This is a genomic window from Flavobacterium sp., from assembly GCF_050696275.1.
In the GTDB taxonomy this organism is placed as follows: Bacteria; Bacteroidota; Bacteroidia; order Flavobacteriales; family Flavobacteriaceae; genus Flavobacterium.
In genome coordinates, this window is the sequence record NZ_JBOGUT010000027.1 from 1 (window position 1) to 57,671 (window position 57,671).

At 34.9% G+C, this 57,671-nt stretch carries 31 protein-coding genes (1 of these 31 running past the window's edge); 2 read left to right on the forward strand and 29 right to left on the reverse strand.

All coding sequences use genetic code 11. The features are described from left to right. Positions 1-1,617: protein NO VEIN domain-containing protein (locus ACRDEC_RS13145; protein ID WP_431498817.1), on the forward strand; the 1,617-nt coding region annotated here is incomplete at its 5' end. Between the two features lie 192 nt (positions 1,618-1,809). Then, positions 1,810-2,862 (forward strand): restriction endonuclease, encoded by a 1,053-nt coding sequence (locus tag ACRDEC_RS13150; RefSeq protein ID WP_431498818.1) that lies wholly within the window; start codon positions 1,810-1,812, stop codon positions 2,860-2,862. A gap of 84 nt (positions 2,863-2,946) precedes the next feature. Here ACRDEC_RS13150 and ACRDEC_RS13155 read toward each other — a convergent pair whose 3' ends face one another. The 29 genes from ACRDEC_RS13155 to ACRDEC_RS13295 all read right to left on the reverse strand — a co-directional run. After that, complete coding sequence (locus ACRDEC_RS13155) at positions 2,947-3,129, reverse strand: hypothetical protein (RefSeq protein ID WP_431498819.1); 183 nt, start codon at positions 3,127-3,129, stop codon at positions 2,947-2,949. 897 nt (positions 3,130-4,026) lie between these two features. Further along, positions 4,027-5,301, reverse strand: coding sequence for an ATP-binding protein (locus ACRDEC_RS13160; protein ID WP_431498820.1), 1,275 nt, complete (start codon positions 5,299-5,301; stop codon positions 4,027-4,029). A gap of 37 nt (positions 5,302-5,338) precedes the next feature. Next, complete coding sequence (locus ACRDEC_RS13165; protein WP_431498821.1) at positions 5,339-8,899, reverse strand: hypothetical protein; 3,561 nt, start codon at positions 8,897-8,899, stop codon at positions 5,339-5,341. Between the two features lie 25 nt (positions 8,900-8,924). Continuing rightward, on the reverse strand, positions 8,925-10,397 hold the full coding sequence (locus tag ACRDEC_RS13170) for a contractile injection system tape measure protein (RefSeq protein ID WP_431498822.1): 1,473 nt from the start codon (positions 10,395-10,397) through the stop codon (positions 8,925-8,927). Between the two features lie 17 nt (positions 10,398-10,414). Beyond that, entirely contained in the window at positions 10,415-10,975 is a 561-nt protein-coding gene (locus ACRDEC_RS13175) for a hypothetical protein (RefSeq protein WP_431498823.1), read from the reverse strand. Between the two features lie 15 nt (positions 10,976-10,990). After that, entirely contained in the window at positions 10,991-13,987 is a 2,997-nt protein-coding gene (locus ACRDEC_RS13180; RefSeq protein ID WP_431498824.1) for a hypothetical protein, read from the reverse strand. Between the two features lie 9 nt (positions 13,988-13,996). Beyond that, positions 13,997-17,017: a hypothetical protein gene (locus tag ACRDEC_RS13185; RefSeq protein WP_431498825.1), complete on the reverse strand. Its 3,021-nt coding sequence runs from the start codon at positions 17,015-17,017 to the stop codon at positions 13,997-13,999. Between the two features lie 6 nt (positions 17,018-17,023). Continuing rightward, positions 17,024-20,173, reverse strand: coding sequence for a hypothetical protein (locus ACRDEC_RS13190; protein ID WP_431498826.1), 3,150 nt, complete (start codon positions 20,171-20,173; stop codon positions 17,024-17,026). A 7-nt stretch (positions 20,174-20,180) separates the two neighbouring features. Further along, a complete protein-coding gene (locus ACRDEC_RS13195; RefSeq protein WP_431498827.1) occupies positions 20,181-20,594 on the reverse strand; it encodes a GPW/gp25 family protein in 414 nt (137 codons plus the stop codon). 13 nt (positions 20,595-20,607) lie between these two features. Then, positions 20,608-20,898, reverse strand: a complete 291-nt coding sequence (locus tag ACRDEC_RS13200; RefSeq protein WP_431498828.1) for a PAAR domain-containing protein — start codon at positions 20,896-20,898, stop codon at positions 20,608-20,610. Between the two features lies 1 nt (position 20,899). Then, a complete protein-coding gene (locus tag ACRDEC_RS13205; protein WP_431498829.1) occupies positions 20,900-22,543 on the reverse strand; it encodes a phage baseplate assembly protein V in 1,644 nt (547 codons plus the stop codon). A 59-nt stretch (positions 22,544-22,602) separates the two neighbouring features. Then, entirely contained in the window at positions 22,603-23,373 is a 771-nt protein-coding gene (locus ACRDEC_RS13210) for a hypothetical protein (protein ID WP_431498830.1), read from the reverse strand. Then, positions 23,370-23,546, reverse strand: a complete 177-nt coding sequence (locus ACRDEC_RS13215; protein ID WP_431498831.1) for a DUF5908 family protein — start codon at positions 23,544-23,546, stop codon at positions 23,370-23,372. Before ACRDEC_RS13215 ends, ACRDEC_RS13210 begins: the two co-directional genes overlap by 4 nt. 9 nt (positions 23,547-23,555) lie before the next feature. Beyond that, positions 23,556-24,014 (reverse strand): phage tail protein, encoded by a 459-nt coding sequence (locus ACRDEC_RS13220; RefSeq protein WP_431498832.1) that lies wholly within the window; start codon positions 24,012-24,014, stop codon positions 23,556-23,558. A 5-nt stretch (positions 24,015-24,019) separates the two neighbouring features. Then, positions 24,020-24,460, reverse strand: coding sequence for a phage tail protein (locus ACRDEC_RS13225; RefSeq protein ID WP_431498833.1), 441 nt, complete (start codon positions 24,458-24,460; stop codon positions 24,020-24,022). A 31-nt stretch (positions 24,461-24,491) separates the two neighbouring features. Further along, positions 24,492-26,417, reverse strand: a complete 1,926-nt coding sequence (locus tag ACRDEC_RS13230) for a phage tail sheath C-terminal domain-containing protein (protein WP_431498834.1) — start codon at positions 26,415-26,417, stop codon at positions 24,492-24,494. A gap of 47 nt (positions 26,418-26,464) precedes the next feature. Next, positions 26,465-27,124: a DUF4255 domain-containing protein gene (locus ACRDEC_RS13235; protein ID WP_431498835.1), complete on the reverse strand. Its 660-nt coding sequence runs from the start codon at positions 27,122-27,124 to the stop codon at positions 26,465-26,467. 329 nt (positions 27,125-27,453) lie between these two features. Then, entirely contained in the window at positions 27,454-28,104 is a 651-nt protein-coding gene (locus tag ACRDEC_RS13240) for a 4'-phosphopantetheinyl transferase family protein (RefSeq protein ID WP_431498836.1), read from the reverse strand. Between the two features lie 26 nt (positions 28,105-28,130). After that, positions 28,131-29,504, reverse strand: coding sequence for a hypothetical protein (locus ACRDEC_RS13245; protein ID WP_431498837.1), 1,374 nt, complete (start codon positions 29,502-29,504; stop codon positions 28,131-28,133). A 71-nt stretch (positions 29,505-29,575) separates the two neighbouring features. Further along, complete coding sequence (locus ACRDEC_RS13250; protein ID WP_431498838.1) at positions 29,576-31,516, reverse strand: alpha/beta fold hydrolase; 1,941 nt, start codon at positions 31,514-31,516, stop codon at positions 29,576-29,578. A gap of 44 nt (positions 31,517-31,560) precedes the next feature. Then, a complete protein-coding gene (locus ACRDEC_RS13255) occupies positions 31,561-36,009 on the reverse strand; it encodes an amino acid adenylation domain-containing protein (protein ID WP_431498839.1) in 4,449 nt (1,482 codons plus the stop codon). Between the two features lie 88 nt (positions 36,010-36,097). Next, complete coding sequence (locus ACRDEC_RS13260; protein WP_431498840.1) at positions 36,098-37,735, reverse strand: cyclic peptide export ABC transporter; 1,638 nt, start codon at positions 37,733-37,735, stop codon at positions 36,098-36,100. Positions 37,736-37,746: 11 nt separating this feature from the next. After that, on the reverse strand, positions 37,747-38,106 hold the full coding sequence (locus tag ACRDEC_RS13265; protein WP_431498841.1) for a hypothetical protein: 360 nt from the start codon (positions 38,104-38,106) through the stop codon (positions 37,747-37,749). Between the two features lie 117 nt (positions 38,107-38,223). Next, on the reverse strand, positions 38,224-38,928 hold the full coding sequence (locus tag ACRDEC_RS13270; RefSeq protein ID WP_431498842.1) for a thioesterase II family protein: 705 nt from the start codon (positions 38,926-38,928) through the stop codon (positions 38,224-38,226). 14 nt (positions 38,929-38,942) lie between these two features. Next, positions 38,943-41,339 (reverse strand): TonB-dependent receptor domain-containing protein, encoded by a 2,397-nt coding sequence (locus tag ACRDEC_RS13275; RefSeq protein WP_431498843.1) that lies wholly within the window; start codon positions 41,337-41,339, stop codon positions 38,943-38,945. 42 nt (positions 41,340-41,381) lie between these two features. After that, positions 41,382-43,019 carry an MBL fold metallo-hydrolase gene (locus ACRDEC_RS13280; RefSeq protein WP_431498844.1) on the reverse strand — a complete coding sequence of 546 codons (1,638 nt, stop codon included), beginning with the start codon at positions 43,017-43,019 and terminating at the stop codon, positions 41,382-41,384. A gap of 8 nt (positions 43,020-43,027) precedes the next feature. Continuing rightward, complete coding sequence (locus ACRDEC_RS13285; RefSeq protein ID WP_431498845.1) at positions 43,028-50,737, reverse strand: amino acid adenylation domain-containing protein; 7,710 nt, start codon at positions 50,735-50,737, stop codon at positions 43,028-43,030. 24 nt (positions 50,738-50,761) lie between these two features. Further along, entirely contained in the window at positions 50,762-57,310 is a 6,549-nt protein-coding gene (locus ACRDEC_RS13290) for an amino acid adenylation domain-containing protein (protein ID WP_431498846.1), read from the reverse strand. 100 nt (positions 57,311-57,410) lie between these two features. Beyond that, on the reverse strand, positions 57,411-57,671 hold part of the coding region annotated (locus ACRDEC_RS13295) for a condensation domain-containing protein (RefSeq protein WP_431498847.1) (this coding region is incomplete at its 5' end). Its footprint extends 1,649 nt past the window's final position; 261 of 1,910 annotated nt are visible.

A 57,671-nucleotide genomic window follows, 5' to 3' on the forward strand; every position in this document is an offset into this window, starting at 1 on the left:
GCCATAATACCTAACATTAAAGGGCAATTCAAAAAACGACTCGAACTGAGCCGGTCTGTTGATTTGACCAAAGAACTAATTCCACTAGCAGACATAATCAATCACAAAATCACAAACAGGCAAATTGATACTGACTTTTTGCTTGAGGGTTTGGAGTATGAAAATTTTGGCCGAAGGAATTATATGGAATTAATCAATACTTCTTTGGATGAGCACATAAAAGAAAATACCCGTTCGGTTAACCTACCTGAAAATTATCTTGCATCATTGATTCAATACGCAAGCATCATCCCCAAAGAAGATTCCATAAGCGGTCCAGTTAAAGTGATTAAGTTAATTGAGAAACATTATGATTTAGAGTTAAATCCAATCATTCTACCTTCCATTCCTGGAGAGGATAATATTGACATCAGAAAGGGGCAAAATGATTTATTCAAAGTGTTTTTGAATGATATCAGTGATAAGGATTCCGAATGGACAAAATTCAATTTAAATGATTTAGCCAAGATTTTAAAAGAAGCATTTAATTATGCTGATTTAAAAAAAATATTCTTAAGATATGACGTTTATCCGAATCAACTTCACGATTTAAAAGGAATTAGTTCAATATACAGAGACAACGAAATATCTGAATTTGTAAAAGATTTGTATGACAACATAGTAGAAGCAAACCAACCGATTAGGGCAAAACTTGCTCATGCAGTTATTGAAAAGATTCATGATGAAATGAAATCCATCAAGGCATTGGATTTGACTTCTGAAATTGAAGAACGATTTTTCGGTGAATCTGGAAATGAAATTCACATGGAAAATCATCCTTATAGAAGTAATATCATTGATATCATAAGAAATTTCAAGCCCGATCAAGAAAAAAGTGAACTTTACGAAAGGCTTTTCCCAGCCACATCAAGAAATAAATCGGCAATATTGGTGCAGCTTGCCGATGGAGATGCATCCTTCACTATTTTAAGTCAGAATGAAGCTGTAATAAAGAAACTTGCCGGTATTGCCGGTAATCCAAATCTTGACGAATTGATAAAGCTCGGTGAAGATGCATTGCTCATAAAACAGCAAGAGGAAGCAGAAATGCAGTACAAAAAGAAAATTGGTAATCATTTGGAAGAGGTGCTTCTTAAAAGACTATCTCAAAATATAAATGCCAAAGTTGTAAGTGAGCAAAATGGTCAAGACCTTGTAGTTTATGTTGACGAAAAACCAGTTTATTACATTGAAGTAAAATCAAAATGGCTTGAAACAACACCAATAAGAATTTCCAGAAATCAAACTTTAAGAGCACACGAAAACCCGAATTGCTTTGCCTTGTGTTCGATTGATATGACCAAATACACTGGTGCTGATAAATACGCAATTAAAAATATTGAAAGTGTTATTGATTTTATGAAGTTTAATACCGACCTAGGTAGTAAGGTTGGGCACTTAGTGGACATTTATGCAAATGCACATCAGATAGACAAATTCAGTTTAGATGGAGATTACCGAACACTAATACCAGCTGGTTATATAAAAGACGGAATAAATTTAGACGGATTTGAATCTGAACTTTTGAAGTATGTAGAAAGCAATTATGACATGCAAATCAAAAGAACAGACATGTAATTTTAACAAATCAAACTATCAATCAAAAAAAGAAAACCGAACCGGTAACATGGATTTTGAGTCAGGCGGGTGATGTACAAACTTGAAGCTTTGTGATTCTATTCAAGTTCTGTGCAAGTTAGCAGTTTTGTGCTCCGAAACCCGAACGAACATAAAGACCGAAAACGTTAGGTGTAATTAAAAAAAACGAAAATGACAGTTAACTGGGATAAAATTTCTCCTGAGAGATTTGAACAATTATGTTCCGACATAATGAGAAGCGAAGGCTTTTACAACATAAGAAGAATGGGAGGATCTGGCGATCGAGGTCGTGATATTACAGCTCAAAAGCAAACTCAACTATTCTTTGGTTCAAAAGAAACTCAAAATTGGATAATTCAGTGTAAAAGATTAGTTAAAACTAATCTTTCGATTGATGATTTGAGTTCAGAACTAAATAAAGTTAGAATGCACAAAATAGATTATTATTTAGTTATTCTGTCAAACACTTTGAAGCCAAACGTTGTAGATTGGATAAATGGAATAAGAAAAGATTTTCCTTTCAAAATTTTAGTAAACGACATTGATTGGCTCGAAAGCCAATTAAAAAGGGAACCAAGTCTGTACAAATTTTATTTCGAAAATGAAGAACGCAACGAACAAATTTATTCAATAAAAAACTCAACAGATTTACAAATCTACACTGCTGGAAAAATGCCATCTGTGGCTTTAAGAGGGGAAATCACAAAATGGAGGTATGATTTAGAAGTAGATTCTTCAAAACTGAAGAATAAAATTGGTTTTTATCATCCAGAATTTGCAGGTTGCGATCATACAGGAATTTATTTATCAGAAACAGTTCAGTCAGATTTTAGAATGATATCTCAATCAAATCTTTTAATTGCATATTTAGAAGACAAGCAACAATTTGGTACAATAACAGAAATTATGATAGCATATTCAATGAATAAACAAATAGCAATATTCATTGATGAGAGTATAAAGACTGAAATTACTGTACCGGAAATGGAAAATGAAAACTCGGTAAATTCTGAATATTATGAACAGGTATATGATAAAGTTTTTAAAACCAATCATTCTTGCCCTTGCGACTTAATGAATGAATTAAAACCAATTCATTTGAATGAATACTGGTTTATGATTGAATTCTTGAGTATAAGACAACCTGATACATTTATTAAAATGACAAATTCTGCAAACGTTACTAAAGACATTATTGAATACTTGGAAGAATTTGAGAAATAATAAACTGCGCCTAACAGCCGTTTGCCATAATTTAGCACACTAACTTTCTAGGATAAAAACCTAACTACTAGATTATTCATTTAATTAATTAATGATATGAATACTGGACTTCCAATCTACGCTTTTACTTTCTTTAAGTAGTGTACCTTCAAGTAAAGCTATTTCAGCTTCCAATTTTTCGAATGAGTATTTGGAATGAACTTTACCAAACATACTAAAAAGTGTCAGATGTGTAAGGTTTGAAATGATTACCAAAATGTGTCTCATGTGTCTCATTCTGAAAAGTTATAAAAACAACATAACCATAATCAAATTATTAATTAAACTCAGAAAAGCAAAGCTACGACTTACAGTCACCACAAGACATTAGGTATCAATTGTGTAAATCAACTGGTTGTTTCAAAACAAAAACTGAATCTTGTTTCGAACTAAAAAATTTATGTCGAAATTTCGAAAACATAATTACGTGTTTTTACGTACTCTTTTGTACTTTTCGTAAATATTTATGTCTAACTATCAAAAAAGTAAAAATTATTTGCACGTTTTGTCTTAAACTGCTCATTTTTGCCGCTTTCTTTTTATCTGATTATAATCTACGGACTAGCCTGAGATGGTATATAAATCAGATTCCTCCTCAACTCTATCTGTATTGCGTTGCTTCTTTGTAGCTGTATCGTCCTGTCCTTCTACTATTGTACGGAGTGAGAACAGTTCTGCCTTTGGTCGTATCTTCTTGAACTTGTTGAATGATTTAGTTATTTCTGCCCAGAGATGGAGTTTGAGCTGATCTCGCTTCGGTGCTGAGGTTACTACTAAGCTGTCTGGGTAAACGTCTAAGAACCAGTAAACCACACGAGACAGAAAGTATGTCTTTCCCGTTCCTGTGGCTGCTTCTATTCCTACGTTCTCCCTAGGTTACTAGAATATTTATCTACCTATTTCCAGCTCTTTTTAAGGTTCAAGGTTATTATAGGAGGCTATTATACTTGAGAATCTGGATTTTAGCGATTTTTACTTATTATGTCGTTGTATGTCGTGACATTCACGAAGGCCTTTAAATCATAGATTTTTTTCAAATCTTCACACATTTGGTTCGACAATACAATCTCCTCGGGAGCTTTAAAAGCCTGACAGCAATATGTCGGGCTTTTTTTATTTATACCATCAAACAGCGTTAAAATGTCTTTCCTCTTTATCAAATTCTCCTTTTATTCCCAACAGCAAATTCTCTTTGGATAACATCTCTGTTTTTTCTTCCAATGCTAAAAGCGAAGCATGCATGATTGCCGAAACAATTTGGGCACCTGTTAGCTCATAATAAGCTGCCAACTCCTCTATTAAACTGCGTTCTACGGCTATATTTTTAGGAATTGCATTTGTCCACAGTTTTATACGTTCTTCTGCGGTAGGTTTGGAAAATTTAATAATGGAATTAAACCTTCTCAAAAAAGCGTCGTCAATGTTATTTTTAAAATTCGAGGTTAAAATTACTAATCCGTTGAATTGCTCAACCCGTTGCAAAAGATAGCTGACTTCCTGATTGGCATAACGGTCATTAGACGATTTAGTACTGGTTCTTTTGCCAAAAAGAGCATCTGCCTCATCAAACAGCAAAATCCATTCTTTGTGTTCCGCCTGATTGAATATTTTTTCCAGATTCTGTTCCGTTTCACCAATATATTTGGAAACAACCTGAGATAAATCGATGCGGTACACCGGACGTCCAAATTCTTTGCCCAGCAGGCTCGCAGTTAATGTCTTTCCTGTTCCTGAAGGACCATAAAACAAAGTTCTGTAGCCTGGAAGGATGTGTTTTTTCATTCCCCATTCGGTTAGCAATGCTTCCTGGTGTCTGATCCACAGCTTGATCTGGTTGATTTGAGTATGCACTACTTCATTCACTACCAAATCATTCCATTCCATAAGCGTATTTACTTCTCTCGCAGGGAAATTAACGCCGAATTTAGGTTTCAGCTTCTCTCCATAACAAAGCAAATGCACCATCTCTTTCGAAAGGACTAACTTTCCACTCATTAAAGGTTCCCCATTTTTTACTTCCTCCAATTGCAATACATTTTCTTTAAAAAACCAATGATCCTGAGAAAATAACTGTTGGATCTCAAGACGGTAATTCAAATCATCCTTAGCCAAAATATGTAGTATCGTTTCTCCGGTGGGTAATAAACCTCTGTGATTTCCTTCTCTTACACCTCCAAATTCAGGGAGTTCACCTCCTTCCGGATGTAATTTTTTAATGACCTCATCAAAAAAATGAGGAAGAACATGAGGCACTAAAGTAATCAGTAAGATAGCGGCTTCATCATGAGAAGTTTCTCTCTGTAACGCCTCTTTAAATGAGTTTTTAAAATCATAAACTTCCGTCGTTTTCTTTTCCGAAAGTTGTGATGTAATGTATTTTTTAAGTGCTTTAAATGGCATTTTCTTTTGTTTTTGTCTGAGTAATTTTCAGATAAATCTACGTTTTTAATTTCACAACTGGCGGTAGCTCATTCGGAATACTATCACTGATTTCATCAAAATCCGGATCTACAACTACCTTGTCATCTTCAATCATCAACTTCTTAAGACTAAATTTTATAGAGGTAGGAATCACTCCTTTTGTTTCTTCTATGTCACTAATTTGTTGACGTTTTACACTAAGATTTTTCAAATCACGTTTTGGATGTTGGCCGTAAATTGCTTCTACAGAATATCTAATAATACTCGTTTTGGATTTTGAATCGCTTGCTGATTTTTGACCTGTTACGATTTTTTTAGCATCTCTTTCTACATTTTTCAAGTGCTGTCCATTGGTATCTTTCGAAAGTGGAGTCAAATTCGTGTTATTTACTATTCCTCCAACTTTAGCATTTAAAAGGTGCCCTCTTACATAATAGTACTTTGAATTATTGCCTTTATTCTGGCTGATGATATCCCATTCGTCAGTTAAGCCTCCGCCGTCTCCTTGTTCTGCTGTCTCTTGCCCCTCAATATAATTTGCTGAAATCTGTTTGGCATCTACTTTTTTTCCTAATCCTTTAGGATTTAGTGCAGTCCATTCTACGATACTTGGCACATCTTTTTCTTTATCGCCAGTCTCTGCATATTTGGATATTACTTCCGCAATATTATTCATGTGATCTATCAAATCATTTCCCCATTTTTTTCTATCTTCATTAGGTGTTTTCTCGTATTTGCCCAACTCAACATCAACTACTCTTCCCGCTTCTTTTGCTGTCTCTGCAGGAGTTGCTTTGCCATATTTATCGCTTACTGTTTTACCTCTAGTGTATTTGTCTTTAAAAGTAACACTCTTGATAAAATCCTTGTATTTGGAAGGAGTACTATGTACATAAAACACCGGCTCTCCTTTTTTGTCTTCAAAAAGCAGCGTGTGGCTTTCACCACCTAAGGAGAACTTCTTTTTCAACCCTAAGAAAGTCAAAACTTTATCTCCTAATTCTTTGCCCTTTTCCTTTACTTTCTTTTTCTTATCGTCTACCCATGCTTTGCCTTTTTCAACCGCTTTCATCGACTTATCTATCAGTTTTGTCAAACCGATTTTCTCCACCACTTTTTTGATCTTGTTGGCAATGTTTTTTAGGATTTGATCAATCTTAGGTCTGATTTTCTGTTGGATGAATTTTTGTACTTTCCCAACAATACCATCTAAACCTAAAACTGCTGCTAAGAAACTGATGGCTAAACTCAAGAATCCGCTGAATACATTTTCTACTTTATCAATAACTGCTCCCAGATTTTTATTCAATATATCTCCGAAAGTGTCTAAAATACCGTCAATAATTTTGATAATTTGAGCTGCTTTTTGAAACAAGGTAATCACAAACTTAATTAACAATTGTGCTGCTCTAATGAACCCTGCTCCTGGAATTAAAAGCGACAATAGGTATTCCAAAGCCTTCATTGTAATGGTTTCTACTACAAAGGTTTTGACGTTTTCAATAAGCATTTCTTTCAAATTGCTAAATTCTTCTTGGATAAATTCCCACAATCCAGCTAAGCCTTTCTCCTTAAGGATTTGAAATATATTGAGGATTTTATTTCCTGCAGCTAAGGTAGCATCAACTCCTTTCTCAATAAATTCGAAACGCTCTTTCCCAATAACATCAATGACCAAATCTTTAATTTTCTTCATCGTGATACCCAAAATTTGCAGCACTAAACTAGTAATGCCTTCCAAATTAAGTTCTTTAGGCAATGTTATTTCTGATCCAGCCATAGAACCTGTTAGCCATTCTAAAACTCCTTTAATCAAATGTTTGTCTATGTTATTCTTGAAATTGGTAAATCCCTGACCAACTCCGTCCGCTAGGTTTCCAAAGAATGTAATCGGATCATCAATAATGGCTTCGGCATATTTAGCTGCTTTTTGGGCTAATGACTTAATAGCATTTTTAAGTTCAATTATCGTATTGATTACTGCTTTTACTGCAGCAATGGCACGATCAAGCCAACTCATATTTTCTATTTTTGCCTTCTCAAAACGTTCGTCCATTTCATCTAAAGCAGCACTGAATTTTTCGGTAACTGCTTCTATTACTTCTGCTTCTTTACTTTCGACCGAACTTTCTAATTCTTCAAATTTTGTTTCAGTGTCTTTGAGTATATCTTCCGCAATTTTTTTCGTTTCATCCGTTTGGTTCTTCCAATATTTATCTACTTCCTTTTTACCGTCTTTAATGGCATTAATGGCTGAATTCAGACAGGAACCGACTTTGTTTACCAAAGAATTTATCGGTTCTCTCATGTCCACGATAAAATCTCTTTTGGCTTGATCGAATATCTGAACTTCACTTAATACTTCATCACCGGATATAACTTTAATCCCTACATCGAGAATACCCGTGTTATCCTCAAGGAGTTCCGCTACTGTTGCTGAAAATTTATCCAAATACTTCGTCATGCTCGCTCCGAAAACATCTGCTATATAAGTGTCAATCTCCTTAAAAAAAGACAAAACCTGACCATTGGTAAAATTATACATGGCATCTAAGTCACGGCTTACATCACTTCTAATTTTATTTTCTTCAGCGCTTTTTTCTTTTTGCTTATCAAAACTCCCTCCTTTAATAGTTGAATTGTTAAGCAGCATACCTCCATAAGCCCCGTTAATAGCTTTTATGCCCTTGGCTTGTGTATTTGAAATAGTTTTAGCTTCATTCTTCCTCGTTTGATCCGTCAGTTCCTGTGCCTTGGCTTGGGAATCCTGCTTTTGCTGATCCGCCTGAATAAACTTTGGTTCGTTACTGTTTTGCAGTTTGTCCTGAGAAAGGTTGTTTTGTTTGTAATCGTCATCTAACACTTTCGTTTCAGTTGTCAGATCTGTTTCTTCTGCCGGTCTCTTTTTGGGTGCTAATGCTGATTTTTGTTCCGTAAGCATCTTAGCTTCCGGAGCTTCTTTGAGTAATCCTTTTGGTTCATTTACAGTTACTTCCCCAGGTGGAGGTTTCGGTGAGTCCGGAGGTTTTATAGCACTTTGCTCAACTCCTCCCGAAGCAATGTTTTTCTCTTCTTCTAAAGAGTCGGCAATGTCTTTTGTGGTTGCTTCACCTACACCATTAGTTCCAACATTCTTAGCCTGAGCTTTGCTTTCAATCGTTTCATTGATTTCTGTCTGTAACTTATCCTTGAATTTGTCCTTGTCAAACCCTTTAGGATTCAACTTCTGCACACTCATTTCGTCAACCTGACTTCTATTTGCAGCTGCTTTATTTGTTTTTTCAGCAGGTAAAATAGCGGCACCTTGAGTTTCTTTTACTACGACATCAGTGTCTTTATGTTTTTGGTATTTTGTTGAAGTGGTTTTTATTTCCTTAACCGGTTTTTGTAAGGTCTGTATAGCCGTTTTCTTATTTTCCTTATTCTTTGCGTCTTTTTTGGGTTTCTTCTTTAAATTAATAGGTGCCACAGCTCGCTTTGGAGCTTTATTTAGCTTAGCATCCATTTTTTTCTTAACTCCAAAAAAAGGATTTTTAGTTTTAGGTGGCTTAGCTTTAGGAATTGTTTTTTCTTTCATAATACCGGCTTCATTTTATTCCACATTAATTCCAGTGACAGGTTAGATAATTTTCCATCCATGGTGTTTTTACCATTCCAATTCCCCACGGAAGTTGCGCTAATAATATATCGTATCCTTTTTCCTCAACCCATAATTCATAGGTGTTTTCACGTTCTGTTTCGAGTTTTCCTTCTCTTTGCAGAAACGTTTCCTGTAGTGCTTCAACAGACGAACTGCTCATGGTTTTCCAGTATTCTAAAACCGCTTTAAGCAAACTGCGACATTTTTCTTTCTCTTCTGCCGTTATTTTTAACTTGGTGTTGATCACTTCTTCTATAGACAAACCACAAAGGATTTTATTCAAAACCAAATCGTTTTCTTGAATTTTTTTCTTGCCTGTTATCAAATATTGTGTCAATAAAATGGCTTTATGTTGACTCATTTTGTTTTTCCAATTGTCATTTTCACACAATTCCAACTGTTCAAAAAGTGTCTTCAAGAACGGATGTAAAATAATTAATCCTGCATTGTTGATGTATAGTGCTTCATCTAAAACAGCGCCCTCAGATTTAGGAAATTCTGTTTCCAAATCAACTGTATCAGGTAAATTGTCTTTTCTATTTGAAGTAATACTTTGGCTGAATGTCTGAAAAAACAGTTCCATTTCATAATTCTCTAACGTCTTTTCTGTTTTTAAAACAACCGCTATTGATTTGGAAAACATGGTTAATTCTACCGCTGAAATCTCCCAAAACTCCTTCGAAAATTTCTCAAACTCTTTAAGTACACGCTCTTTAGTATTTCCTATTCTATACAAATGACTAAACCATTGAATCAATTCTATCCATTGTAAAGCCAGTTCTTTATTTCCGTGAAATCTTTTCCAAAATTGTTTGATTTCAACAGATGCTTCTTTTTCCGAAAGCAGTATTTCCTCTAAAAAAACTCTAAATGCCAATGGAAATCCGGTGATGGACTCCATGATTTTCTTCTTGAATGAATCGGGAACAGAGAAAATCCAACGGATGATATGCTTCGGTTCTTCTTCAAAAATGGCAATTAGTTGCTTGAGAAAAACGGCAGTGATTTCTATTTCATTTATAATTTTATCTAAATCTTTGCCAATTGTGTTTTCCTGCAATATGCCTGTTTTTAAAAAAGTGAAAAATAAAAATGTGGCATACTCTTTATTCGGAACAAAAGAATTCGCAGCAATTATATCATCATTGTATTGCGTTGAAATACCGGGACTATACTCTCTTAAATAATTTTCCATTTGCTGAAGTGATTTCTGAATGAGCTCACTTTTCCAGTTTTTTCTCGAAATTTTCGGCAATTGAAGTTCTACTAAATCAATGTTCCAAGTGTGATTTTTATAGGAGTACTGATTTAGCAAAATTTCAAGTTTAGGATAAAATTCTTTCTCCAGCAACGCACTCAATTGACCTTGTACTTCTTTCCCAATTTCTGGAGAAGAACACTGAATATCGAAATTATGTTGCTGAAGTAAATGCATTTCCTATAATTTTAAAATTAAAATACCGGACAGTGTATCGCGATAGACGTAAAAATAATATCTCCTTTGTTCAGGATGCTATTTCCTCCAACAGCACCCATGTTGAAACATTTGATTCTGAATGTAAAACCTTTTTCTGCTATAAGAAGATTTAAATTGGCTATCCTGAAATCAGGAATACTGGTAGATGATTCCGATGGCGGCCCAACTTTAACCAAAAAACTCAATTGATTGCTTTGGGCAGAATCTATAATCGGATTAATAAATTTTACAAGCTCTTTGTTGTCGCTTGGAAAGTCAAAAATCTGTACCCCGTCTTTATCTACCGAAATCTTAAACGTGATGTTGGCGAATGATCCTACTATTCCTCTAATCGAGTAATTGAGCCTTCCGGAATCTGCAGGGGCTGACGCCAGGTCTTTCCCTTTAAAATTAAACACATCAACTGAAGTATTCAACTCCTGACAATCCAGAATATCCTTAAGAATCGCATTGGTATCTAATGCTTTTATATTTCCATTCGTAACAATTTTATTGTCAATATCACGAATAATTACTGCTTTTGTTTTTGCTGCCATGATCTGTTATTTTTATTATTTAGTACTAAAATCGGATGAATTAAAATCGGGTGAATTAAAATCGTTCGGATGAGAACTTCCAAGTACTTCCACTACTATAATCTGCGTACTTTGACACACTTCTTCCAATCGTTTTATGCTGGCGGTATACATTGCATTGCCTTCAGTGGCTGGGTAAATGTGAGAAATAGTAGTTTCGTGAGTTGTTATTTTATCGGACCCATCCCCAAAATTAATTTCATACTCATTTGTATCACCTGCTATTAGGTTGGTGAAATTAATTTTAGTTGGCAAAGCTGCATCTATGAGCGCACGCCATTTCAGGTCAGCTGGAGCTAAAATTTCAAACTCCACCGTATTACTCAATTCATCATCCACTTCATATTGTAATGTATATTTATTTGGCGTGCTGATGGAAGCATGATTAGGATGCAGATAGTATTTGTCACTCACTTGGGTTACCGCATCTTTTGCCGTTCCTGTAAATGTCCCTCCTGATTTTCCTACTATTTTTACTTCATGATCGGTGTCTGCATCATTGTTACAATATTTAGATTCGTCCAATGAAATGGTCAACGGCTCCTTGACTTCAATTTTGACTTCGATTGTATTGCCATCACCACAACATAAATACGGAAGGAAGAAATCGGCAATAATTAATTGCTGGAAAGGAACCTGTGGTGCTGCACTGACTTCAAACTGTAAAACATCTTTTAAGTTTTCAAGAATATAGCCGCTCATTTCAACCGTATAATTGGCATCCATATTATACTTGGCAATTTCTAACAAATCGTTTTTAATATTATCCGCTTCGTCTTTGCATTTATTGGCAGAATTAAGTGCTGGTTTTGTTTTTATCTGCGGTTTATAATCCGTAAGTTTTACACTATTAATCAAATCATCTTTTACGCTGGCCGCAATAGGAATGTTGTCCTTATAGGCTGTAACCGCCGCAAGCAAATTGGCATGGAATAATGGTGGTGCAACCGCTTTAAAGATAGAAGTATCTACATAAACCAGTACAAATGTCCCGCCTTTGGTCACACCTGCTTTATGTTCTAATCCCGGATGTTTCTTTAAGAATGTGGAAAAGAATAAATCTTTATACGTTTTTTGCCATCTTATGTTGGCTTCTTCGTAGATAACGGTAAACGGATCTTCTAAAAACAATTCATTAATATCGTCCATTCTGTCTATTAAATCTTCCGCAATAGTTGTCAATTCAGGATTGAACAACTGGATGCACCATCTGTGAAATAAAAACACATGGTTTAACTGTTTGAATATTTCGTAAAAAGATTTATAATTTGGCAGAAACTCTTTCAAATCATTCGTTAGCAAATTCTTTATTTGTGCCAAAATATTTTTGAAATTATCAATATTCTGGTGCGACATAATATTATTGTCAGCCAGTACATTTCTTCTCAAATCCATCCATTTGATGACAAATTCGGTAATGTTGTACACTCTTTTTCGTGCTAAATCATAATCGGTTTCCAAATCGTCCCAACGTCCTTCAAACTTTAAGATATCGACATCCTTTCCAACAAAATCAACCGCATTCAATGCCGTTATTTTAAAAGGAAGTCCGTAGCTGTTTTTGATAAGATTAAGGTCTTTTATCGCTTTTTTATAATTCATTCCTAAATGACCTTCAATCCTAAAGAAATTATACGGTTCAATGTCGAATAACAATGGTTTTTGTACGGCAAGTTTATTGGTATAATTGATTATATCAGAATGATAAGAAAGAATCGTATCGTTCTTCTTTTTTTCCGTGAGTACTGGATTCCATCTTTCATTTAGATCCAAAATATCATTATAGTAAAACGGGATCGCTTTTTCTGATAGAGGAATATTACCGTAAGAAGAAGGAGTGATTTTTATTTTACTGTTATTTTGAATGTTAAAAGAATTAAGAATATGTGCCAGTCTTTCAAAAAGCAACGTTAGTTGTTTTAATTTCTTTTGTTCTTTTTTAGTTGCATTTAAAGTACGGATGAAGGGTGTTCTGAATGTGTTGGCAAAGGCCGAATCTCCTCCTAAAACCACATGAAACGGGAACAGTCCTTCGTTAACACAGCACACGGTAGGATAAATTTCCCTGAAAGCAATAATCTCGTTATACGCCTGAACAACATCGGAAATCCAATCCCAGAGATATTGAACATTGGTGCCTGTTTTATGAATATTTACAATCGCATCAATTTTAGCTTTACTGTTATCTAACACCGACAAACTGCTTTGTGGCGTCAGAATAATTTTGTGGTCTTCGTATACATTATCAATGGCGTTTGAAATCGCTATTACCGAAGCATCATTGTATACTTTTTTAAAACCGTTTAAAACTTGTGTGCCTGTGATAATATTGGTGTAAGGAACATTATATCTTGGAAAGCTTAGTTTCGTATAAACTTCGGCGGGTTTGTTTTCCTGCATTAATCCTTTGGTAAACTCATTAATTGGAATAACTAACGGTCTAAGATTAAATTCGATTCTTTTTCCTTTATCATCGCAATTGGTCGTCACACAATTCTTTTGATCAATTAGGGTAACTTCCAAAAATAAAACAACCACCTTATCATTAAAGAAATTGACCGGAAGAGGCTGCTTATTGACCACATTCGAATCCGACTCCAATAACTCAGGAACATTTTTTATAGGTTCATATTGAGCGGCATATTTAAAAATATTATCTAAATACGGTTCCCGAATGTAATCGGCATGTAAAAACTGATCGGATATTTCGAAATTGTGATAATGAGAAAGTGTTTTTTCTTTCCAGTTAACTTGGTATCCTAAAGAGATAACTGCTGTCCCGCAGGCAATTTTAACAGTGTTAGAAGTGGGAAAAGAAAGTTCTAATCCGCAAACAATTCCTAATCCGGTGAGGTTTTTTCGGGTAATACGATCTTGTTCCTCTAAGTGACTCACAACAAGATTGAGCTCTTTTTGGCTTAAAACCTGATCCGCTTCAAAAACCGGATAAATAGGTGTGTTATATGCTTCCATGATATATTTTTATAAAGTTCCTAATGATGTATTTCCTAGAATGATAGGGTTGTTTGATTCGCTTAATTGGCAATCGTATAAATTACCTTCCGGATAAATATTGTTGAGCTCTTTTAATGCTGCAACGAGCTCATGCAATGTTTTTTTATATTCTGATTCACCGCTTGCTGTCAAGGTATTTTCACAAAACTGTAATCTATAATACCTGTAATTTTCAAGCCATTTTTTATATTTTGTTTGAAACCCTAGCATGTCTTCTGCGTTTACCCAGCATATTTTTAATAAGACGTGTGCCGGAGCTTCCTGCCTGAATATTTTTTCGGCATATTTCCTGAAAATCAAACTTTTAAAACGAGAAAGATATCCTGGTAAAACGATGGTTGCCTTAAATGAATATGGATCATTATTGGCTTCATCATCACATTCGTCGTTCAGGCAAACCGTTAATAAATCGTCGTCGGTGAAAACACTGTTTTTAAATGGTCTCAGCAGAATATGCTCCAAACAGTAAAAATTCTCATAATAGATATTGAGTGCTTTTATCATTTTTTGCAGATAAGCATACGCTTCCATCTCATTTGTAAATTTCTTGTCCAGTCGGGCAATTTTCTTCGTATCATCTACAAGATAGAGGTAGAAATTAACCCCTATATTATCAATTTTGTATAAATTCTGATCTAAAAAATGCAGTTGAGCCCAATCCCATTTTTCCTGTAAATCGACCGCTGGAGAAACAATTTTGAAAAGAAAATCTTCGTTTTCTGTTTCCACTGTCCATTGCGTTTGCGGAGAATCTTCGGTAACAATATCCCGCAACGAAATGGCATTTATTCCTAACAACTTTGCTGCTCTTTTTTCATATCCTCCTCTATGATCTGTTTTCCAGAATGGATTAAACTGCAATGATGGGGAAACAAATTCGGCGTTCAGATAATCTATTCCTAAACCTCTATTACTGCTTATTTCAGGATAAGCGTTGATGAATTTTTGTTTGTCTTCAATTAAATCTTCATAATCAAATGACAATCCACCCATTCCCATTGTATCATGAGATACTCGATACATCATAAAAACGTAGTCATTAAAACTTTCTGAAAATCGGGCAATTAAATGATCTAAAACCCTATTTCTTCGGTCATAAAACTGAGCTTTTGTTTCGTACAACGAAGCATCGTTTAGGGATTCACCATCTAATAATTTAGCTTCCAACAGACTCGAGTATAGTTTTTTGGAATAAAATTCTTTACCTGTTAAATCGTTCTTTTCAAGATAAACAGGAAAGTACGTCTGGTCTAAAGGCTTCGTATCGAAAAGATCTTTGGCATTATAAAGCTGGCTGAAAAAATCGGCTATAATCTGCTCATAAAAATACAAGTAGCCTTTTAACTGTTTGACCTGAGATTTTCTGAGATTGGTATCTTTTTCTGAAATATAATTCTTTCCTAAACCGTAATTGGCTGGAAATTCATCCTGAATACTGTAATAGTTTTTTAACTCAAAATAATCCCCATTTTCAATCTCAAAATCATTCTTGCTGTTTTGCAGTTTTCTCTGATTGAACTGAGTTTTATACATGATTACTTTTTGTTCGACCAACATTAATTGGTTTTCTGTAAGCAAAAATGGAATGTTCTTCTGAAACAGTAAAAGTTTTGATTTTTTCGCTTCAAATACCGGCTTGACATCGCCCGATAGTTCTAAAACCCAACTCTTGTTACTGGCATTTGGAATAGGTTTCCCTAGAGAATTATAAGCAGTCATTAATAAATTTTTGACCGATTTGACTCCTTTTACTTCCATTAAAACCGCAATGATATCTGAGGCGTGAATTTCTTTGGCCAACTGCGCTTTTTCAATTTCTTCATCCTTTAAAAACCCATGCGTTAATCTAGGTCCCAGGAAAATATCTTCTGAATGATACCCTTCGTTAACCAATTGGGAAAGCGTGTAAAAATTAATCTTCGGACTTATGATTTTATCAATCGCAATCTGAATTTGACTCATCACCTCAATCGAATCGGCTCCGGGTTCAATTTCAATATCGGCACAAATCCCGATTTCAGTTTTTTCTACGATTTCGGTACACAAATAATCTTCTGTAAGATTCCTGTTTTGATGTAACTTGATCTGTATTGTTGAAAAAACAGTTTGAATCTTGTCTTTTTTCTTTTCGAATAAGGAAATGATTTCACAAACATTTTTCTCATTATCGAAGTGATCTAAAGTCACGTCAATCTCATTAGCATCTTCCACAAAAATTCTGAAATGCAGCGAATCTGTTGGTTTTGAAGATCGATTTACAATAACATAAACAATATCCTGAACCTTCTTGACGCTCTCTATAGTAATCTTCGACGGCTTGTTCATTTTCTTGAACAACTGTGCTTCCGGATGGTTCCAGTTCGTAAATTGAGGAACGATTTTTAGACTTACCCATCGGTTGTTTTTCCAAAACGAATGTTCTAATACCAAAGTGTTCAAATCGCCTAAAATAGGATCTTCATCCAATTCGATTTTTACTTTACTTAATCCTCTCAGCACTAATTTTGGCAGAAGAATATTCTCCTTATTGGTGTTTTTTAAACTTAACTTATCTTCTAATTTATTGATGTATAAGTTGGCTTCATTATCATTAGGAATTAAATAACCATCAGGACCAATACTTTTTTTAGTCGCCAATACCCAAGCATTAGAGACTCCTTCAATGTCTATAAGTAGTTTTCTATAATCAATTTCCGTTAACGGTGCATTGGTAAAAATAGAAGCTGCTGAGAAAAAAGTGTTGTTTTCAATGACACCATCCTTATTGGTCAAAATGTCTTTGATGTCGAAATCGGCTCTATATCCTAATTCTGTAATAGCATAACACAGCACATCCAAAATGGTTACTCCAGGGTCGTGTGGGTTATAATCTGTCCAAAATTGAGATCCTAACTGTTCAATATATTTTAATCCCTCTTTAAGCAAGAATTGAAAATCTTGTGAAGGAAGTAATTTTCGGTCTTTTTCAATATAGTATTCCGTCAGCATAATTATCTATTTTATTTCTTGTACTTGATGAGATTCATTAGGAATAAACAAAGTGAAATCTGTTTGTGGCGTGATCTTATTTAAGTTTTGTATCGCTCCGCCAACGACTTCATTCTTTTCATTTAAAATATATTGGCTAACTTTAAAATCAGTTATATAATCCACATACGGCTGATTGTCTATGAGCTGAATGATGGATGAGAATTCAATTTCATTCGCAAAATTCACATCCGTTTGATCATAAGCCCACGGACTCAGATAAACATTAATGGTGTTAATTAATTCGGCGATGTACAATCTGGTATCCATTCCTTCCTGATGGTGGAATTTTACTTTAAACTGGATTTTTACTTTCTCCAGCTTTGGTGGCTTCACATTAATTCTGGCATGCGGAGAAGCTATTTTGCCCAGACGTTCCTTAATCAAAAGCATTTTATTCAGACTCAGAAGCGGTTTCCAGCTAATATTATCCGAATTAGACGATTTAGCAATAGGGATTAAAGTCACATAACCCGCAGAAACATTGGAAATTTTAGTGTCATATCGGTAATGATTCAATGCTTTCAATCGGAAAACTTCGGGAAATTCTTCCAAAACGATTCTCTCATAATCCCAGGTAGTAATGGCTCTGTTTTTGTGGCGTAGCCTTTCGCTGCTTCGTCTGTATAAAAAATCATCCTGTTCTGTGATTTTGCCTCCAAAAGAAGCGTACGGTTGTATAATTTTCTTAACGCTGGTAATTGTATCGTAGGCTTTGCTGATGGTTTCTTTAGGTGTGTTTTCTAAAAAAACAGCACCGGAATTTTCATAATCTGTCAAAACAGCTTTCAGTGCCTGAACATGAATTCCAATAAATTTACAGATCGCTTCTATATTAGAGACGGAGATTTTTAGCCAGAATAAATGCGGTGGCAATTGCGTATTGGTTACCGAACTGAACTCCGGAATAGAAACAGACACGAGTCCTGATTGCGTAAGCGAATAAGTTTCATCACCAATAGCATCGGGTTCAAATGCTGTCCAATTATTATTATGCAGGTATTCCCAGGTTATAGTGGCCGGCTCCAATTGCGGATTGGCAGTACCTTCTTCTAATTGGATTAAAAAATTAAGTCCGTCTTTAGCTGCTGCCTTTTCAAAGCCTAAATACACTTCTCCTTCTAAAGAATCCATGGAAGAAAAATAGAAACCACTGCTTGTTTTTCTGGCATAACCAAACGGTAGCACATGATACACTTCTATTGGATTGCTGTCCTTTTTAGGGGCCTTAAAATCAAATACTTCACTTACCGAATAATCAAAAACGAATTCTTTAATTTTTGGTTTATAAGGCAGCTTGGTTTTGTTTTGACTCGCTGCAATATAACTCTGCATGTATTTATCGTCATCATAATAAGAATCATAATTCAGTTCAATCCTAATTTTTCCGTTAGAGACAATGGCATCCGTAACAATTTCATCAAAATGATATTCTTTTAATGGATAATTATTAATGGGATCTAAATAGTTGGCCGATTTTAACTCGTCTGTGCATTTCTTCCACAAACCATTGTTCAGTTGAAACACATTGACTTTGTCTACCAGCCAGTTGGCGTATTGTTCATATTTCCAAACAATCGGAATTGCTAAAGAAGCAACTGCCTTTTTCTTCATAAAAAACTCATTGGAACTCAAAATAATTCCATTTCCGTTTCTAGGAAACTCTCCAAAAGGGAAAAAAGGCTTTTCAATATCGATGTTGCCAAAATCTGATTCCAAAACAAATGATTTGAATTGTTTTACATCAATCTTAATTTCAATTTTCTGAATTTTAGTAATTATTTTTCTGTTTTTAGGTATAATTTTTAAAACAGGAAATGCTGATTGCACTAAAAACGCCGCATGGATTTTCGGATCAAAAGGAACGATACTTTTTTCGGTTGCCGGAATCGTTAATTTGATGAGTTTAACACTTGGGCTATTGTTTTGAGCCACACTCTGTCTTTCTGTAATTTCAATTATTTTTTCTTTACCGGTGATGTAAAAATCAAAATCAAGAGCTTCAAAATTAGTATCGTTAATTCTCAAATAAATATTTCGTTCTCCGCTTTGCAGATAAAGAATTGGACTCGCAATCATTAAGCCTTCCTTAAACACTTTTTTGTTATTGGTAAAAACATCAAAGCCGTCATTTTTGGCATTAAATGAAAGTAAATCAGTAGTATTAAAATGTTGTTCTCCCTTGCGGTGTGTACTTAAAAAAGAATGCATTTTGATCCCATTTACAGTCTGATCAGCCGTAGAAGCATAGAATTTTTTCTGGCCTAAAGCATTTTTACCGGCAAGGAAAATAGAGTCTTTCGGGATTAAAAAAGGTTTGACATCAAAAGGTTCAACTACTAAATGTACATAATCCGGTTTGGCATTTTGGTTTTCAATTCGCAACACGTCTTTGTAGTAGAAATCCAGATGCTTTTTGGTAAACTCATTGAATTTATCTTTGGCAATGTTCATTAATTTCAAGAAAGAAAGGAACAGTGTGTAATGCGGTGTATGTTTGGTGTAATTATTTAATTGGTACGAGACGGCATTTTGAGAGAAATTCTTCCAGGACAAAAGCAATCCGAAGAGCTGTTGTACCGTTTTCATAAAGACATAGTTTTGTAACAACGGCGGGATATCTGTAGCGTCATTTATCTGACCGAAAAGCAGCGTAAACTTGTCTGTAATCAAATAAGAAGAGGCAATCAGATTTTCTTTTTCAGAAATGGCATCATCCAGTTCATCTGCTTTTTCCAAGAGTCTGTCATACTCTTTTTTAATTTGGGTAAAATAGGCCAAAAGCAGACTTTGCTGTGTAGGAAAACCAGAATTAAGTAAAATTTCATTCTTTTTGTTTTCGAATGAATTTTGGAGTAATTCGATGTTCCAGCTCGCGATTAATATGAGAATGGAAGTAGATTCCTTTTGAAAAAAAACAGACCAATCCCCATCGACCAAATCAAACTCATTATAATATTTTACATATTGCGAAAGCTTTTGTACAAACAATATAAAATCTTGTTCTTTTCTTTCGTCCAAAAGAAAAAAATCAGTTTGTAGAGCAGGACTAATTCGATCATTCTGGGTAGTCCCCATTCCTTCATGTATAGATAATATTGCGCTGCAATTTTTCATTTTAAACTTATTGTTTTACAAATGTTCCTTCTTCTAAATAATAAGGGAATACATAATTTTTTCTGGAATTTGTGGCTCTTACTCTGTAAATGATTTCAATCTTGATCACTCCGTTATTGGTGTTTTCGGTATGAAATTCAATCTCCAGCAAATCAATTCTGGGTTCATAGTTTAGTATGGCACTTTCAATTATTCCCTTAATTTTAGTCAATAATGTAACTGTGATATTTTCATATAACAAAGCACTTAAATCGCATCCGTAATCAGAGCGCATTACTCTTTCCTTGAGTTGAGTAGAAAGTAAAATGTGCAGGCTCTGAAAAATATCGTCCTCATCAGAAACCGTTTCTACTGTTCCCGAATGAATATTAAAAGTGGGAGGAAATCCCCATCCTGTTCCTAAAAATGATTTGTCTTTCATAATTTTTTATGTATTATCCTCCTATTATAACTGTCATACAACCGAGGGTAACTATCCCTCCGTGAGCTGTTGGATCTCCCATTCTAACTGCAGGTTTTCCGGCAATTAGCACTGATGAAGATCCTAATATCAATGAATCTGTTGGACCAACACATACACAACTGTCTCCTACAACTGCGGCAGGCAATCCGCCAATCAATACCGTACTGTTTCCGCCGGGTAATAAAGGTCCTCCTACATGAGGTTTTGGTCCGTCCGACATGGGACAGGTGTGCATATCTGTACTTCTTGCTGCTGCTCCCATTTTAATTCAGATTAATGATTCCTCCTTTTAAATCCATTTTTGCCGAGGCATCAACAGCCACCTGCATTCCTTCTACCTTGATATTTCCTTTGGCTTTAATATTCAAATCTTTACAGCTTTCAATAGTAATACCTTGGTCGTTTAAGGTGATTTTATTTTTATTTTCATCCTCAATGACAAATCCTTTCAGATCATCACTTATGGTCATTATATTTCCTTTTTTGGTGCTTAATTCGATGCTTTTTTTCTCATCGTCCATGATGATTTTTGTTCCTTCTTTGGTTACAAAACCTTTCAGGTAATTTTGTTCGGCAATGGGAAAAGGCATGATTTTAGTGCTGCTGTATAAACTTCCAAGAATAATTGGCGTATCAGGATTATTTCCCAGACATCCTACAATTACTTCATCACCGATGCTCGGGATAAAATAACTTCCCATTTCATTAGAAGCATTAAGTGTGGCTAATCGCGCCCAGACTCCTTCCCCTTTTTCTGATAAAAGAGGCATTCTCACTTTAATTCTAAACTGATTGTTAGGGTCTTCCACAATTTGTGTTACTACACCTATCTGCAGTCCGTTTACTTTGTTGGATTGTCCTACTTCGGCATGACCGTTGTTCGTTCCAGCTGTTGTGTTTTCAGTAAATGATTTTTCACTTTCCAGTCCGAAGGCATATTCTGTTTTCCAACATCCTCCTTCAATAGTGTGTGTTTCCTGGGTAATCAATAAAGGTCTTGGCTTGTCTTCTGTAGTATCGATATCTGTATTGACTTTATTGAATCCAATATAATCTCCAACTTTAGCTTTCAGATTACCATAAGTAGTCACTTTTCCAGTAATGGAAGCCATAAAACTTTTTATTAGAATAGCATTCGCAATTCTGTCTCTGGTAGCAAGGTCAAATATCATTTGACTCAATTTAACTGAGTGCTCATTTTCCGCCGCTTTTTGCGTGGTAGTCACTTTGTTTACTTCTTGTTTTTCAATGTCCCATCCTTCAATGGTTACTGATGATTTTATTTTTTGCGGATCATTCTTCCCGGCAAAAGCAAAAACATTGATTCCGTTTTCTGCTTGATATGTAATCTCTTTTTTCTCTTTTAGAATGTCAACTCCGGTAAAATTTCCGTTTTTCAGCGAAACAGGCATACCTATAGAATCCAAAAAACCAATAAGATAATCCCAAGGCACCGTTGAAGTGTTGTGGGTAATGTGTTCTTTTCCCCATGCCTGACCTTGCAGATTATCGCTCAGAGTTAATCCTTTAGTAAAAAGGGTTAGTTTATCTTCAAATGTCTGATTGTTGTTTTCTTTCTCTTTTGTGGGTTGTGCTAAACGAAAACCTTTGTCTTTACATTCAATTTTTATAATGCTTTGATTGTTCTCATCCTGGCAGTCAACTGATTTTACGATCCCAATAAAAAGAGGTTCCATTTTATTTTCGAAACCCACATTAACTTCTATTGTTAAGGGCGGTTCATCTGGTTTTGTGACAAACACATCAATAGGCAATTCTTCCTTCTTGTCAAGATTTCTCTTGGAAGAAATAAAAGTAAATTTTGCAAAAGGGATTTTATTCAATTCAAAATGAACTGTAGCATCTTTCAATAGACTGTCCAATCCGGTATTTTTTTTGTTAATCAAAAATTCCAGTTTTAGTAAGGTATCGGAAGGGTAAAATGGTTTAACAGTTGGCATTTTGGCTATCTGATTGGTGGGAAATTTATTTTCTTTTCTAAATCTATTTGTCTGAAACTTAAGAGTTTGTTTTTCTTGGCTACATCAATATAAAAGGTGTTATTCTGATAAATCGATTCTGAAAGCAAAACTAGGCTGTCGTTCATTTTTATAGTCCTTTCGTGAGTCAGATCAGGAGAACTTTTCTTTTCTTTAGCAGCTAATTCTTTATACTCAATCGTTTCTTTAAAAACACATTTTACCTTGGCTCTAATAGGTCTTCCGTCTTTTCTGAAAAGAGAATATTCTATATCCATGCTTTTCAAACGACATTTCAGAATGTAGGACCCCCAAATTAATTTCAGGTACGCCGTTTGATGAGTCTGTCCGTCGTAGCCCATGATTAGTTTTTTAAACTCATTGACTTCTTTTTCTACGGTTTCTACCTCAGCAAAAGGATTCACTACTGCCGGTTTCAAAGCATTAGCGATATCTCCTGCAACATCCATCGGTGAATCGGGTTTGTTCCCATCCTTTATTTTCCCTGGAGGAACAATGCCTGAACTGTCGAAAAAGAATTCAAAATTGACTTCTTCTCCTTCAATTTTATTAAATTTCAAGTCAGTACCTGTAGTTCCCATAGCTTGTCCTTCACAAAAGACAACACTGTGTTTCATGGTGTACTTTTCAGGATTCAGCTGGACAGAAATAATTTTATCGGCAGGTTCTTTAAACTCTTTTGAAGGAAAGACCTCAATCCGCATTTTATCGATAATACCTAATAATCCTTTAATCATCTTTCTGCTTTTTCTTTAATTTTTTCCATTACTCTCTCAGTACATTCCTTGACAATTTCCGATTTCATTTCCTGCAGTTTCAATGGACTGACTTTCTGACTCGAATTAGGAAAATCATCTGGATTCTCTACTATGTTTACTTTTATACGTAATTCTTTAATCTCGATTGCCATGTGGGACTTTTAAAAATTAGGGACAGGGATTTCTTTAAAAAAATTATACTTCAAAGTGATGGTTTCAATGACTACTTTATTTTCTTCCGCATTAAAATCGCTAAATTCATAACTCAACGGAATAGCATGTGATATATACCACACTTTGATAGGGTTGCCTTTTTCATTCAATAAAGAGACAATCAGATTGGCTGGATAAAAGATAAAATCTTCCAACGCCTGAGTGCACCACATAGACAATCCTGACATATCTGAAGTTAATCCTCGTTTGAGAACTAAATCCTGATACCCTGAACGAAGGGGGAAATTATGTTTGAATTTATTCTGTCCCCCTTCGGTATAAGGCTCTGTTTCCATAGTCACTTTTAATCCGTTTACGCTTTGAAATTTTGTATCAATTGAAAATTGAGGCAATAATTCAAACACTACTGAAAAATGAAAACCAACTATGGGATCATTACTAGCCATCGCTATTATGATTTATATTCAACAGTAAAACCATGATTAGCGATTTCTACAGTATCAATGGCTGCTTCGTTAGCGTCTGCTTTTAGATCAGTGCATTTAAGTGATACTATGAAACAGTCTTTTACGGTCCAAACTACTTTTGGTGTATGGTTTTCATCCAGTAAAGAGATAGTGATTGTTCTTTTCTCAACCGTATTTTGAGCTACCGTATTGAACCACTGGAAAAATTCATTATCCCCCAAAAACACCCCTCTTTTTAAGGTTACTCTTGAGTTTTTCTGCAGTCCCGGCATTTGCTTTTTAAAGAACTCCGGACTTGATCCTACACGATGTTCAATAACATCCATTTCTTTGTTTAAGCCTGAAACTTCTGTAAAGGCTATTTTACTACCACCCCAGTCAACGCTGAAGTGAAACTTTGGTAACGGGAAATCAATATTAGGCATATCTTTATGTTTTAATTGTTAGTGATTGTTTTTATGATCTTTGTTGCATTTGCTTGAATTCTAATATGATAAACTCAGCAGGTCTCGACGGAGCGTAACCGATTTTCACCACCATTCTTCCTTCAAGAATATCTTGTGCCGACATGGTTTCGTTCAATCCAACTCTGACAAAGAAGGCATGTTCCGGTTTTCCTCCCGCTAAGGCGCCATCGTTCCAAAGTGTAGTCAGGTAATTGTCGATCATTCCTTTTACGCTAACCCAGGTTTGAGCCACATTAGGTTCAAAAACAAATTGCATACAGGCTTTTTTAGCAGATTCTTCAATCATATTGGCTAATCTTCGCACATTAATGTATCTCCAGTCGTTACTGTTTCCTGCTAATGTTCTTCCGCCCCATACTAAAAATCCTTTTCCGGTGAATTTTCTCAAAGCATTGATAGATTTTCCAGTTTCATGGATATTCATATCTTCCTGTTCTGCATCATTAATATCATCCGTCAGACCTATAATACCGTTAATACTTACATTCGCAGGTGATTTCCATACTCCTCTGGTAGCATCTGTTTGTGCATAAATTCCGGCCATAGCTCCAGACGGAGGAACAGTATTCATTGTTTGTGACAGTTTAGCGATAATAGCAGGATAGAATGGAATTTGTGACGTAAGATTGTTTTCTTCAAACAACAAAAGCTCATTCATGCTTTTCAATACATTATTCATAGAATTAATAATAGAAGCATGTATTTTTTGAATCACCAGCTGGATTTTAACAAAATCAGGCGCGTTATGGGCTGGTGTAGGTCCGTTAAGCGGAACTGCAACACTTATTGCACCATTTTTATATGGATTGGGTCCCGATTCTGCATAGGTTGAAATATTACCCCATACACTCTTAAAATCTGTATTAATATCTAATGCTGTTAGAGGGTCTAAGTTGGTAACACCATCTGTTTTTTTAAGATTGTCACCATCATATGCTTTTTTGAAATCTACTAATTCCTGTGCGTGTTTTTTCAAAAAGTTAGTCACCTGATCTTGTGCAAAAGTGGCAAACTTGGCACTGGTCAAAGTAGGTGCTTCCGGTTTACCAAGCGTTTTTAGCAAAGTCCAGCATTTATCAACATGCGCTTTTACTTTTACTTCCGTATTAATTGGAAGAACAACAACTGAAGGATTCCATGCTGCTTTAACCGTATTATAATCGGCAATGATCTTTTCAAATTCTTCGATAGACGTTTTTAAAGCAATATTTCCGGAGAGAATTCCTTTAAAGTTAACTTTATTTCCAACCACACCGTTAATATCACTAAATCTGAAAGTATATGGGAAAGCGCTTTGTAAGTAAGGGTAATAAGCTGAACCATATTTAAGATTCTGATTTCCTACTCCATCTCTAAAATTAAGACTGTCAGTTATAAGATTTACATCCTGTTTTACATCCATGATGGTAAATCGATCCATCAAATCCGCACATTGTTTTAACGCCTGCTGCTGTACTAAACCCAGTTTGTTAGCCGCTAAGTTTATCGCATCAGGGAATAACAGCAACGTAGGCTCATCAAATTTTCTCAATAAATCCAATCCGTCTGTAAAATCAGTTTCACTGTTAATGTTTGAAGTATAATCCCCAACAGAAACAATATAGCAAACACCACCGCCATTGCTAAAGAAAAGCCTTAAACTGTTATGCAGTTTAAATTTGCTTTCAGTTACTTTACAATTATCAGTAGGGATCAGATTCGCGTCTAATTCTACTTCAACTGAAGCCGGCACCGGTGCTCCGCCAAAAATCTGTTCAAACTCCATAAAAGAAGTAATACGGGTAGGAACCACAGGTCCTTTTTCAGTATAACCTACAAAAGCAGGTACAGCAGTTGCTACTTGAGCAATTGAAGGAGGAAATGCATCAATCTCATTGATATATACTCCAGGTGTTTTAAGAGAACTTACATTCATGACTTTTTTATTTATTGTTTATATTTTAATTTTACCGTTACTAATGATTATTCTTCAAATTCTTGGGTTTCTAACAATCCGATAATGTTGTCCTTGTCGTTTTCCCAAAGGTCCATTTTAACTTTCTTGATTACTTTTTCCTGAGTAGTATTAGTACTTTGAACAGTACATAATCTCATTTTGTATAATACTGAAGGCATGTATTTAGATCCTAAGTAAGACCACATTTGATTTAATTGATCCATGGACAAGCTCACCAACTCTACCGTTATTCTATGGTAGTTTTGCTTTTCCAATTCTGTCTTACCTATAAAAGTGGTATAGTCAACTAATTCTGTATCATCATTTTTATAATAAAAAGAATTGTTTTGCTGGAAATAGGCAATGATGTTTTTCAACTTATCGATTCCGTCCAGATATTTGGATAAATCTTTATTATAGGAACTGAATAGTAACGAGATAATAAGATGCTGTGTCGGATGTTTGTATCTCGATATATTCGTCTGATCATTCGTGTCTTTTAAATAAACCGATTGATTTTTTAGCGTTTTATCCTCTTCAATATTAACAATAGACAAAACGATTGGAGTTTTTGATTCCAAAAAATCATCTCCATCATTAAGTGTTGCAATATTAGTAATATCGATAACTGTCTTTCCTGGATCAATTAGCTTGCTCAGTTGCTCTATAACAATTTTTAAATCCATCTTTTATCCTAAACTGGAGTTTTATTATTAAAAACATATTCTATAAAAAAGGGGGCTTTAATACAAATGACATTAAGTAGTCATGCCATTCACAATACAAAGCAACTAAAAGATAATCAATGTGTTTTACGGAAAAACCATATTTGAAATGGGTATTTTTCCCCTTTTTTATCAGGACGTTTCCCTCTTCTCTTTTAACATCATTAATCATCATACCAAAAACAGAAGACTCATTCCTTCCTAAATTAAATCGTCCTGTTTAATGTCACAGCGGAAATAAAAAAAGCCCAACTTTACAGTTGGGCTTTTTAATCTAAAAGGCATTATTATCATAAATCACAAATCAAAACTCTTTCAGGACCTACAATATTTAGGTCGATTTTATTCTTAAATGCCAAATGGCATTTGTATTTTTCATCTAAAAAAATTTCTTTTAAAAAAAAAGATTCATCATTGATTTTGGTATGATGATTAATGACTTCAAAAGACTTTAAAGGAATGGTAAGCCCTTTGCCGTTGGCTTTGATTGCTGCTTCCTTTTGTGTCCAAAAATCAAAGAAAGCAATTGCCTTATTTTCTATAATCACTAAATTATTCCATTCTGCTTTTGTCATTTGGGATTCAAAGTCCTGAATGTTTATATTATTCATTATTTCAACATCAATCCCGACTTCATTCGTTTCAGACAATACACAAACTACTATTTCTCCCGAATGTGATATGTTGAATTTGATATTGCTGTCGCTAAAAAAAGGTTTGTCATAAGACGTATAACTCAAGCTTTCCTCCTTTTCTTTTTTATTCATTTTTTGCAATCCGTAATTCAGGAGCAGCCTTCCTAATAAGGATAACTGTGCGTCTTGCCATCTTCTAAATCCCATGATTTTTTCCTGAAAATCTTCCGGAAACCCATTGAGATAATTCTTAATGAGATACTCGTGATTTTCTTCAGAGATATAGGAATATATAATTTGTGTCATTCTTAAGCAATCGGTTTATTGTGTTATTAATTAGCAATTTCGAATACTATTGCCTCGACAGCTCCGGTTGCAGAATTAATAACACCCGCATTTTGTTTTACTTCAGACATTCTTACCCAAACACCTCCGTAGTAATCTCCAAAGCCAAATGATCCCCAAATGAGTTTGTGAGGTGTCCATTCGTTTTGTTCGTTTGGTGCCGAAAATCCTATTGAATCACTAAATTCCTGAGCAATAAAAGCACCGCTTTTTAAGGCAATTTGAATAGCTTCATCCCATTCATCATCATTTAGAAACTTACCTACAAAAACATCTTTCCCTTGATATCCTCTTGAGGCCTTAATAACAAATTGCTCTCTATTGTTTTGAAGTAATTCGGGGAAATCGTATTCTTTTTGCCTGAATGTTACTTTTTTATTTTCAATAAACGAAGTCCAGGGAATGTGCTTCAATAGCAATGTGTTTTCTTGCGGAGAGAATTTTTCGGCCTGTGCCAATTCCAACAACAGAGATAAATTCCTTTTATCGCCTAACATTCGAAGTCCGATATGGTCAGGAAAGTAAATCTTATCCATTATAAATGCTCTGAAAATTGCCGAAGTAATATCAACATCTAATGTCAGAATAATTAAACTGTGAATGACAGTATCTACAAGATATAAGTTTCCGTCCACCAGCTCCAGCTCATTCATATCAGCAGTAAATGCTCCTCCACTTAACCCTTGTTTGGCTAGTTCCTGTTTAAATAAATTATCAAAAAAATCTATATTTTGCTGTTTTTCGAGCTCATCCGTCATGTCCCTCATATCGATAAATAAATTGAGGGTTCGGTTTTCTTTTCCTATCTGCTTCAATATCTGCTCAATAAGGAATTTCATATAGATCTGCAATGTATTCCTCGTTTGATAATTTTGAGTTTCGCTCTGATCCATTAAAAGCGGGTGATTTTTTCTGATAACAGATTCCAGGCTTTGTATTTGCCAGCCCCCCAAAGAAGATCCTATATTAGCTTCCAGAATCTTAAACCCATCTTCCGTATACGTCAGGTCTAATCTGCATCCTACATCAAGGTTTTTGGCGTGGCACATCATCCCTAATTCTGCCATCATTTCATCCCCTTCGTAATAAAAGTCTGCAATTTTTTCGATATCATTATTGAAATATAAAGAAGGGATTTGCTGTAGTAATTTTGGGATTTTTACAGACAGTTCGCTTAGCTGTTCCGTCATTTCTTTGTTAATGAGAATGGGCCATGCATTTACCGGATATCCATAGTTTTTAAATGCGTCGGGAACCAAATCATCATTAGTGTTAATCCTTGAAGGGAACTCGTTACTGTTTCTGAATTCAGAGAATTTTTCTGAAAGGATTGTATATTCTTCCGTAATATTTTCTATCATGACGATACAATTTTAATTATTTATATTCTTTGTTGTTAAGCGTAAGATGGTGAAGGTGTTTACTGTCGGATTTATATAATTCCCCAATAAAACAAATAGGTAGCCAGTAGCAGGTTTGAAAAAATTACTGAGAAAATAATGCCTCTCTCCTCCGTTTTTTGGATGGTAAAAATGAAATACATTGAAGTTAAAATCAAGCATCCTAAAAATCCAAATACCAGTGAGAAAACATAGCTGAAATTTTCCGGAAGGCCGAATGCCAAAATAAAGAAATTCTGTTCTGAAACATTTAATATTGCCATAATCAGACTTCCAAAAAGTGCCAGCCCGAAAACAGAAGTAACAATCAGACACGTCCTGATTACTTTATCCTGAACAGTTGTATATCTTCTTCTTATTAATTTTATAAAATACAAAAAGATGAAAACCAGCATTATTCCCAAGGCAATTGCCAGCGGAAACAGAAAAACAGGATCCAATTGACCTATACTGCTACCGGCTTTAGAGATTCCTTTATTGATGATAACTCCGGTGATAAGTTTAATTTTTTTGGCATTTTTAAAGGCATTGACATCCAATTTCTGATCTGGATGATCTATAAAATTTTCCGCCACATCATTCCCTATTTTAGTAAAACTAGGTACGTGTCCGTAAGTTAATGCTTCTACATTATGACCATTGATGAATCTTTCTGCTACTTTTTCCCCGTTCGTTTGAGGTGTTATAGGATCGAATTCTCCCGAAAAAACCAATACAGGGAATTTAACCGAAGAAAGATTGGAGATATCATGGTGTACCATTGAAGTTGCCGACCGATTTTTATTCCATGCATCGCATACTTTAAAATCAGATTTATAAAATGAAATCCCTCCGTTTAACCCTTTGAATTGGGCGGCATTTTGCTGGTATTTTGCAAAATCATTATTAGGAAGAACTTCATTGCAGCTCACACAATAGTATAAAGCATAATCCATTTCCAGCAAATTTGAAAAAGCGCTTACCAGGTTTCCTAATGGTTCTTCTTTTCTTTGATGAAACTGATAAATTAGCAACGGAATAATTTCTACCAGCTGCTTGTTGTACAACGCTTGTTGGATAGCTACTTTAAAATCTTCCGTATTGTATGTAAACGATCCGGAAGGCACTATTGATTTGTCTACTGATACCGTCAGAGGGTTCTTCTCCAGATCAGCGATTACCTCATAATATACCTTCTCTAAATTAGGGTATTCCTTATTGTACTTTTTATCTTTTTGACAGAGTTCAAATACTTTATGCAGACTGTTCATATAATTAGCCGTATTATCTACATAGTAGGTTGAAATATCGTAAATAGCGGAATCCAGCACCAATGACTTTATATCTGCCGGATAGCTGCTGGCATATACCTGCGCAACGTAGGTTCCGTAAGACACGCCGTATATATTCCAATTATTATAATGTAATTCTGATTTTAATGCATGTAGGTCATTTGCTACCGAAAGACTGTTATAAGCATCAATGTTTATACCTCTATTGATAAGTTCCTGCTTGCATAGCATGGCAGCATCTGCTTTTTGTTTTTCATCTTCTTCAACAGATTGGTTCTTTGCCAGAATATCTAAAAATTTTTCGCCCAAATCTTCAGATAACCTTGGCTGGCATAATCCCGTACCTCTGACATCAAACATGATAATATCATTATTCTTTCGAAGCGGATGATCCAACCACGACCAAATATTTACAATTCCACCAGCTCCGGGTCCTCCTTGTATAAAAACAACTGCATTAGAAGTTTTTACATTAGAAGTTTTCTTTAAAATGGCTACTGCGATTTTTATCATTTTACCATCATTTGCACCCCATGTTTCGGGAACATTCAGATAACCCCAAACAATATCTTTCGGATTTGAATCTTTAAACTGAGGCAAAAGAGGCGCTGTTTTTTCAAACGTTATATTTTGAGCCGTGACACTTCCCAGAAAACTCATCCATAAAAAAATAATAATACTGATTTTTGTTTTTAATTTCATGACGCTTTTTTTAATGTTTTTTTAGATTTTTTAATTTTTCAGGTTTAAAAATTTAAACCTATTTCAATGCTTTTCTCTTTTTCAAAGGACAGCTCTATATCTATTGATTCTAAAGACTTTTCTGGGTTTTTAATAATTTCTGCCAATAATTTTTCATATTTTAATTTGATTAATTCGATTGTTTCTTTGGTATGGTTTTCAGTATTATAGTTTATACTTCCTGACAGACTTTCACTATTTGCTTCAAAAGTGATTAGCAACGGAAGCCTGCTGTAAGCCGCATTTACCGGAACTAATTGTAAATTGAGGTTCTCAGTTAAGGAAATGTTTTTGTAATCAAATGATGGATTTTGCAATACCAGCAAAACATCCAATCTCAGTTTATTTTGAATGCTTTCAGGAAGATCCTGATGACTGTCAATCAATAACAGATTTTGATGTGTCTGATGAAGGATTTTTTCAATAGCCAGTTCCGGATTCAGGTTTGTTCTCAAAGGCAGCGTTTTTACAAACATTCCTATCTGATTATGGAGCTCAGGGTGTGTCCTTCCTGAGTTAACGGTTCCAATGCAAAAATCATCTTTCCCATACATTTTATATACAAGCATATTGAAAGCTCCTGCCAAAAGCGTATGAATTGACACATTATATTTTTGTACAAATACATTAATCTGGTCAGATTTTACAGATTCAAATATAAAATTACAATCTGCCAGGGTATGCTTTTCTTCTAAAGATTCGGCACTAAAAAGCATGTTGTTTTTCCATGAGTACCCTTTTAAATGAGCATCCCAAAACAGCTGATTTTTCTCCTTGGTGGTTTTGAGCTGTTTCTGATGCCAAATGACATAATCTTTAAATTGAAACTTTAACGGATGACTCTGTTGCTCTTGTTGCTGTTCTACTATTGCTTTGTATTTGCTGGCAAACTCATTTATTAAAATTTCCAGAGACCATCCATCCATTACAATATGATGTGTCGAAAATACCAGATGTGAAGTACCTTTCTTCTGATGGAATAATGCAACTCTTAAAAGGGCTTCTCTTTCTAAATTAAATGCCTTATTTATATAGGTTTTTAACGATTCTCCTATTTCTTCTTTCTCTTGAAAAAACTCATGAATCTCTAAATTTGATTCTTCTGGCTTTATAATTTTTTGATATGGAGCCCCTTCTATTTCTATAAAATGAGTCCTCATGGTTTCATGTTTTTTCTGTATTTCTGAAAAAGCCTGATTCAAAGCCAACTTATTGATCTCGCCTTGGATTTCGAATACCGCAGACATATTGTATGCTATTGATTTTTCTTCCAATTGAGATGCTAACCAAATACCGTATTGCGACTGGGTCATCGGATAATACGGGCTTTTTTCAGCAGGCATTATACTGGTATTTTCACTTTTCCCTTTTTTCTCCAGATACTTTGAAAGGGATTGTATGTCCGGATAATCAAAAACATCTTTCAGGGTTATTCTGTAATGTAGTTGTTCGTCGATCCGGTTGATCAGTTTTACAGCATTTAGCGAATGCCCGCCCAATGAAAAAAAATTATCGGTTGTACTTATTTTACTTTCGGTACCCATTATTTCTTTATAGTAACTATGGAGTTTTTTCTCTATTTCCGTAACCGGCTCTTCGTGAAAAGACACCGTGTTTTTGGACATTATCTCACGCATTGAAAGCGATTTCCTGTCTACTTTCTTATTAGGCGTCAATGGAAATTCCTCTACACATAGTATACTATAAGGAATCATGTATTCAGGTAATTCTTTCTTCAGTTCATTGATAATGGAACGGTAATCAAACTTTTGCATATCCATAATCACATAGGCAATTAAAACCGCTTCCTGATTGGCATTCTTCTGTGCTACCACTACAGAGGCTTTAAGATTTTCTATATGATTTAGTTTGGTTTCAATTTCACCAAGCTCAATGCGGTATCCTCTTATCTTTACCTGATTGTCATTACGTCCCAGAAATTCTATTTCTCCTTCTCCATTCCATTTCCCTAAATCCCCTGTATTGTATATTTTCTTGTTTTGATTAAATGGGCTTCGGATAAATTTTTCGTTAGTCAATTCTTCATTTTTGAAATACCCTTGTGCTAAACCGTCTCCACCAATATAAATAGTTCCGACGCTGCCAATAGGCAAAAGCTGCATAGCTTCGTCCAGAATATAAAATTCTGTGTTGTGAATAGGTTTGCCAATATTTGACGCTTCACCTGCTTTGGTAATTTTTTTACATCCGGACCAGATTGTTGTTTCTGTAGGGCCGTACATGTTCCATAATTCAGCCGTTGTTTCCAGCAGTTTTTCTGCCAATGTTTCACTTAATAAATCTCCGCCACACAACACTTTTATTGATATATTCCCTTTCCAACCGGCATTATAAAGCATTTGGTAAAAGCTGGGAGTCGCCTGAATTATGGTTGGTTTCAATTCTTCCAATGCTGTGACAATAGCCAAAGGATCGGATAAAAGCTCCTGACTTGCCATATAAAGAGACGCTCCGAAAAGTAGCGGTGTAAAAAATTCAAGTATAGAAATGTCAAAAGATTGTGTTGTAACGGAAAACAGATAATCCTTCTCTTCGATTTTAGGTTTCTGTTGTATGCTAATTAAAAAATTGAGCAATGATTTATGACTAATGGCAACACCTTTAGGATTCCCTGTAGAACCAGAAGTATAAATAATGTAAGCTGTATTGTCAGAAGACGGTTTTTTTAATTCAGCCTGTTCCCTATTAATTCCCTTATTCAATATCTCTTCAACGGCAATCAATTCCTTGTTTAAATTCAAGCTGTATTTTAAATTACCGGTTGTAATAATTTGCTGTACTTCACTGTGCTCAATGATATATTCCAGACGGTCTTTTGGAAAAGAAGGGTCTAAAGGAATGTAAGCGTTTCCCGATTTTAGCACTCCTAATAAAGTAGCTACAAGATGTACTGAGCGATCCATTAAAACAGCCACTGGCAAAGGGCTATCGGTATTTGTGTGCGTTTGCAGATAGCTTGCTATTGCATCTGAATAGCTATTCAATTCACTGTATGTTACCTCTTTTTCCTGATCTGCTAAAGCTATTTTATCAGGAGTTTTGGATACCTGTTCCTTAAAAACATCCATCATCGTAAGCGTTTCAGAATACTTGAATTGTGTTTGGTTGAAATGCTCTAATAACTGCTTTTTCTCTGTTTCGGTGATATATTGATACTCGGAAAGCGGTTTCGCAGGATTATCGATTACACCTGAAAGCAACATTTCAAAATGAGTCGAAAGCCTTGTAATATCTTCCTGATTGAAGTAATTGACATTATAATCAAAGTCAATTTTTACATCTTCCGACGGGTCAAATTCACGAATATAAATAGCCAAAGCAACTCGTTCTGCATTATGAGACAGCGGAATTACAGTTGTTTGAGTATTTATAAAATGATCCGAATAATCCTGTTTTTCGTAAGATAGTGTGATATTGAAAAGTCTTTCGCTTTCCTGGAATAAACCCAGTTCTTTAATTAATTTGCCTAAAGGAAATCTTTGATGGCGGTAATCCTGACGTAATTGTTGTTTTATGTTTTTGATGAGCTCTTCAAAATTATCTGAAGGACTAAATTGTATCCGTAAAGGAGCTATGCCCATAAATAATCCTACCGTTTTCTTGAATACGGATTTACCTCTGTTTAATACCGGAAGACCAATGCTAAAATCATTATTTTGGTGCTTTCTTCCGAAATAGAGATACAACACGCCCAATATGGTATGAAATGTCGAACATCCCATGTCCTTACTGATTTGTTCCAACTGATTGTAAACAGAACGTTTTATTGTTATTTCTTTCCGTTTACTTTGATTCGGTCTGCTGCTGGAATTTTTTCTCTCTAATAGTAGTTCCGGAAGATGCTGGAATTTTTCTCTCCAATAGGTCTGATCATTTTCGTAATCTTTTGATAAAAAATACGCTTGATCATCATGAGCAAAAGCCTGATAAGTATACGGATATTCAGAAGTTACATGTCCGAAATTCAGTATTTCGTTGTAATTTTTCACCAATCGCTGAAACATCAGAGAAGTTCCCCAGCCATCGGTAATTATATGGTGATATACAGAGAATAAATAATGACTTTTTTCGCTGACTTTTATAAGTATGAACTTGTGTAAAAGTGTTCCTGTATCTAATTTAACAGCTACCTGAAATCTTTGCCGCATAAATTCATTAGCCTCAACATCAGCGTTTTGACTAAATGAAAAATCCATGTATTCTAAAAAAGAATCATGCTTTTCAATAGTATTAATTGTTACCTGATCATTAGTCTGATTTATGGTGCTTCTGTAAGAATCGTGCTGGTCTATTAATTGTATATAAGCCTGATTTAGTATTTCATAAACAATATCTCCCTTAATAACGATTTTGGCTCCTATGTTATAGATTGGATCGTCAGGGTACATCAATTGCTCAAAATAAACATCTTGCTGTGGAAGTGTGAGTTTCATTTTAATAAAAAATAAGAATAAGAAACCCTGCAATCTTCTGATAAATGAAGATTGTATGAGTCATCTTTGATTGAAAAGTTTATTTAAATTATGCCCAAATGTTTTCGGTCAGTTCTTCTTTGGTAGTTGTTTTTATTTCTTTGACAATGTTTCCATAATCAAATTTTATGATTCTATCCGCCAAGTGAAAATAGGCATCGTCATGGGTAACTGCTATTATTGTCTTGCCTTCTTCTTTAAATTTCGGTAAAAGATATTCGTAGAAATATTTCCTGAAATGAGGATCCTGATCTGCTGCCCATTCATCCAAAATCAAGACGGGTTTTTTCTCCAGTAAATTGAATATTAAAGACATTCTCTTACTCTGACCTTTCGAAAATTTCCTCCTTACAGATTCCTCTTTGTCATCTAAGACAACTTCGCCCATCTCCATCATTTTTAGTAACCCAACATAATCTTCATTCTGCTCCAGAATATAGTTGTCGTAATTTTTAGAAAACAAGTGATTATCAGTAAACACTGCGGAAATCAAATCTTGTATGTCGGCTGGGTTCTCACTATTGTGTTTTTCGGCATTAATAATTATTTCCCCTTCAGCAGGTTTATAAAGCCCTGTGAGTAAATTTATAAATGTGCTTTTTCCTGAGCCATTTCCTCCAACTATAAATAGAGTTTCTCCTTTTTGAACCATTAAGTTTACTGGTCCTAATTTAAACGAAGCATCTTCATCTTTACTAGGATACGAAAATTCGACATTGGAGAAATCTATCGATTCGAAATCTTTCAGCTCACTTTTTTCGGTATTTATTTCTTCTTCCGTTACTTCAAAATCCTTCATGAACTTTGAAATTCTTGAATTGGCTACAAAAAATCGGGTATACAGTTGCTGTAAATTAATAATATTGTTGATAGGCCCGGATATGAACAAAATAATCACTACATAAGCGATAACATCTTCTCTTGAAAGCAATTCAAATGCCGGCAATACAAATAAAATAACCGATACAACAAAGTACAATCCGTACTGGCTGATCAGGTTTATGGACAAAAACACATAGTTGATGTTAAAATCCAGATTCATTGCGGCATCTCTGTTGGGAATGATAAATTTATTCATTAAATTCTCTCTTCTTAAAAAACTTATTTTAAGCTCTTTAAATCCTCTGATAACATCATCTACAGATTTATAATAACCGTCATTATATTCTCTTAACTGATTCACTTTTTTGGACATCGTATTCATTACAAAAAAGTAACACAGCGCTACCAAAACAATTAAGGTTAAAACAATTAAGGCTGATACCAATGAAAGTGTAAACATATAAATCAGGCATAATACCAGCATCAGAATCGAATTGATAGTATGCGTGACAGTGTAAGGCAACAAAGAGAAGGTTCTTAAATCTTCCACAACCGTATAAAATCGCTGAGAACCGAATTGTTCCAATCGCAATAGCGGCACACTTAATATTTGCTTAAAAACTTTTTTCTCATTTTCATACAACAAATTGAAAGAAAATTTATTCAGTTTCTTCTGGAAAATAATGTTTAACAAATAAGTATATACAAGAACAGCAGTAAATACAATCCACATATAGCTGCTGAGGAAGGCGTCGTTCCCTGCCATAACATTGTTAATGATATACACTATTGCAAATGTCAATAGGGTATTCGGGACAGCATACAGCAGTAAATAAATAATTTCCCTTTTTTTGATTTTTAGCACCTTGAATACGTTTAGGTTAATATTAGTTTAAACTCCATTCTTTCCGCATCGATCTGATTGATTTTCTCTTCAATATCTGTCAGATTGGTATTTCCGTCAAACATTCCGGTTATCTTTAATAGAAGTTTGATAATCTTGAGTGTAAGGTTTTGTTTTTTGTGGCTATTGCTCTCTGTTGAAATGGTTTCATTGAGCATAAAATTTAAACTTCCTAAAATATATTTAAACTTCATCGACAAGTTTTCCGAAACAGTCACATCATTGATTATGATAGGTTCAAACTCGTCTTTAACCTGAATATTGGTTTTTATGTCAAATATGTATATATATCCGTTTAAGATATAGTATACTTCTTCCGTAGTATTATCCATAATATCTTTTTATAATTAAATTGGTAAATGTGTATAGCGATTTATTCAGAGACAAAAACGCCTTCTGAAGCAATGTAAATTGATACTGAATCAAAGAAAATGAAGCGACTTAAATGCCTAAACAGCCTTCATGGTTTTGAGGAAAGAACTTCGTAATGCTCTTGAAATTTCCTCAGAATGGTTGTAAATAAAGAAGTGATTTCCTTCCAATATTTTATATTTAAAATGAGAATCAGTAAACTTGTTCCAGTTCTCAATTTCTTCGCAGGTCTCCTCTTCTGTGCCCATCATGGCATAAAGCGGAGTGCGGACTATTATTTCTTTTTCAAAAGAGAAATCTTTTTCAAGACATTCGAAATCGGCTCTCATGATAGGGGCAAAATAATCGTACAATTCGTCATCCAAAAGTACTTCTTCAGGAACACCGCCTAATCTTCTTAATTCGTCTTTAAATTCGGAATCATTCAATAAATGGCGTATAATTTCTTTTTCCTTTTTTGTCCCAGGCCCTGAGTTTCCGGTAACAATCAGCTGTTCCGGGAAATGCCCCGATTCTTCTAATTTTGAAACCACACTCAGTCCTAATGTGGCTCCCATACTATGCCCGTAAACAATAAATGGCGACTGGTTTCTTAATTTTATAATCTGATTAAAATAATCTTCAACCGCTTCTTTTTTAGTTTTTACTAATTTTTCATTAGACCGTTTTCCTCTTCCCGGTAATTCCAATGGAATGAATTGTATATCCGTCTTAATGTGTTTTTTTAGAAAATCATAAGAATAGGTACTGCCTCCGGCAAAGTGTAATAAAAATAACTGCATAAATTCATTGCTTTTTAATTTCTGTTACTGTCTTTTACCTGTCTTTCTTTAAATTGTTTCTCGGCAAAACGGTACAAAAGCGTGATATTAAATTGCTCCGCATTTCGGTTAGAAATTCTATTCAAAGTATAATTCTCATTTTTTGTTACCTGTTTTTCTTTTCTTGAATCCAAAACATTGATGGCATTAAACCCAACAGTTAGTTTATTCGATAAAAAACTTTTATTCAGCGATAAATTCAGATAATAATTCGAGGCTGTTGCCGATTGTGCATTTCTGCTTTTCCCGACGTAGTTTAAAAATCCCTGGAAATTAATTTCTTTAGGAAATTTTACTTGTGCTCTCATTTGAAATTGCCAGTATTGATTGGAAAAATCGAAATCCTGATCCTCGTATATACCTTTTTGTGAGAACCTGAAAAAATTAAAACTGGAATACAAGCTTAGTCTTTTTATAGGATTGTAATTCACCGAAGTTTCAAATCCGTATTTGGTTTCTGAATCTAAATTAACCGGTAATGCCACAAAAGAATTGTCTGCATCCTGGTATACGTAGTATTGCATAAAATCTTTTGTCCTGTGATGGTATAATGAAGCATTCAGGTAAATTTTATCAAAATTCTTATTGGCTGCAAATTCAAATGCATCTGTATATTCCGGATCTAAATTAGGGTTACCGGCAAATTGATAGGTGAAATCTTTTATTTCATTGAAAGGATTCAAATCCCAAATAGAAGGTCTGTTGATTCTTTTACTGTAACTCCATTGCAATCCTGATTTTTCAGAAATAGTATAACCCAAATGCACCGTAGGAAACAAGCGGTTGTAATTGATGTTTTTGGCAAACATTTGATTCACATCTTCAATTTTAACCGATGTAAACTCATCACGCAGTCCTAAAAGATAATCGAATTTACGCCACTCACCACCATACTGAACATAAGCAGCTCCTATTGTTTCTTTGTAATCTAAATCATTATCCAGCCCATTAAAAACCTGCCATTGATTGCCGACGACATTTTCTGCCAGGTATTTATTTGAAACATTACGATGCTCTCCTTTTAAACCAAATTCCAGTTTCCCTTTTTCTTTTATAGGTGTGCTATAATCTGTCTGTAAAACAAAATCCTTGTTCCCGTTTAGGTTGTTTGTTCTCAGTTGTTTTGAACTTTCCATGACGGGCATTGTCTTCTGAGTATTGATGTTCCAGTCTTTTGTACTGTTCCAAAAATCATACTGAAAGTCCACAGTTAATTTCCTGCCTTTTTTCTCAAAATTCTTCAAATAATTCAATTCCAGCTGATTGTAACTTCTGTTTTCCAAAGATTTTGTATTTCTTACGAAAACACTGTCAGCCAAATTTTCGGTATAATAATCATAGCCGATAAGTGACTTATCTGTGTCTTTTGTCACATTGATATTATAGGCAAGCGTAAGGGTTTCCTTATCATTAAAATAATAATCAAATCCTCCGTAGAATAATTTTCCGTCATCATGTCTGTTTTCGTCTTCAAACTGATGCAATGTCCTGTTCGCCCCCAACTGATTGGACATCTGATTGGAACTGTATTTACCTATATAATCCGTATAACGCTGACCGATAGTAGCAAAAAAATTCAGCTTGTCCGTTTTATAATTAACAGAGCTTCCTATCCTTGAATCGATGGGAACTCCATATCTTAGAGTCATCTGACCGTTTATTCCGTCTTTTTTGTTTTTCTTCAATATGATGTTCAATATTCCGGCGGAACCGGTAGCCTGATAACTGGCGGAAGGGTTTGAGATAATTTCTACTTTTTCGATATTAATCGCAGGAATCTGATCCAATGCATTATTTAATGTAAGTCCGGATTGTCTCCCGTTTATTAATACCGTCACATTCGAATTGCCTCTTAAACTCACCTGACCGCCTGCATCTACTGTAACTGATGGTATATTTTCCAATATATCCAAAGCAGAATTACTTTGTGCAAGGATGTCTTTCCCAACACTGAATACTTTTTTATCTCTTTTGAATGAAAGTGTGCTTTTTTGGCCAACAACGACAACTTCATTAAGAAAGTTCACATCAAGTTGCAGCTTTTGCTCACCCAGATTGGATTTTTTATTGGAGTCATCCAAAACTATTTCTTTTGAAAGGGTAATATATCCGTTATAACTTACTTCAATAAATAGTTTTTGTAAAGGAACAGCCATTTCAAACACTCCGTTTGCTTCAGTTATTCCTGCTAAAAGGACCTTTCTGTCTGAATCTAATACGGTTATATTCGCGTAGGGCATCGGTTCTGACTTTTCACTAACGATTTTACCCGAAATCGTTCCTTTTAAGTTGATTTTGGTTTGCGCATTGGTTAAAATGCTAAAAAAAAGCAATAGGAGAATAGCGCTTTTAAACCTGTTTTTATCTCTCATTTTTGTATCTTTATACTATTTAGATTGTTAAATTCCGCTAAACTAATTAATTTGTAGCTCATTTACTACAGATTTATATTCTATTATTTTCTCTCCAAACAATCTTTCTGATTCTACCCCTTTATTTCGGCAGTATTCCAAAAGTTGATTTGATTGAACAATTGGTTCTGATTCACTGGTATATTTAATGGAACTGATATGCTTCAGCCACGGCTCCATACCCATAGCATACACAAACACATTTTTAGCGGAAAATACATCAATCAATGCTCTTGCCTGTTCGAAGTTACATCCTGCCAATCTTCTGGATTCATCCATATCTCTTTGCATCGGATTAGGCAATAATGGTCCGTAAAGCCAAGATAAAGGAGCTCCATGACATTCCATTCCTAAGAAAACAACATCAATATCACCAATTACTTTGTGGATTCTTTCGTATAATTTTGGCGCAATATTGCATGAATCTGCTGCAAATAACATTCTGTATCCGTCGTTAAACTCGATACTGTGGCATATTTTACTTCTAACATCCAAATCACAATGCTCACCAATAAATGGCAAACCGGTAATTTTAAAATCAGGAAAATGCTTAATTTCCATATCACCTAATTCTATAATGTTTTTGAATCCGATTTTTTCAAACATAAGCTTCAAACTCGGATCCTGAATATTTCCTCCACTACATTTAGGGACGATAATGTGACCTATTCTGCCTCTTATTCTCAGCAGTGTTTCAAATAAAATATGATCCTGATGATTGTGTGTAATTAGCACATAATCAATTTTTTCAGGTAAATCTTCGTAAGAGAATCTTGAGATATCGGTTTCGTATCCGTAACTGATGATAGGGTCAACTAAAATTGTCGTATCTCTTGTTTCTGTTAAAATACAGGCGTGTCCAAAGTATCTTGTCAGAACTCCGTCTCCATCGTATTTCTGATATTCTTTAGGCTTTTCTGTAGTGAAAAATGTTCTGAATAAAATTTTCTGATCTTCATCGGTTATATCAAATATTTCCACTATTTCACTGTATTTTTTAGGTTCCAGTGACATTTCAAACAGACGGTCGATTTTCTCACTGTTAAAGGGTATGTCTAATCTCAAAATTTCCGGAGAACCTAATTTTGGCGTGCTAAGAACAAAACTTCTTGAGTCATCATCTAAAACTAAAAAAAGATTGACACTCTGTATCGTTTCATCATAATACTCGGTTTCATACAATAACGATTCAAAAAAACGGAAAGACGGATTATTATTAATATCATACACCAATTCAACCAATCCTTGCAGGCTTTCCGGTATTTTCGAATACAAATCGATTAAAGCATACCCTTTGGCACTGTTTTTAAGCATGTTATGCAATTCCAGAATATCATCATTAAGATTCAATAATTTAGCGCATTTTTCTGTAGTGTTGTCAATTAACGATTGGATTTCATCTACACGTCCTCCGTTGTAATCAATAAAAGGGCCACCCAACATTTTTGGGTTTTTAACCGCTGCCGCATGAATCATCGGGTTCTGAACATACGATTTCATGATTTTCAAATGTCTTGACTTGATATTCATTGCAGCTGTAGCAGGTGAAACAATATGTGGCCACGCATACCAGTTGTCAATTAATGGCTCAATTACTAAATTAGGTTTGATGTAAACTAAATCTTCATTATGTACTCTCATGGTATTTGTTATTTTTCTATTGTTAAAAAATTTTCTTGTTTTTCGTTTAGTCTTGCAAATTGATTTTCCACGTTGATTTCGATAACTAATCCATTATCGAACATACTGCTCTTGATTTCTAACGGATAATTCCTTTTACCGGAAAAACGCATCACTTTTACTTCATTATTGTCCAATTGGATATCCTGACTCAGGCTTCCTGAAAGATCTAAATTGTTAAATGATCCTAATGTGAACTGACTTAGGTTAAAGTTGTTTTTAGCGTAAAAAGCTCCGTTTAATAGTGCGTAAGGAATTTGCTGGGATTCTTTTGAAGTCAGATAATTTCTTTGAATGATTGATGTTACCGTTTCCATTGAATCCGAATTTTCTATACTGATTTCAACCGGAATTGTATTGGTAAATTGACCTATTCTATTTTCCAAATCGAAGCCCATTAATTGGATATCTCTCGAATTGACCGTAATTTCAATAAAGAATGCCGAATCAATTTTTATATAATTCTTCAAGCAATACGAAAGAATATAGTTACTCAATAATATTCCGTTTAATCGGCAGAATTGCTTTATTTCATTCAATTCGATCTCCCCTATTTTAACCAAAATCTTTTTCGACTCTCCTTCTTCATCTCTTTTAAGAGGCTGTATTGGCAAGCCATCAGACTGACTGTATTCCAGAATTTCAGAAAGTGATTCCACTCTATTATTAAGCGATTCCTGAAAATCAAGCGATTGAATGTATTGCTTCTGAATTTTTGCAAATATTCCGTTTCCGCCAACTTTTAAATTAACTGTGTTTTCATTTCCGTTGTACCTGTCGTTTATATACTGCATCAGCATATTATTGGACTGAAAATCCGTTACAATATGGTGAATCGTAATTTGTACGATGGCATTCACATCATCATGACAGATATCAATATGGCACATATCTCCTTTGTCCAGCTCGAAAGAATTGTTTTTTGCTTTTAATAAATGGCCCTGAATGTTTTCAGTGTCTTTCAGATCCATCTTATTGTATACAACATGCGGTGTAAACTCGGCAAAAGGAATCAGTTCCTGGTATGTTTCTTCACCATCTTTAACTATTTTGATTCTTAACTCCGGAATCAATTCGAAAATGTTTAGAATGGTCTTGTCGAATTTTTCTTTATCAAAAGGAGCCAGTTCAAATGTGAAGTATTGAATAGGATGTTCGTAAATTCCATCATTCGTGTACACCATCTGATTTACTGATAATGGAACTCGTCCGTTATAAATAACTGATTCATCCAAATCAGCGAATGCTGTTTCGCTTTTTTCCAAATGATGTACCAATTCGTTTATCTTCGGATATTTAAGAATTTTAATCACAGGTAACACATATCCTTCTTTTTTCAATTTTGCAGCTACCTGAATTGACATTAAGGAGTTCCCGCCTACTTCATAGAAATTATCAAAGACTCCTATTTTTTCGATCCCAAGAACTTCCTGCCATATCTCGGCCATTTTCTTTTCAATCTCATTTCTTGGAGCTGTGTATTCTTTTCTGATAACGTCTTCTCCTGTTATTTCCGGCAATAATTTTCGGTCTACTTTTCCATTTGAATTTAACGGCATCGATACGAGTTCCACATAAAAACCAGGAATCATATAGTCTGGAAGATTTCTTGCCAAATGCGCTCTTAACTCAGATTTATCAATAGCATTCGATTCTGACACATAATAAGCCACTACTACTTTTTCGCCTTTGATTTCCTTCGCAACAACAACGACTTGCTTTAAAGATTCGGAATAATCCAATATTTTAGCTTCTATTTCGCCCAATTCTATTCTAAATCCCCGAATCTTCACTTGTTGATCCTTTCTTCCTAAAAACTCTATATTCCCATCTGTTAACCAGGCTCCCAAATCTCCTGTGTCATACATTTTTGTCTCTGGGTTAAATGGATTTTCAATAAATTTTTCAGCTGTCAGTTCCGGTTTGTTCAAATATCCTCTTGTTAGTCCTGCTCCTGATAGATATATTTTCCCGGGAATTCCGACTGGAACTAATTTTAGCTGTTCGTCCAAAATGTAAGCCTGCGTATTGGTGAGTGGTTTGCCTATGGGAATAGACAGATAATTTTTGTTGTCAATCTCAAAATAGGTACTGTAAGTAGTATCTTCCGTAGGACCATATAAATTATAAACCTCAACCATATCTAAAGGCAGTTTTTGCAGAATATCATAAGAAATAGGTTCTCCCGCCATATTCAAAATCGAAACCTTATCCCATGAAACTCCTTCTCCCAATATTTCTCTTACAACCGAAGGCACCGTATTTATTAATATCCTTTCCTCCTTTTCTATGAAATCTCTAATTTCTAATCCGTGCTGCAATACTCTTAATTTTTTACCTATTGACAGGGTATAAAACATCTCATATATCGATAAATCAAAACAATATGATGTCGCAGCAAATACGATATCAAATGCGTTGGAATCATATAGTTTGTCCGCCCATTGTATCAATTCAACCGTGTTTCTGTGTTCAACCATTACGCCTTTAGGATTACCTGTAGTTCCTGAAGTATAAATCACATAGGCTAAATCCTTTGGAGAGCTTATCTTTTCTATGTTCTGGTTAGAAAAACGTTCCTGATTCGCATAAAATAATTCCAAACTTTCGTGGTCTATAACCAACTTGCAATTGCTGTCTTTTTCTATATAATCTATTCGCTCTTGAGGATAAGCCGTATCGATAGGAACATAAGCTCCTCCAGATTTTAATATTCCCAGAATGGCCAAAATCATTTTTTCGCTTCTATCCAATCTAACCCCGATTAAATCATTTGGCTGAATATTGAATTGCTCTCTTAAATAACCTCCTAATTGATTTGCCTGTCCATTCAATTCATCATATGTAAGCTTTTTATCTTCAAAAAGAACAGCGATAGTATCGGGTGTTCTTTTTACCTGCTCTTCAAATAAGCTGACAATAGTATCGTAATTAGTGTATGAACATTCGGTGCTGTTGAATGCTACCAGTAATTCTTCCTTCTCCTCTGAGGACAGAATAATGTCTTTGTCTAAGATATTGTTCGGTTTTTTTACTAATAAATCCAGAAAAGCCGAATAATAGTTTTGCAGCTTTTGTATGGTTATCCCTTCCTTTAGTTTTCTTTGCTGACGCCATGATACTTTTATACCATCCCCGATAGGACGAACAAACAGATCTAAAAAAGTATTGGTGGCTTCAAAACTGATGTCATCAAATTGGGATTCTTTTACATCTTCGGTTTCTTTTACGTCAAGTTCATTATAGATATGGAAATCTATATAATTAAACATCGTATCGAAAAAAGGATTTTCCTCTCTGTTATTTTTTGAAAAACGGGTATGCAATTCAAATAAACTGATGCCTTCAAACTGTTTTTGAACAGTAATCAGATCGTTTATTTCTTTTACAAATGCAACAATTGTACCGCCTGTTCTTTTTATCCGAAAAGGAATCGTATTTAAGAAACAGCCCAGAATTTTGTCACCGTCTTCAAGTAATGGCCTTCCGCTGGTAACAATACCGGCTAAAACATCATTATCATAAGTCAGCATTTGTAAGGTGTGTAAATAAGCAGCAAAACATATTGTTTTCAGGCTGATACCGTTGTCTTTACCAAACTGCAGTAAGGCATCATACATTTTTGCATCGAGTACAAAATCGGAATTCTTAAAAACAACTTCTTCCGTAAAAATGTCCAGACGTTTATAGTCTTCGAGCATATCTGCCCAATACTGATTATGACTTTCGCTCTTTTTGATGCATTTTTGTTCAAATACATAATCTTTATAAGTCAGCGACAGCTTTTTCAATGCTGATATTTTTCTTTTTTCCAGAATAGCAACATAAGTATTATTCAATTCTGTCATTAAAGACGCTACACTCCATCCATCCAATATGGCGTGATGAAATTGAAAAAACAAATACCATTCTTTTTTAGCTGTCTTGTAAATTTTCATGCGCCAAAGACCTGGTTTATTTATTTTAAAAGGGTTTTCTGTACGCTCCTGAATCATAAACGCTTTAATCTTATTTTGCTGTTCTTCCTGATTCGCTTCAGAAATATCTTCAAAATCCAATTGTGTGGCAATCCAATCGTAAACAAGATGCACTGGCCCGCTATAGTTTTCAATATCGTAAGCGGTACGCAGGATTTCATGTTTTTCTGTCAAAATAGCAACCGCCTTTACAAATGAATCCTGTTGGAAGTCTGAAGTAGGTACTGGAAAGAAAAACTGATCATGGTATACCCCATTATTTCCGTGTAAAGAAGAAGCATACAGCATGCCCAACTCAATATCGCTCATGGGAAATATGGAAACAATATCCCGCTCATCCCAATTCAATTCTTCAGATAATTTTTGGAAATCCTCTTCTATTTTTGCTTTTACAAAAGGAGATATTTCACTCTCAATACGTTCCAGTTTTATAGACAGTAATTCTTTAATAGAGACTAAAGCATAAATATCAGCCAGTTTATAATTCAGTCTTAACTCTTTGTTCATTTTGCTGAGTACTCTGATTGACCGTATGGAATCACCACCCAGCTCGAAGAAATCATCTGTAACTCCTACTTTCTCGACACCTAGAACATCTTGCCATATTTCGGTCATTTTTTTCTCGGTTTCATTCTCCGGGGCAACATATTCTCTGCGTATCAGATCACCATCAATTATTTCCGGTAATGCTTTCTTGTCTGTTTTTCCGCTTGATGTTAATGGTAAACTTTCCAATACGGCATAGAAGCTTGGAACCATATATTCCGGCAATTTCTTTTGTAAGTAATTGCGGATTTCTGCTTTATCGATGTCCTGCTCCTGCAAATAATAAGCTACGAGGGTTTTTTCGTTATTTACTTCTTTGGATACCGCCACTGCTTTTGTAATTCCGGGGTATTCCATTATTGCGCTTTCTACTTCTCCTAATTCTATCCTGTTACCCCTTATTTTTACCTGATTATCAATTCTTCCGATATAATATATCGTACCGTCCGGTTTCCACTGAGCAACATCTCCGGTTCTGTATACTTGGTAGCCTTCTCTAAACGGATCCGAAATAAATCGCTCCTGAGTAAGCTCATCCAGATTCAAATACCCTTTGGCTACTTGTATTCCAGAAATAAGCAATTCACCAGGAACACCAATGGGCTGAAGCTGGAAAGCATCATTCACTATATATATTTTTGTATTGGCTATTGGTTTACCAATGCTTACTCCGTTCTGAATTACATCGATTTCGGTGAGATCAATTGCTGTTACATCTATAGCTGCTTCTGTAGGACCATAAAGATTATGCAGGCGTGCCGTTGGAAATTTTTCTTTGCAGGTTTGTGCCATAACAGCCGGCAATTCTTCTCCGCTGCAAACAATATGTGAAAGACTGCTTTCTTTTTTATCGGCTGTTTCCAGCAAAAATACTCCCAGCATTGAAGGAACAAAATGAATTATTGTAACTCCCTTTCCATCTATCAGTCCTTGCAAATAATAAGGATCTTTGTGTCCTTCAGGCTTTGCTATTACTAATGCACTTCCTGTTATAAAAGGCAAAATCAATTCCCAAACCGAAACATCGAAAGTATAAGGGGTTTTCTGAAGAAATACATCCTTTTCTGTGATATTCAGGTAGTCTTTCATCCACATTAGACGGTTGAACAATCCGGCATGATGATTCAATACGCCTTTCGGATTTCCTGTCGAACCGGAAGTGTAAATGCAATACGCCAAATGTTGTGTCTTGGCTGTTATTATAGGCCTCGTTTTACTGTAATTCCCTTGAAATCCTCTGAACTTTTTAAATTCGCTTTCATTCAGACATGTTTTCAGATTACCGTCTTTTATAATGTATTCAATCCGCTCAATTGGGTAAGCAGTGTCTATAGGAACATAAGCTCCTCCTGATTTTAATATCCCAAATAAGGACACAATCATTCTTTCGCTTCGGTCTAAACATATTCCAACCAAATCATTCGGCTGAATATTATAAAAATCCTTCAGGTAGCTGGCCATCTGATTGGACTCTTCATCCATCTCTTTATATGTCAGTTCTTTGTTTCCAAAAATAACTGCAATATTATTTGGTGTTTTCAGCACCCGTTCTTCAAACAAATCCAGTATTGTTTTCTCTTTGGGATAATCAACCGATGTATCATTCAATCCAAATAACAAATGATTTTTCTCTTCTTGAGAAAGGTAATCTATCTCTTGTATAAGGACATTAGGATCTTCTAAAACCGTAATGAAAATGTTTTCTAAATGAGAGAAAATCTGATTTATCTGACTGGATTCATAAATATCAGTATTGTAAATAATATTCCCGTTTAATCCTTCTTCAGATTCTGTGAATGTAAATTCTATATCAAATTTCGAAGAAGTGACTGCTATTCCAAATCCTTCGACTTTCAGGTCCTGAACTGACTCGTCATTGCTGAGACTGTTCAGTTGACTTTGGTTTTGCAAAACAATCAACACGTCAAACAATGTGGATCGGCTCCTGTCTCGCTTGATATTCAGTTTGTCTGCCAATTCATCAAACGGATAAGTCTGGTGCTCATAAGCTTCAAGTAATATTTCTTTTTCTGCTTTTAATAAATCTGCGAAACTTTGTTCTTGACTTATTTTCGTTCTTATTGGCAATGTGTTTAGGAACAATCCTATTTGCTGTTCCAAATCAGGATGTTCTCTTCCTGCGATTGGTGTCCCGATTATTATATCCGTTTGGGCGGAGTACTTATACAACACTGTTTTTACTGCTGTCATCAAAGTCATAAACAGCGTTACATCCTGAGATTTTGAAAACATTTTTATCCTGTCTGACAGCTGTTTCGAAAATCGATGGGCACAATGATCTCCGTTATATGTTTTAACTGTAGGACGCGTTTTGAAACTTGGCAAATCAAGAACAGGTAATTCTCCCGAAAACTGATTCAACCAATATTGCTCAGAAATTTTCTGTTTTTCCTTTCCGATTTCCCCATTAAGCCAGACAGCATAATCCTTATATTGTATTTTTAATTCCGGTAAATCGATTTCTTTTTCCTGAACCAATAAATTATAAATCTGAATGATTTTGGAAACCAATAATTGTATGGACCAGCCATCGCCAATTATGTGGTGCAAAGACAGGAAAAAAACATACGTTTCATCGTTTAAACGAATTATGGAAGATTTCAGTAAAGGAGCTTGTTCCAAATTGAACGATTCGCTGTTTTTCTTTTGTAAATAGTCCAAAATTAAACCGTCAGGATTCACTTGATCACTAAAGTCTTTCCTTTCTATTTTAAAATCGACAGCATCCATTGGAACAACATACTGACGTACATCTCCCTCTTCATTTGTTTTAAAATAAGTTCTTAAAATTTCATATTGCTCAATTAAAATCTGGAAGGAACGTTCTAATTTGGTTAAATCAATACTGCCGGTAAATTTAACTGTCAGAGGCATGTTGTACGCTAATGAGCCTCCTTCAAACTGACTTAAAATCCATAATCGGTGTTGAGATGCGGTTAATGGATAATGTTCTTCTTCTGTTGTTTTGGGAATATAAGAAAAGGCAGAAAACATCCTGATCAAATCTTCCTTATTCGCTTTTATTTCTTCGATAAGATCCGGTGTCAACGATCCTTTAGGTGCACTTATATCTAATTTACCATCTTTAACACTCAGGATTATCCCTAATGATTCAAGTTTATTTATTATCTCCATTCTAAATTATATGTTTAATGAAATCTAAAGTGTTATTTTTTCGTATTCCGTCTCGGAATCAACCGTTTGCTTTTCATTTAAAAGAACGTAATCAATCATTTTAGACAGTCCTTCTATGTTTGGTGTGGAAAAGACATTCTTGATTTGAATTAACACTCCGAATTCTTCATGAATTCTATTGATTATCTGTACAATAAACAAACTATGTCCGCCCAGTTCGAAAAAGTCATCTGTAACTCCTACCTTTTCTATCCTGAATACTTCCTGCCACATTTTGACTAATTTCTCTTCGGTTTTATTTCTTGGTACTATATATTCTCTTTTAGACAATTCATTACCTGTTATACTTGGCAAAGCCTTTCTGTCTATCTTCCCATTAGGTGTTAGCGGTAAAGATTGGAGTTTCAGGTAAAACCCCGGAACCATATACTCAGGCAATTTATTTAGAAGATAATTGCGGATTTCCGTTGTGTCTTTTTCTGCTTCAGAAACATAATAAGCCACTAGTGTTTTTTGTCCGTTTAAGTCATTCACATCAACAACAACTTGTTTTAAATCTTCCGAATAGCACAATAAAGCGTCTTCTATTTCTCCAAGTTCTATCCTGAATCCACGGATTTTCACCTGTTGGTCCTTTCTTCCCAAATACTCTATATTACCATCAGGAAGCCATTTGACAATATCACCTGTGTTATACATTCGGAGCCCGTCAAGGTTAGGATGATGTATGAATTTTTCTTCTGTCATTACCGGATTATTCCTGTAACCCAACGACAAACCTGCACCGGATAAGTAAAGTTGTCCTTCAACTCCTACAGGAACAATCTCTAGATTTTCATCCAATATAAAGGCCTTAGTATTTGATATCGGCTTTCCAATAGGAACTGTTTTATAGGTTTTTCCAGATAATTTATACCCTGTACTATAGGTTGTGTCTTCCGTTGGCCCGTAAAGATTTCTGACTTCAACAGCAAGCGATGCCAGCTTTTGGGCGATGTCTGAAGGAAATATTTCTCCTGCTAAATTGATTACAGATACATTTTTCAGGTCATGCCCTTGTTCTAAGATATAGCGGATGGAAGAGGGAACGGTATTCAGCAGAATTGCCTTTTCGTCTAAATGCTGTTCGATTTGTAAAGCATCTTTTAAAATTCGTATTCTTTTCCCTATTGATAAAGTATAGAACATTTCAAAAACCGATAAATCAAAACAGTGGGATGTTGAAGCAAATACCACTTGAAAAGAAGTACTGTCAAACTCTTTTTCAGCCCAATTAATCAACTCTAAAGCATTACTGTGACTTATCATAACTCCTTTCGGTAGACCTGTAGTCCCGGAAGTATAAATGGTATATGCCAAATCGCCTTTATGAATAGCAACCGATGGATTTTGGTTTGAAAAATCACCTTTAACCATTTTAAAAAGGTCTAATTCTTCCTTGGTAACGATTAATTTGCATTTACTGTCTTTTTCTATATAATCGATCCTGTTTTCAGGATAATGCATGTCTAAAGGAACATAGGCGGCACCGGTTTTTAATACGCCTAAAATGGCCATCAGTAAATTTTCATCTCTTTCCAATTTTACCCCGATTACATCCCTGTTCTCTATTTTATATTTTTTAATCAGGTAATGGGCAAACTGATTTACTTCCTGATTTAGATCGTTATAGCTGATGTGATTTTGGTTATAACTGACAGCAATATGATCCGGAAATAAGGTTGCCTGTTCTTCAAATTTTTCAAATAACGTAGTTGCTGTGGAAGTCGGTATTTGTGTATCATTAAATTCATGAAGGATTCTATTTTGAACTTCTTCAGAAAGAACCTCAAAGTTACTTACCACTGAATCCGGTTTGGTTGCAATTAAATGCAATACCTTTTTGAAGTTGGCAACAAATCCCTTTGTTGTAATCCCTGATTTGAATTTTCGCTTTAATTTAAAACTGCCTCGTAGTACGCCTCCTGTTCCGCTTAACGTAAAAATAAGGTGCGTGTTGACATTTTCGAATGAGTTTATATCTAAAGAATCTGTTGATTCTTCTCCATTGTTTTCCTCCACTTGATTTTTGTCTCCATGGTCTAAATTTTCATAAATATGGAAATTCACGTAATTGAAAATGCAGTCAAAAAAAGGATTGTCCAAAGAAGAATTGTTATTCACAACCTTATTGATATGGGATAATGAGAGTCGATCCTTTCCTTTCAGCCCATTCAGATTTTCCTGCAATCCTATGATGAGATCTTTCCATGTTGACGATTTTCCGATGCTCATTCTAAGAGGGATTGTATTTAGGAAACAGCCTAAAACCTTGTCTCCATCCTCGCTCATTGGTCTGTTATTGGACACCACTCCAATCATGATGTCTTTTTCGTAACGCAACAAACTTAAAGTATACAGGTACGATCCGAGGAGAATATTTTTTACCGTTGTATTCCACTCTTTTGCTGTTTTTTCCAATTCGTGAATTTGGGCACTCTCAAAATATTCATCGTAAGCGTCTTCTGTTTCTTCTTCCGAAAAAATGTCCATTCTCTCACTGCTCAGAAGGTAATTTTTCCAAAAATCAGAGTATTCTTTATTGTCCTTGTCGATTAAAGAATCAATAATACTTGATTTATTATTCGTCTTTAATGGCTCTGAATAGATTCCCTCGTTTTTGATTAATTTAAAATACACCTCGAACAGTTCGGTATTAAGAGAAGCCAAACTCCAACCATCTAAAATGGCATGATGAAATTGAAATACATAGACCATTTCATTAGTGGAAACCTTGAAGACAGTTGCTCTCCAAAGCGGAGCATTTACAATATCGAATTTCACTTTTCTTTCTTCTTCCAAAAATGTCCTGATATGTTCTTCCTGATGCTGCTTGTTCAGGTGCGTAATGTCATTGAAATCGACATTAAAATCAACTTCTTTGTTTACAATCTGAACCCCTTCAAATCCAGTTATATCAAAAGAAGTTCTCAAGGTTTCATGCTTTTGGATCAAATGACGGAAAGCCTGATGAAACGTATCCGGTTCGATAGCCGGGATGATATATACAAACTGGTCGTGGTATACACTTTCCTTCTGATTCTTATAATATTCGTAGACCATTCCCTTTTGAATATCACTCATAGGATAGACGTCTTCGATTTGTTCCGGATGAGCGCTTTCCAATACGATTTTGCTTTTTATTGCATCCAGTTCTTTTATTTTATGGTTTCGGGCATCTGACGTATTTCCTTCTTCCTGATTTTGAATATACACTGCGAGGTTTTTCAATACCGAATCCTCGTATACTTTATGCAGATTGATTTCTTTCTTAAACTGCTTCTTCAATTGTGTCAGCATCCTGATTAGTAAAATAGAATCTCCGCCGATAAGGAAAAAGTCGTCGTTTACACTAATTTCTTCCCTATTCAATAATTCACTCCATATACCGGCAATTGTTTTCTCATGATCCGTTTCCGGAGCTACATATGTAACTTTTTCCGGTTCATAAGATGCTAAAAGTTGCTTTCTGTCTAACTTGCCATTACTCGTAAGCGGAAACGACTCTACTTGAATAATTACAGTAGGAATCATGTAAGCCGGCAGCCTGTTTTTTAGATATTCTTTTAAGGATTCTATTGCAATCTTCTCTTTTGAAACAAGGAAGGCAATCAATTGAAGATGATTCTGGTATCCCGGTTTTACTAAAACAGACGCCATTTGAATCTGATCAAATTCCTGAATTACTGTTTCAATTTCTCCAAGCTCAATCCGATATCCGCGAATCTTGACCTGATTGTCAATACGTCCAATATATTCAACATCTCCGTCTGGAGTCCATTTAGCCAAATCTCCCGTTCTGTATAGTAATTCATTTTCTGCAAATGGATTTCGAACGTATTTTTCTTCTGTTAATTTTTCTTTGTTCAAATACCCTCTGGAAACCTGTATTCCGCCAATGCACAATTCTCCGCTAACTCCTATCGGCTGAATATTATTTTCCTGATCCAGGATGTAGATTTTAGTATTGGCGACCGGTTTTCCAATCAATACTTTTCCTACTGTTGAAGGGACTTCCCAAAATGTGACATCAATAGCGGCTTCCGTTGGTCCGTACAAGTTTTGCAGTCGTACATTCCGCGTTCCGAAAACTCTTTTGAACTCATTGATATGATGGATTTGCAATGCTTCTCCACTACAAACAAAAGTCTTCATACTGGCACAATTCTCCGGAGAAAGTTCCAATAAGAATACAGATAACATAGAAGGAACAAAATGTACCGTGGTCACCTTCTTTCTTTCTATAATTTCTTTCAGGTACACATTGTCTTTATGCCCTTCCGGCTTGGCAAACAGTAATTTTGCTCCCGTAAACAGGGGTAAAAACAATTCCCATACAGAAACATCAAAACAGAATGTTGTTTTCTGCAAAACGGTATCATTCGCATTTAAGGCATAAGAATCCTGTGCCCATAATAAACGGTTTAACACACCATCGTGCTGATTCATTACTCCTTTTGGTTTTCCGGTTGAACCCGAAGTATAAATGATGTACATCAGATCAGAAGATTCCAGATGTACCTCAGGAATAGAAGTCGGTTCAAGGCTCAATTCATTCCACAGATCAATATTCAAACATTTTTGCCTGTAATTTTCAGAAAGTTTTTCACTGCTTTTTTGAGTCGTAATTACGATTTTCGAATTGATATCATCCAAGATGTATTGTACTCTTTCTTCCGGATATTCAGGATCGATAGGCACATAAGCTGCGCCTGATTTCAGTATTCCCAGCAAACCGATAATCATCTCTAATGATCTTTCCAGATAAATACCAATCAGATCACCTTTTTTTATTCCTTTGTGAATCAGACAATTTGCCAATTGATTGGATTGCTCATTCAGTTCCTGATACGTCAGCGAATCTTCTTCAAATTCTACAACTATCTGATCAGGAGCTTGCTGCACCTGTTGGTTAATCAAATCTAAAACAGTGTTGTATTTCGGATACGAAACCGCCGTATCATTAAACTCATGAATCAGTTTGTGCTTTTCCTTATCTGATACCAAATTGATGTTTTTCAGTTTTGCATTAGCAGTATTGATAATCTGTTTTAATGTATACTCGAAATGGTCAGACACCATCTGAATGTATTCTTCACTAATAATGCTTTGGTTGAATTTAAAATCCACACACAATACTTCATGCAGGTCTGCCTGAACCGATAAAGGGTAATTATTGTTTTCCTGAACACTGTAATTCTGAATTTCTAAATCATTCGGTGATTTCTTTTCTTTGAATTTATTCACAGGAAAATTTCTAAACACAAAAATGGTATCAAAAAAACCGTGCTGGATATTGTTGTACCTTTTTATACTGCTTAATGCCGTATGCTGAAATTCTCTTGCTTTTACATGTTGATTCTGTAAAGCCTGAAGCCAATTTGAAACCGCTTCATTCTCATCGATTTTAGCTCTGAAAGGAATCGTATTGATATACAAACCTATTTTTTCTTCGTACTTAGTTTCCGTTGGTCTTCCTGAAACCGTCACTCCGAAAACAATATCATCGTTTGATGTATATCTGGATAACAACAGAGCCCAAATTCCTTGCAGTAAAGTACTTACTGTAATATTAGCCTGTTTGGTATATTCAATAATTTTATCTGTAAACGGCTGGTCAAAATTTAGATAGACATCATTATACTCTCCGCCAGTATTCTGATTTTCTATTTGGTTAGTGGCAAAAGGAAATAATGACGGTTCGCTGAAATTTTCTAAATAGGACATCCAGAAAGATTTTTCTTCTTCAGGATTAATATTCTTGATGTATTTTATATACTCTTCAAACTTATCTTCCTCACGTGCTGGCGGAACCCCATTATTAGTGTATGTTGTGTACGCCTGTATAAATTCCTTCATTAATATCTGACCGGACCAGCCATCCCATAAAATATGGTGTTTGGTCCAAATCATCCTAATTGCTTTAGAATCAACCTGAACTAAAGTAACCCGCATTAAAGGAGGTTTCTTAAAATCGAACTCTTTAGATCGTTCATTCTGCAGCAATGCTTCAAATTGAATTTCCAATTCTTCTTTTTCAAAATGAGTGTAATCAACATGGTCATAATTGAAGTCGCTTTTTTTGTACACACATTGTATCGGTATGTTTAATTGATCATGGATGAAAGATGTTCTTAAAATCGTATGGTTTTTTATAACATATTCCCATGCCTTTTTGAAAGCATTCAAATTTAAACCTTCCGGAAATTCCATGCTGAATTGTGTCTTGTAGGCGGTACTTTTCGGATTGTATAAACTATGAAATAAAATACCTTCCTGCAGAGGACTCAATTCGTATAAAGCTGAAATATCTTCTTTATTGATTTTAGAATCATTAGTATCATTGCCTCCTCTTAAATAGGCTATCAATTCACTTTTATTGCTTTTAATAAAAGTCATGATTTCAGCATCTTTTTTTATTAATTCAATCTCACTGGAAGATAATTTGCCTCCAGTTCCTTTCAATAACAAATCATTTCCTTGTGCTTCAAGAGTTAGTCCAAGAGTTGCTATTTTATTTAAAAATTGGTCCATGTGTATAATCTAATGAATGGTTGTAGTTAATTCCTGTATCGCCAAAAAAAGCAATACAGGAATTTTATTTAATCAGGTTGTGGTTAAAAACAGTGATATATTAGAACTTTATAACACCTTCTGTTTCAATGTCATTATGTTCAAACAAGCTATCAAGCTCTTCAATGCTAACTTTCTCCTGCAGATTGAAATCTGAAGGCGTAAAATCAACACCTTCTTTATTTACTGTATGATCTATTAATTCGGTTAAATTTGTCATGAAACGTTTAGCTATGGTTTCTATGGTTTTTTCCTCATATTGCTTGTTGGAATAATCAAATGAAAAACCCAGAGTATTATTCATTATTGCTCCTTTCACAAC

Coding starts and splice junctions, on each gene's coding strand:
- ACRDEC_RS13230 (WP_431498834.1), bottom strand. CDS start 26,417: ATGAATGTAAGTTCTCTTAAAACACCTGGAGTATATATCAATGAGATT.
- ACRDEC_RS13285 (WP_431498845.1), bottom strand. CDS start 50,737: ATGGAGATAATAAATAAACTTGAATCATTAGGGATAATCCTGAGTGTT.
- ACRDEC_RS13180 (WP_431498824.1), bottom strand. CDS start 13,987: ATGGAAGCATATAACACACCTATTTATCCGGTTTTTGAAGCGGATCAG.
- ACRDEC_RS13250 (WP_431498838.1), bottom strand. CDS start 31,516: ATGAAATTAAAAACAAAAATCAGTATTATTATTTTTTTATGGATGAGT.
- ACRDEC_RS13265 (WP_431498841.1), bottom strand. CDS start 38,106: ATGGATAATACTACGGAAGAAGTATACTATATCTTAAACGGATATATA.
- ACRDEC_RS13215 (WP_431498831.1), bottom strand. CDS start 23,546: ATGGCAATCGAGATTAAAGAATTACGTATAAAAGTAAACATAGTAGAG.
- ACRDEC_RS13275 (WP_431498843.1), bottom strand. CDS start 41,339: ATGAGAGATAAAAACAGGTTTAAAAGCGCTATTCTCCTATTGCTTTTT.
- ACRDEC_RS13210 (WP_431498830.1), bottom strand. CDS start 23,373: ATGATTAAAGGATTATTAGGTATTATCGATAAAATGCGGATTGAGGTC.
- ACRDEC_RS13195 (WP_431498827.1), bottom strand. CDS start 20,594: ATGAAAGACAAATCATTTTTAGGAACAGGATGGGGATTTCCTCCCACT.
- ACRDEC_RS13290 (WP_431498846.1), bottom strand. CDS start 57,310: ATGGACCAATTTTTAAATAAAATAGCAACTCTTGGACTAACTCTTGAA.
- ACRDEC_RS13200 (WP_431498828.1), bottom strand. CDS start 20,898: ATGGGAGCAGCAGCAAGAAGTACAGATATGCACACCTGTCCCATGTCG.
- ACRDEC_RS13225 (WP_431498833.1), bottom strand. CDS start 24,460: ATGCCTAATATTGATTTCCCGTTACCAAAGTTTCACTTCAGCGTTGAC.
- ACRDEC_RS13160 (WP_431498820.1), bottom strand. CDS start 5,301: ATGCCATTTAAAGCACTTAAAAAATACATTACATCACAACTTTCGGAA.
- ACRDEC_RS13280 (WP_431498844.1), bottom strand. CDS start 43,019: ATGAGAGTACATAATGAAGATTTAGTTTACATCAAACCTAATTTAGTA.
- ACRDEC_RS13175 (WP_431498823.1), bottom strand. CDS start 10,975: ATGGCAGCAAAAACAAAAGCAGTAATTATTCGTGATATTGACAATAAA.
- ACRDEC_RS13190 (WP_431498826.1), bottom strand. CDS start 20,173: ATGAAAAATTGCAGCGCAATATTATCTATACATGAAGGAATGGGGACT.
- ACRDEC_RS13220 (WP_431498832.1), bottom strand. CDS start 24,014: ATGGCTAGTAATGATCCCATAGTTGGTTTTCATTTTTCAGTAGTGTTT.
- ACRDEC_RS13165 (WP_431498821.1), bottom strand. CDS start 8,899: ATGAAAGAAAAAACAATTCCTAAAGCTAAGCCACCTAAAACTAAAAAT.
- ACRDEC_RS13150 (WP_431498818.1), top strand. CDS start 1,810: ATGACAGTTAACTGGGATAAAATTTCTCCTGAGAGATTTGAACAATTA.
- ACRDEC_RS13245 (WP_431498837.1), bottom strand. CDS start 29,504: ATGATAGAAAATATTACGGAAGAATATACAATCCTTTCAGAAAAATTC.
- ACRDEC_RS13270 (WP_431498842.1), bottom strand. CDS start 38,928: ATGCAGTTATTTTTATTACACTTTGCCGGAGGCAGTACCTATTCTTAT.
- ACRDEC_RS13235 (WP_431498835.1), bottom strand. CDS start 27,124: ATGGATTTAAAAATTGTTATAGAGCAACTGAGCAAGCTAATTGATCCA.
- ACRDEC_RS13255 (WP_431498839.1), bottom strand. CDS start 36,009: ATGAAACTCACACTTCCACAGCAAGATGTTTATTTTGAGCAATTGATG.
- ACRDEC_RS13240 (WP_431498836.1), bottom strand. CDS start 28,104: ATGACACAAATTATATATTCCTATATCTCTGAAGAAAATCACGAGTAT.
- ACRDEC_RS13170 (WP_431498822.1), bottom strand. CDS start 10,397: ATGCATTTACTTCAGCAACATAATTTCGATATTCAGTGTTCTTCTCCA.
- ACRDEC_RS13155 (WP_431498819.1), bottom strand. CDS start 3,129: ATGAGACACATTTTGGTAATCATTTCAAACCTTACACATCTGACACTT.
- ACRDEC_RS13185 (WP_431498825.1), bottom strand. CDS start 17,017: ATGCTGACGGAATACTATATTGAAAAAGACCGAAAATTACTTCCTTCA.